At 72.8% G+C, this 57,671-nt stretch carries 48 protein-coding genes (2 of these 48 running past the window's edge); 23 read left to right on the plus strand and 25 right to left on the minus strand.

Annotated elements, in window-relative coordinates; translation table 11 throughout:
* Positions 1 to 782: the 3' portion of a citrate synthase 2 gene (locus TU30_RS13685; protein WP_042169131.1), read on the plus strand. The gene continues 325 nt to the left of window position 1, outside the view; only the last 782 of its 1,107 coding nucleotides appear in the window; its start codon lies beyond the left edge, outside the window; its stop codon occupies positions 780 to 782.
* 585 nt (positions 783 to 1,367) lie between these two features.
* Complete coding sequence (locus TU30_RS13690) at positions 1,368 to 2,780, plus strand: PAS domain-containing protein (protein WP_042169133.1); 1,413 nt, start codon at positions 1,368 to 1,370, stop codon at positions 2,778 to 2,780.
* Positions 2,781 to 2,828: 48 nt separating this feature from the next.
* Here TU30_RS13690 and TU30_RS13695 read toward each other — a convergent pair whose 3' ends face one another.
* Positions 2,829 to 3,584: an SIS domain-containing protein gene (locus TU30_RS13695; RefSeq protein ID WP_042169136.1), complete on the minus strand. Its 756-nt coding sequence runs from the start codon at positions 3,582 to 3,584 to the stop codon at positions 2,829 to 2,831.
* A 261-nt stretch (positions 3,585 to 3,845) separates the two neighbouring features.
* Here TU30_RS13695 and TU30_RS13700 point away from each other — a divergent pair, with 261 nt between their 5' ends.
* Positions 3,846 to 4,538, plus strand: a complete 693-nt coding sequence (locus TU30_RS13700; RefSeq protein WP_042169139.1) for a metal-dependent transcriptional regulator — start codon at positions 3,846 to 3,848, stop codon at positions 4,536 to 4,538.
* 498 nt (positions 4,539 to 5,036) lie between these two features.
* Positions 5,037 to 5,900, plus strand: coding sequence for an alpha/beta fold hydrolase (locus TU30_RS13705; protein ID WP_042169142.1), 864 nt, complete (start codon positions 5,037 to 5,039; stop codon positions 5,898 to 5,900).
* 58 nt (positions 5,901 to 5,958) lie between these two features.
* On the opposite strand, the gene TU30_RS13710 is transcribed toward TU30_RS13705, so the two are convergent.
* Positions 5,959 to 6,657, minus strand: a complete 699-nt coding sequence (locus TU30_RS13710; protein WP_107068457.1) for a bifunctional DNA primase/polymerase — start codon at positions 6,655 to 6,657, stop codon at positions 5,959 to 5,961.
* 339 nt (positions 6,658 to 6,996) lie between these two features.
* On the opposite strand from TU30_RS13710, the gene TU30_RS13715 reads away from it, so the two are divergent.
* Both TU30_RS13715 and TU30_RS13720 read left to right on the plus strand, forming a co-directional pair.
* Positions 6,997 to 8,382, plus strand: coding sequence for a hypothetical protein (locus tag TU30_RS13715; RefSeq protein ID WP_042169146.1), 1,386 nt, complete (start codon positions 6,997 to 6,999; stop codon positions 8,380 to 8,382).
* A 283-nt stretch (positions 8,383 to 8,665) separates the two neighbouring features.
* Positions 8,666 to 10,438: a hypothetical protein gene (locus tag TU30_RS13720; RefSeq protein ID WP_042169148.1), complete on the plus strand. Its 1,773-nt coding sequence runs from the start codon at positions 8,666 to 8,668 to the stop codon at positions 10,436 to 10,438.
* A 95-nt stretch (positions 10,439 to 10,533) separates the two neighbouring features.
* Here TU30_RS13720 and TU30_RS13725 read toward each other — a convergent pair whose 3' ends face one another.
* Entirely contained in the window at positions 10,534 to 11,850 is a 1,317-nt protein-coding gene (locus TU30_RS13725) for an ABC transporter substrate-binding protein (RefSeq protein WP_042169150.1), read from the minus strand.
* 172 nt (positions 11,851 to 12,022) lie between these two features.
* Here TU30_RS13725 and TU30_RS13730 point away from each other — a divergent pair, with 172 nt between their 5' ends.
* The gene (locus TU30_RS13730; RefSeq protein WP_042169153.1) at positions 12,023 to 12,469 is read left to right on the plus strand and encodes a hypothetical protein; all 447 of its coding nucleotides are present in this window, start codon (positions 12,023 to 12,025) and stop codon (positions 12,467 to 12,469) included.
* Positions 12,470 to 12,515: 46 nt separating this feature from the next.
* Positions 12,516 to 13,397 carry a formyltetrahydrofolate deformylase gene (purU, locus tag TU30_RS13735; protein WP_042169155.1) on the plus strand — a complete coding sequence of 294 codons (882 nt, stop codon included), beginning with the start codon at positions 12,516 to 12,518 and terminating at the stop codon, positions 13,395 to 13,397.
* A 386-nt stretch (positions 13,398 to 13,783) separates the two neighbouring features.
* Here purU and TU30_RS13740 read toward each other — a convergent pair whose 3' ends face one another.
* Positions 13,784 to 15,181 carry a maleylpyruvate isomerase N-terminal domain-containing protein gene (locus TU30_RS13740; RefSeq protein WP_042169156.1) on the minus strand — a complete coding sequence of 466 codons (1,398 nt, stop codon included), beginning with the start codon at positions 15,179 to 15,181 and terminating at the stop codon, positions 13,784 to 13,786.
* Positions 15,178 to 15,759 (minus strand): sigma factor, encoded by a 582-nt coding sequence (locus TU30_RS13745; protein ID WP_042169157.1) that lies wholly within the window; start codon positions 15,757 to 15,759, stop codon positions 15,178 to 15,180. Before TU30_RS13745 ends, TU30_RS13740 begins: the two co-directional genes overlap by 4 nt.
* Positions 15,760 to 16,120: 361 nt before the next feature.
* On the opposite strand from TU30_RS13745, the gene TU30_RS13750 reads away from it, so the two are divergent.
* The 3 genes from TU30_RS13750 (at position 16,121) to TU30_RS13760 (ending at position 18,362) form a co-directional block, all read left to right on the plus strand.
* Positions 16,121 to 16,501 carry an STAS domain-containing protein gene (locus tag TU30_RS13750; protein WP_042169158.1) on the plus strand — a complete coding sequence of 127 codons (381 nt, stop codon included), beginning with the start codon at positions 16,121 to 16,123 and terminating at the stop codon, positions 16,499 to 16,501.
* 125 nt (positions 16,502 to 16,626) lie between these two features.
* Positions 16,627 to 17,142, plus strand: a complete 516-nt coding sequence (locus TU30_RS13755; RefSeq protein ID WP_042169160.1) for an EF-hand domain-containing protein — start codon at positions 16,627 to 16,629, stop codon at positions 17,140 to 17,142.
* Positions 17,143 to 17,918: 776 nt separating this feature from the next.
* On the plus strand, positions 17,919 to 18,362 hold the full coding sequence (locus TU30_RS13760; RefSeq protein WP_042169162.1) for an ATP-binding protein: 444 nt from the start codon (positions 17,919 to 17,921) through the stop codon (positions 18,360 to 18,362).
* A gap of 889 nt (positions 18,363 to 19,251) precedes the next feature.
* Here TU30_RS13760 and TU30_RS13765 read toward each other — a convergent pair.
* The 4 genes from TU30_RS13765 to TU30_RS13780 form a co-directional block, all read right to left on the minus strand.
* Positions 19,252 to 20,454 (minus strand): NAD(P)/FAD-dependent oxidoreductase, encoded by a 1,203-nt coding sequence (locus TU30_RS13765; protein WP_042169163.1) that lies wholly within the window; start codon positions 20,452 to 20,454, stop codon positions 19,252 to 19,254.
* Between the two features lie 182 nt (positions 20,455 to 20,636).
* Positions 20,637 to 21,314, minus strand: coding sequence for a pyridoxal 5'-phosphate synthase (locus tag TU30_RS13770; RefSeq protein WP_042169165.1), 678 nt, complete (start codon positions 21,312 to 21,314; stop codon positions 20,637 to 20,639).
* A 64-nt stretch (positions 21,315 to 21,378) separates the two neighbouring features.
* The gene (locus TU30_RS13775) at positions 21,379 to 21,804 is read right to left on the minus strand and encodes a pyridoxamine 5'-phosphate oxidase family protein (RefSeq protein WP_042169170.1); all 426 of its coding nucleotides are present in this window, start codon (positions 21,802 to 21,804) and stop codon (positions 21,379 to 21,381) included.
* A 500-nt stretch (positions 21,805 to 22,304) separates the two neighbouring features.
* The gene (locus TU30_RS13780) at positions 22,305 to 22,940 is read right to left on the minus strand and encodes a TetR family transcriptional regulator (protein WP_042169172.1); all 636 of its coding nucleotides are present in this window, start codon (positions 22,938 to 22,940) and stop codon (positions 22,305 to 22,307) included.
* A gap of 133 nt (positions 22,941 to 23,073) precedes the next feature.
* Between TU30_RS13780 and TU30_RS13785 the strand changes: the two genes are divergently transcribed.
* Both TU30_RS13785 and TU30_RS13790 read left to right on the plus strand, forming a co-directional pair.
* Positions 23,074 to 23,859 (plus strand): VOC family protein, encoded by a 786-nt coding sequence (locus TU30_RS13785; RefSeq protein WP_176726117.1) that lies wholly within the window; start codon positions 23,074 to 23,076, stop codon positions 23,857 to 23,859.
* 220 nt (positions 23,860 to 24,079) lie between these two features.
* Entirely contained in the window at positions 24,080 to 26,440 is a 2,361-nt protein-coding gene (locus tag TU30_RS13790) for a PQQ-binding-like beta-propeller repeat protein (RefSeq protein WP_042169174.1), read from the plus strand.
* A 526-nt stretch (positions 26,441 to 26,966) separates the two neighbouring features.
* On the opposite strand, the gene TU30_RS13795 is transcribed toward TU30_RS13790, so the two are convergent.
* Together TU30_RS13795 and TU30_RS13800 are read right to left on the minus strand one after the other, a co-directional pair.
* The gene (locus TU30_RS13795) at positions 26,967 to 27,158 is read right to left on the minus strand and encodes a hypothetical protein (protein ID WP_042169177.1); all 192 of its coding nucleotides are present in this window, start codon (positions 27,156 to 27,158) and stop codon (positions 26,967 to 26,969) included.
* 247 nt (positions 27,159 to 27,405) lie between these two features.
* The gene (locus tag TU30_RS13800) at positions 27,406 to 30,498 is read right to left on the minus strand and encodes an AfsR/SARP family transcriptional regulator (protein ID WP_078878275.1); all 3,093 of its coding nucleotides are present in this window, start codon (positions 30,496 to 30,498) and stop codon (positions 27,406 to 27,408) included.
* A gap of 512 nt (positions 30,499 to 31,010) precedes the next feature.
* Between TU30_RS13800 and TU30_RS13805 the strand changes: the two genes are divergently transcribed.
* From TU30_RS13805 to TU30_RS13815, 3 genes are all read left to right on the plus strand, one after another.
* Positions 31,011 to 31,868, plus strand: a complete 858-nt coding sequence (locus TU30_RS13805; protein WP_042169179.1) for a TIGR03619 family F420-dependent LLM class oxidoreductase — start codon at positions 31,011 to 31,013, stop codon at positions 31,866 to 31,868.
* Between the two features lie 102 nt (positions 31,869 to 31,970).
* Positions 31,971 to 34,613 carry a bifunctional FO biosynthesis protein CofGH gene (locus tag TU30_RS13810; RefSeq protein WP_042169183.1) on the plus strand — a complete coding sequence of 881 codons (2,643 nt, stop codon included), beginning with the start codon at positions 31,971 to 31,973 and terminating at the stop codon, positions 34,611 to 34,613.
* A 60-nt stretch (positions 34,614 to 34,673) separates the two neighbouring features.
* Positions 34,674 to 35,264 carry a hypothetical protein gene (locus TU30_RS13815; RefSeq protein WP_078878276.1) on the plus strand — a complete coding sequence of 197 codons (591 nt, stop codon included), beginning with the start codon at positions 34,674 to 34,676 and terminating at the stop codon, positions 35,262 to 35,264.
* Between the two features lie 10 nt (positions 35,265 to 35,274).
* Here TU30_RS13815 and TU30_RS13820 read toward each other — a convergent pair whose 3' ends face one another.
* Positions 35,275 to 35,607 carry a hypothetical protein gene (locus TU30_RS13820; protein ID WP_042169189.1) on the minus strand — a complete coding sequence of 111 codons (333 nt, stop codon included), beginning with the start codon at positions 35,605 to 35,607 and terminating at the stop codon, positions 35,275 to 35,277.
* Positions 35,604 to 35,885 carry a hypothetical protein gene (locus TU30_RS13825; protein ID WP_042169192.1) on the minus strand — a complete coding sequence of 94 codons (282 nt, stop codon included), beginning with the start codon at positions 35,883 to 35,885 and terminating at the stop codon, positions 35,604 to 35,606. Before TU30_RS13825 ends, TU30_RS13820 begins: the two co-directional genes overlap by 4 nt.
* A gap of 499 nt (positions 35,886 to 36,384) precedes the next feature.
* Between TU30_RS13825 and TU30_RS13830 the strand changes: the two genes are divergently transcribed.
* Positions 36,385 to 37,521: an ADP-ribosylglycohydrolase family protein gene (locus tag TU30_RS13830; RefSeq protein ID WP_042169195.1), complete on the plus strand. Its 1,137-nt coding sequence runs from the start codon at positions 36,385 to 36,387 to the stop codon at positions 37,519 to 37,521.
* A gap of 60 nt (positions 37,522 to 37,581) precedes the next feature.
* On the opposite strand, the gene TU30_RS13835 is transcribed toward TU30_RS13830, so the two are convergent.
* From TU30_RS13835 to TU30_RS13845, 3 genes are all read right to left on the minus strand, one after another.
* Entirely contained in the window at positions 37,582 to 39,153 is a 1,572-nt protein-coding gene (locus TU30_RS13835) for a sodium:solute symporter family protein (RefSeq protein ID WP_042169198.1), read from the minus strand.
* Positions 39,154 to 39,419: 266 nt separating this feature from the next.
* Complete coding sequence (locus TU30_RS13840) at positions 39,420 to 41,315, minus strand: MFS transporter (RefSeq protein WP_042169200.1); 1,896 nt, start codon at positions 41,313 to 41,315, stop codon at positions 39,420 to 39,422.
* 235 nt (positions 41,316 to 41,550) lie between these two features.
* Positions 41,551 to 44,214, minus strand: coding sequence for a D-alanyl-D-alanine carboxypeptidase (locus tag TU30_RS13845; protein ID WP_042169202.1), 2,664 nt, complete (start codon positions 44,212 to 44,214; stop codon positions 41,551 to 41,553).
* Between the two features lie 244 nt (positions 44,215 to 44,458).
* Between TU30_RS13845 and TU30_RS13850 the strand changes: the two genes are divergently transcribed.
* The 3 genes from TU30_RS13850 to TU30_RS13860 all read left to right on the plus strand — a co-directional run bounded on the left by TU30_RS13850 (position 44,459) and on the right by TU30_RS13860 (position 46,787).
* Positions 44,459 to 45,220, plus strand: coding sequence for a GPP34 family phosphoprotein (locus TU30_RS13850; protein WP_042169205.1), 762 nt, complete (start codon positions 44,459 to 44,461; stop codon positions 45,218 to 45,220).
* A gap of 289 nt (positions 45,221 to 45,509) precedes the next feature.
* A complete protein-coding gene (locus TU30_RS13855) occupies positions 45,510 to 46,367 on the plus strand; it encodes a helix-turn-helix transcriptional regulator (RefSeq protein ID WP_042169208.1) in 858 nt (285 codons plus the stop codon).
* 228 nt (positions 46,368 to 46,595) lie between these two features.
* Positions 46,596 to 46,787, plus strand: a complete 192-nt coding sequence (locus TU30_RS13860; RefSeq protein ID WP_042169210.1) for a DUF397 domain-containing protein — start codon at positions 46,596 to 46,598, stop codon at positions 46,785 to 46,787.
* Between the two features lie 248 nt (positions 46,788 to 47,035).
* Here the strand turns inward: TU30_RS13860 and TU30_RS13865 are convergent, their stop codons facing one another.
* From TU30_RS13865 to TU30_RS13880, 4 genes are all read right to left on the minus strand, one after another.
* On the minus strand, positions 47,036 to 47,887 hold the full coding sequence (locus tag TU30_RS13865) for a MerR family transcriptional regulator (RefSeq protein WP_042169349.1): 852 nt from the start codon (positions 47,885 to 47,887) through the stop codon (positions 47,036 to 47,038).
* Between the two features lie 138 nt (positions 47,888 to 48,025).
* On the minus strand, positions 48,026 to 48,535 hold the full coding sequence (locus TU30_RS13870) for a glutathione peroxidase (protein WP_042169213.1): 510 nt from the start codon (positions 48,533 to 48,535) through the stop codon (positions 48,026 to 48,028).
* 476 nt (positions 48,536 to 49,011) lie between these two features.
* Complete coding sequence (locus TU30_RS13875; RefSeq protein ID WP_042169215.1) at positions 49,012 to 49,839, minus strand: SAM-dependent methyltransferase; 828 nt, start codon at positions 49,837 to 49,839, stop codon at positions 49,012 to 49,014.
* A gap of 87 nt (positions 49,840 to 49,926) precedes the next feature.
* The gene (locus tag TU30_RS13880) at positions 49,927 to 50,973 is read right to left on the minus strand and encodes a sodium:calcium antiporter (protein ID WP_042169352.1); all 1,047 of its coding nucleotides are present in this window, start codon (positions 50,971 to 50,973) and stop codon (positions 49,927 to 49,929) included.
* 738 nt (positions 50,974 to 51,711) lie between these two features.
* Here TU30_RS13880 and TU30_RS13885 point away from each other — a divergent pair.
* Positions 51,712 to 52,050, plus strand: a complete 339-nt coding sequence (locus tag TU30_RS13885; RefSeq protein ID WP_042169216.1) for a MerR family transcriptional regulator — start codon at positions 51,712 to 51,714, stop codon at positions 52,048 to 52,050.
* A gap of 279 nt (positions 52,051 to 52,329) precedes the next feature.
* Here TU30_RS13885 and TU30_RS13890 read toward each other — a convergent pair whose 3' ends face one another.
* The 5 genes from TU30_RS13890 to TU30_RS13910 form a co-directional block, all read right to left on the minus strand.
* Complete coding sequence (locus TU30_RS13890) at positions 52,330 to 52,638, minus strand: SCO5918 family protein (RefSeq protein ID WP_042169218.1); 309 nt, start codon at positions 52,636 to 52,638, stop codon at positions 52,330 to 52,332.
* Between the two features lie 49 nt (positions 52,639 to 52,687).
* Positions 52,688 to 53,080 carry a CBS domain-containing protein gene (locus TU30_RS13895; RefSeq protein WP_042169222.1) on the minus strand — a complete coding sequence of 131 codons (393 nt, stop codon included), beginning with the start codon at positions 53,078 to 53,080 and terminating at the stop codon, positions 52,688 to 52,690.
* 64 nt (positions 53,081 to 53,144) lie between these two features.
* On the minus strand, positions 53,145 to 54,635 hold the full coding sequence (locus TU30_RS13900; RefSeq protein ID WP_042169224.1) for a DEAD/DEAH box helicase: 1,491 nt from the start codon (positions 54,633 to 54,635) through the stop codon (positions 53,145 to 53,147).
* A gap of 276 nt (positions 54,636 to 54,911) precedes the next feature.
* Positions 54,912 to 55,115 (minus strand): cold-shock protein, encoded by a 204-nt coding sequence (locus TU30_RS13905; protein ID WP_042169227.1) that lies wholly within the window; start codon positions 55,113 to 55,115, stop codon positions 54,912 to 54,914.
* Positions 55,116 to 55,606: 491 nt separating this feature from the next.
* Positions 55,607 to 55,834, minus strand: a complete 228-nt coding sequence (locus tag TU30_RS13910) for a DUF5133 domain-containing protein (RefSeq protein ID WP_042169230.1) — start codon at positions 55,832 to 55,834, stop codon at positions 55,607 to 55,609.
* A 224-nt stretch (positions 55,835 to 56,058) separates the two neighbouring features.
* On the opposite strand from TU30_RS13910, the gene TU30_RS13915 reads away from it, so the two are divergent.
* Together TU30_RS13915 and TU30_RS13920 are read left to right on the plus strand one after the other, a co-directional pair.
* A complete protein-coding gene (locus tag TU30_RS13915; RefSeq protein ID WP_042169234.1) occupies positions 56,059 to 57,126 on the plus strand; it encodes a nitrous oxide reductase family maturation protein NosD in 1,068 nt (355 codons plus the stop codon).
* Positions 57,127 to 57,497: 371 nt separating this feature from the next.
* Positions 57,498 to 57,671, plus strand: partial view of a hypothetical protein gene (locus TU30_RS13920; RefSeq protein ID WP_042169238.1) — the 5' portion only. It continues 36 nt past the right edge of the window; only the first 174 of its 210 coding nucleotides appear in the window; its start codon is at positions 57,498 to 57,500; its stop codon lies beyond the right edge, outside the window.

A 57,671-nucleotide genomic window follows, 5' to 3' on the forward strand; every position in this document is an offset into this window, starting at 1 on the left:
GCGCCGCCGTCATGGCCCTCTCCTACGTCGCCCAGTCCGCACGCGGCCAGGGTCTGCCCATGGTCCCGCAGGGCGAGATAGACAAGGCGCGGTCCGTCGTCGAACGCTTCATGATCCGCTGGCGCGGCGAACCCGACCCCCGGCACGTCGCCGCCGTCGACGCGTACTGGACCTCCGCCGCCGAGCACGGCATGAACGCCTCCACCTTCACGGCCCGCGTCATCGCCTCCACCGGCGCGGACGTGGCCGCGGCCCTCTCGGGCGCCGTCGGCGCCATGTCGGGTCCCCTGCACGGCGGCGCGCCCTCGCGCGTCCTCGGCATGATCGAGGAGATCGAACGCACCGGAGACGCCGAGGCGTACGTGAAGGGGGCGCTCGACCGGGGCGAACGCCTCATGGGCTTCGGCCACCGCGTCTACCGCGCCGAGGACCCCCGCGCCCGCGTGCTGCGCCGCACCGCCCGCGAGCTCGGTGCCCCGCGCTTCGAGGTCGCCGAGGCGCTGGAGAAGGCCGCCCTGGCCGAGCTCCACGCCCGCCGTCCCGACCGCGTCCTGGCCACCAACGTCGAGTTCTGGGCCGCCATCGTCCTGGACTTCGCCGAGGTGCCGGCCCACATGTTCACCTCGATGTTCACCTGTGCCCGTACCGCGGGCTGGTCGGCCCACATCCTCGAGCAGAAGCGCACCGGCCGCCTGGTCCGCCCCTCCGCCCGCTACACGGGCCCCGGCAGCCGCGACCCGCACGAGATCGAGGGCTACGCGGACATGGCCGACCGGGCCTGAGCCCGGGCTCCCGGAGGCGCACGGAAACGCAGACGACCCGCGAGCCCGGCCCTCCGGAGGAGGGGCCGGCCGGACGTACCGGCGACTCGCGGGTCGGGCGACTGCGTTGGATTGGGCCGGTCGCGTGCCTCACACACGCTGGTCCGGCGCCGAACCGAGTACGGCGACGGGCTACTGGCCCGCAGCCACCTCTTCCGTCCGGTATGCGTACATCTGCCGAACCACCTCCTTTCCGGAATGCCACCACCCTAGGAAACGCCCCGCCGTCCGATCAACCGCTTTTTCGAGATATCGGCCGTTGGACGTGTCGCCGATGGTCATCTGCCGTGCGGCGGGCCGGGAGGACGGGCGGCGGGGTGCACCTTCGCCGGCCCGCGGACGAGGACCGGGACGGAGGGGGGAGGCCCGGCGGGGGAGCGGTGGCCGAGCGGCCGCCGCGCGGGAACGGGCGCGAAGTGCTGGTGGCGTACAACGATTTTCTCCATGTTGCGGGAATCCGATGTGCGCTGAGTCACGTTCACGTTGAATGATGGCAAGTGGGCGGACCGACGTGCCGTACGCAGGACGCAGCTGCAGGGGGTCCAGGTGAGTGCTTCCCGGAGTAGTGGGACCACCGACGAGGAACTGGGGCCCGACGAGCCCGGGCGGGAGAGTGCGGACGGTTCCGATCTGCTGGCCGCGTTGCTGGACGGCATGGACGCCGCCCTGTGCGCCTTCGACGCGGACGCGGTGGTGACGCACTGGAACCGCGAGGCCGAGCGCATCCTCGGGTGGACCGCGGCCGAGGCCGTGGGCCGGCAGGGCTTCGCCGGATGGGCGGTGCGCGGCGCGGACGCCGCGGAGGTCGAGGCCCGGCTGATGTCGGCCATGGAGGCCGCGGGCCGGCAGGTGCACGAGTTCGCGCTGCTGACCAAGGACGGCGGCCGGGTGCTGGTGCGGACCCAGTCCGCGGCCGTACGCGGGCCCGACGGGAGGCCGGCGGGTGTGTACTGCGCGTTCAGCGAGGTGCACACGCAGATCGACCTGGAACGGTCGATCGCGCTGAGCGAGGCGCTGCTGGCGGACGCGAGCTGGGGCGTCGTCCTCGTGGACGCCGATCTGCGGCCCGCCGTGCTGAACACGCACGCGGCGAAGGCGTTCGGCACCGGGCGCACCTCCGTGCTGGGGCGGCCGCTCGGGGAGCTGCTGTCGCGGGGCGTGGAGGAACTGGAGAGCGCGCTCACCCACGTGCTGGCCCAGGGCGCTCCGCCCGCGCCCGCCGAGATCTGGGTGAGTGTGCGGGAGCCGAAGGGCGAACGGCGGCGGTGCTGGCGGTGCGGCTTCGTGCGGCTGGCGTCGCCGCTGGCGGAGGAGCCGGTGCCGCTCGGTGTGGGCTGGCTGTTCCAGGACGTGACCGAGGCCCGGCAGAGCGAGCAGGAGGCGTCGCTGGTGCGGTTCCGGGCGCAGCAGCTGCACCGGGCGGCGCGGGCGGCGGCCGAGTGCGAGGACCCGGCGGAGGCCGTCACCGTCCATCTGGACTTCGCGCTCGCCGGATTCGCCGACCACGCGCTGATCGACCGCGTGGCGGACCGGGCGGCAGGGACGGCGGGTGAGGCGGAGGACGCGGGACGGGTCCGGCTGGTGCGGATCGCGGCCACACCGTCCGGGGCGCCGGGGCCGAGCCGGCTCGCCGGGCAGGCGGGGCTGCCGGTGCGGTACGGCCCGGGCCATCCCGCCCTGCGGTGCGTCGAGCGGGCCGGCTCCGTACGGGCCGACGCGGGGGCGGTGGCGGCATCGGAGGCGCGCGCGTGGGCGGTGTCCCGGCAGTGGCCGGAGGACGCGGCGCACGCCCTGTGCACGGTGCTGCGCAGCCGCGGCCGGACGCTCGGCGCCGTGACGTTTCTGCGCGGCCCGGGACGCAACGCCTTCGAACGGCCCGACGCGATGTACGCGGAGGACGTGGCCCTCCGCATCGCCACCGCCCTGGACCTGGCGGGGGTGACCGGGCAGCGGGAGTGACGGCGGGATCCGGTGCCGGAATTCGGCGCGGGAATCCGGCGCGGGGATTCAGCGCCGGTAGAAGATCCGGTCGGCGTACCGCTCCATGATGCGGCCGTTCCATTCGTGGCCGCCGTCGACATTGCCGGAGCGCAGGAGGGGCGGCTCGATGCCGCGGTCGGCCAGGGTGGCGGCCGCGGTGGCCATGACCGCCTGGAGGAGGGCCGTGGTGACGACGGTGGAGGCGGGGGCGAAGGGGGCGGGCACGTTGTCCAGGGTCAGCTCCGCGTCGCCCACCGCGATCTTGGAGTCCAGGACGAGATCGCAGTGGTCCTTGAGGTAGGTCCCCGACGCGTGCCGGGACGTCGTCTCCGTCGCGTACGCCACCGAGGTCACGCCGATGACCTTCAGGCCCAGGGCGCGCGCTTTCACGGCCATCTCCACGGGCAGCGCGTTGCGCCCGGACAGGGAGACGATCACCAGCGCGTCGCCCGCGCGGGCCGGGGACGAGTCGAGCACGGCGCCCGCGAGCCCGTCGACGCGCTCGAGGGCCGAGCCGAGGGTGGCCGGCATCACGTCGACGCCGACGGCGCCCGGGACGGCGAGCAGGTTCATCAGGGCGAGTCCGCCCGCGCGGTAGACGACGTCCTGCGCGGCGAGCGAGGAGTGGCCGGCACCGAAGGCGAAGAGGCGTCCGCCGCCCGAGACCGTGTCGGCGAGCAGGGCGCCCGCTGCCGCGACGGAGTCGGCCTCCTCGTCGCGGACCCGGTGCAGCAGGTCGATCGCGGCGTCGAGGAACCGGCCGGCGGGCGTACGGTCGCTCATACGGCATCCCTTCGGGGTGGACTGCTGCCGATCACCGTGCGGTCCGGACCAGTGCCGTGTCAACGGGGCGGCCCGAGGGGCCGGGAAGCCCTTCGCGGCGGCCCCGTACCACCCGGTACCACCCGGTACGTGCCTTTCGTTTCCGCGGTGCGCCTCGGTTGTCGTCGCCATGCGTCAGAATTGAGTCCAGGGCCAGCGCATGCGCCGGTGAGCCGTCCAGCCTCCGGCAGAGCCAATCGCAGATCTCATCGAGGGGCACGTATGTCCGGACTGATCGACACCACGGAGATGTATCTCCGCACCATCCTCGAGCTGGAGGAGGAAGGCGTGGTCCCCATGCGCGCCCGGATCGCGGAGCGGCTCGACCAGAGCGGGCCGACGGTCAGCCAGACGGTGGCGCGGATGGAGCGTGACGGCCTGGTGTCCGTCGCGGCCGACCGGCACCTGGAGTTCACCGACGAGGGCCGCCGGCTCGCCACCCGCGTGATGCGCAAGCACCGCCTCGCCGAGTGCCTGCTCGTCGACGTGATCGGCCTGGAGTGGGAGCAGGTGCACGCCGAGGCCTGCCGCTGGGAGCACGTGATGAGCGAGGCCGTCGAGCGCCGTGTGCTGGAGCTGCTGCGGCACCCCACCGAGTCGCCCTACGGCAACCCGATCCCGGGCCTGGAGGAGCTGGGCGAGAAGGACGGCGCCGACCCGTTCCTGGACGAGGGCATGGTGTCCCTGGCCGAACTCGACCCCGGTGCCGAGGGCAAGACGGTCGTGGTGCGCCGTATCGGCGAGCCGATCCAGACGGACGCGCAGCTGATGTACACGCTGCGTCGGGCGGGCGTCCAGCCCGGTTCGGTGGTCAGCGTGACGGAGTCGGCGGGCGGTGTGCTGGTGGGCAGCAGCGGTGAGGCGGCCGAGCTGGAGAAGGACGTCGCCTCGCACGTGTTCGTCGCCAAGCCGTAGTCGTGTCCGCGTCCGGTCGACTCGACCGGCGCGGAGGGACGTTGCGGCGACGGTGCGATCGCGCCGAATCCGGGATTGAGTGCGCCGAAGCGCAGCGCCCGGCCGGTTCGCGTGCGAGGCTGTCGCGTGAGGCATATGACCTGAGGGGCTCTTGGCCGGGCCGGCGACGCTGTCCCCCGGCCGGGGAGGGCGGGAGGATGTGCCGTTGCCACGTGAGGAGCCCCGGCGCCGCACGGCGCCGGGGCCTGTCCTCCCCTGTGCTGACCCGGAGCCCCGAGCTCCCAGGGTCATTCCCTGCGGACCGGTTTCCCCGAGTGGTCCGCCTCCCGTTGAAGATCTCCCCCCGGCCGCGGCGGTCAATCCTCGAACAGGGTCACTCGAACGAGGGGTTCTGGCGGCTGGAACCGCATTCTCGAAAGCGCATTCGATAATCTGTGGGGCGGCAACAGCAGGCAGGGCAAGCAGCACGGCAGGCAGCGAGCTGGGGGTGCCAAGACGATGGCGCGACGCATCGACGTGACAGGGGCGGACGGCGTACGTCTCGCCGCCTGGGAGTTCGGCGACCCGCCCAAGACCGGCAGCGACCCGACGGAGCGCACGAGCGTGCTGTTACTCCACGGGCTCATGGGCCGCGCCTCGCACTGGGCGGCCACCGCCCGCTGGCTCTCCGCGCGGTACCGGGCGGTCGCCCTCGACCAGCGCGGCCACGGCCGCAGCGACAAACCCGCACAGGCCTCGTTCACCCGGGACGCCTACGTCGACGACACCGAGGCCGCCCTCGAGCAGCTGGGCCTCGGCCCGGCCGTCCTCATCGGCCACGCCATGGGCGCGCTCACCGCCTGGCAGCTGGCCGCCAAACGCCCCGACCTGGTGCGCGGGGTGATCATCTGTGACATGCGGGCCTCCGCGCTCGGGGCCGCCTCGCAGCGCGAGTGGGCGCAGTGGTTCAAGGCCTGGCCCGTCCCGTTCGCCACGCTCGCCGACGTCCGCAAGTGGTTCGGCGAGGACGACCCGTGGGTGGAGCGCCCGAACCCGGCCCGCGGCGAGTTCTACGCCGAGGTGATGGCCGAGTCCCCGGACGGCTGGCGGCCGGTCTTCGACCCCGGCCAGATGCTCCGCTCCCGCGAGACCTGGGTGTACGACGCGCACTGGGAGGAGCTGGCCCAGGTGCGGTGCCCGACCCTGGTGGTCCGCGGCCTCGACGGCGAACTGGGCCGTGCGGAGGCCCAGGAGATGGTCCGCGTCCTGCCCCGCGGCCGGTACGCGGAGGTGACCGACGCCGGCCACCTCGTCCACTACGACCGGCCCGACGCCTGGCGCACGGCCATCGAACCGTTCCTCGAGTCCCTCCAGGACACCTGAGCCCCGCCGCCCCCGGTCCTGCCGTTCCCGCCGGTCCTGCCTACCGTTCCCGCCGGTCCTACCGCTCCCGCCGCTCCCGCCGCTCCCGGCGGTCCTGTCGGTCGCGGCCGCACGCGTACGCCAGCGCCGGGATCAGCTCCGCGGCGTCCGGAAGCCACTGGTTCGCCGGTGTCGGCCTGCTGGCCCACTGCACGGCCCCCTTGGACCCGAACCGGGTGGGCGGGGCCGCCACGTACGTCCCCTCGCCCCGCACGGTCAGGTCGAGCGGGGACAGCGACCAGCCCAGGGAACGGATCAGGGCCGGCACCTTCGCGGCGGCGCCGGGGATCACGAAGAACTCCATGCGCCGGGCGGGCGTCAGGATCACCGGACCGAGCGCCAGCTCCCTCCGCTCCATCCGGGCCAGCGCCAGGAACCCGGCCGTCTCGGGGACGGAGATCGTGTCGAAGGAGTGGCCGGTGGGCAGCAGGATCGAGGCCGTCGGCCGCATCTGCCACATGCGGCGGACGGCGCTCGCACTGCCGGTCACCTGGCCCGCCCAGTCGGAGCGCGCCGGGTGTGCGCCGGGTGCCGGGCACTCGACGACACCGCACGAGCAGCGGTGCACCCCGTCGACGGCCTCCAGCCAGGTGCCCGGAAACACGTCCCAGTGCCGCTCCTCGGTATAGCGAACCGCGGTGTCCAGCAGGGTTTCCCCGCGCTGCTTCGGGATCTGTCCGGCATCGGTGCCGGGGATCGTCTCTTCCACGACGAACACAACTACGTCCGCCACCAGGGGTTACGCCCGCGCCCGTGTGCGGGGGAGGGGCACCTGCCCGTGGTCGGGGCGCATGGGTGCATGTGCGGGGGCGCGCGTGAGGATCGGTGTCCGCGGGCGGGTAGCCAAGGGTGGGCGGCCGGGAGGGGGCCGGCATCCGCCGTTACCCCGTCAATTCGTACATGCCTCGCATCTTCGGCACCTCGGTGGGGCATTGATCTTCCCGGTCGGAACTTTCGTCCCTTCACGAGGGGAGTGGTCGGGGGACGGGCGGGGCCGGCCGCCGAAGACACGTCAACTCGGTGCGCGGGCAGGCACCGCAGCCTCAGGGGGTATGCCATGGCCGCAAGGCCTCTCGTCGCGCGGCAGCCGAACGAACGACTGCAGGCGCTCATCCAGGAAGCCGGTTGCTCCAACGCCGGGCTGGCCCGCAGGGTCAACATGTGCGGTGCCGAACACGGCCTCGACCTGCGGTACGACAAGACGTCGGTGGCCCGCTGGCTGCGCGGACAGCAGCCGCGGGGCCGGGCACCGATGATCATCGCGGAGGCGCTCGGACGCAAGCTGGGCCGTACGGTCACGATCGACGAGATCGGGATGGCCAACGGCAAGAACCTCGCGTCGGGTGTCGGTCTCCAGTTCTCGCCGACGGTACTGGGGGCCATAGAGCAGGTCTGCGAGCTGTGGCGCAGCGACGTGGGCCGGCGGGACTTCCTGTCCGGCTCCTCCGTCGCCGCGTCCGCGCTGGTGGAGCCGAGCCGGGACTGGCTGATCTCCGCCCCCGACCCGCAGGTCGCCCGCTCGGCGGGGCCGCGGGTCGGGCGCTCCGACGTGGCGGCCGTGCGGGCCATGACGCAGTCCCTGGTGGACCTGGACCACCAGTACGGCAGCGGGCACGTGCGCCCGGTCGTCGTGCACTACCTCAACAGCGTCGTCTCCGGGCTGCTCGCCGGCTCGTACCGGGAGGCCGTGGGACGCGAGTTGTTCGCGGCGGTCGCCCGGCTGACCGAACTGGCCGGGTACATGGCCGTCGACACCGGGCAACCGGGCCTCGCCCAGCGCTACTACATCCAGGCGCTGCGGCTGGCCCAGGCGGCCGGCGACCGGGGGTACGGCGGGTACGTGCTCGCCGCCTCCATGAGCCATCTGGCCGCGGAGCTCGGAAACCCGCGCGAGATCGCGCAGTTGGCGCGGGCGGCCCAGGAGGGCGCGCGCGGGAGGGCAACCCCCCGTGCGGAGGCCATGTTCCGAGCCGCGGAGGCACGCGGACACGCGCTGACGGGCGACGCGCGGGCCGCGCAGGAAGCGGCCGGGCGCGCGATCAGCGCCATGGAGGCGGCCGACCCGGCCTCGGGGGACGACCCCGTGTGGATCGCACACTTCGACACGGCCTACCTGGCCGACGAACTGGCGCACTGCCACCGGGACCTGGGCCAGGCCGAGGCCGCCGCGCGGTGCGCGCGCGAGTCCCTGGACGGGCATCCCGAGTCGCGGGCGCGGCGCCGGGCGATCGGCTATGTGCTGCTCGCCACGGCGCAGGTGCAGCAGCGGGAGGTCGAACAGGCCTGCAGCACGGGCCTGAAGGCGGTGGAACTGCTCGACGGGCTCAGGTCCGACCGGGGCGCCGAGTACCTGGAGGACTTCCAGCAGCGGCTGGAGCCGTATCAGGAGGAGCCGGTGGTGAGGGAGTTCGGCGCGCGGATGGCCCTGCCCGCGGCGGCGTGAGCGCGGCGGGGACGCTGCGCGGGCCAGGTGGGGCACCGCAGGGGCGCGACCGGGCGCCGGCCGCCGGGTTCACCCGGCGGCCGGCGCCGGGTGAACGTGCGGACACAGGGGAGTTGACGCGGAAGCGGAGCGGAGGAGGTGACATGAACAGCGTGCGGTGACCCGGTTCTGTTACCGCGCTCACAGGGCATGAGGTCAGGCCCTGTGCTGCGTGGCACCGGGCTCCCGGGACCCGGTAGCGTGAGCCGACGATCCACAAGGTTCCCCATGGGTAGGAGTCCCGGTGACGCAGAGTGGACAGGGCGAGGAGCCCTCGGCGCGCCCCGCGCGCGAAGGCATCGTGCTGCCCTCCGACGGCGGCGAGCCCCTGCTGCCCGGCATGACGGGCCCTCCGGCCGGTCCGGTCGCGCCGGGCGGCACGGAGGCGGGCGCCCGCCCGCCCGGCGGCCAGACCTGGGGCACGCCGTGGGGGCCCGAGCAGCAGACGCCGCCCGCGCCGCAGCCGCCGTCCGGCCAGGAGTGGCAGTCGCCGCCGCCCGCCCAGCAGTGGGGCGCGCAGGAACCGGCCCCCTGGGACGCGCGGGGTCCGGCCGCGGGTCAGCAGGGTCCGGGCCCGCTGCCGCCCGAAGGCGCGCAGGCCCCGGTCCACGGCGCGACCCACGGCGGCCACTCCTCGTACGACCCGGCGTACGGCCCGACGTACGACCAGAGCGCCGGCGGTCCCTCCGCGCCGATGCCGCCGCAGGCCACCGGCCGGGAAGCCGGCCACGGCGGGCACCGGAGCGGTGACGCCTACGGCTCCGCCCCCGAAGGGACGGACGGTTACGGACAGCAGGGCGGCGGCGCTGCGCTGCCGCCGCAGCGGGGTTCCGGGTACGGCGCCCCCGCCGGCGGGTACGGTTCCGGCGGGGCGGGCGCGCTGCCCGACGGGTCGGAGGGGGCCACCCAGTTCATGCCGCCGGTGCCCGCCGCCCCCGTGGACGAGGGCGCGACCCAGTTCATACCCCCGGTGGGCCCGGGAGCGCTGCCTCCCGAGATGCCCGCCGCACACGACTCCGAATCGACCCGGTACCTGGGCCTGCCCGCCCAGGGGCAGGCCGGCCGGGCCGGCGGACCGCCACCGCCCGCGGGCAACCCCGACGCCGAGGCCACCCAGTTCATGGCGCCGGTGACCGACGGGCCCCAGGGCACGCCGTACGGTGCCGCGCCCGGTGTCCCCGCCGAGGAAGGGAACCGGCAGCCGCCCGCCGAGTTCGACAACCTCTTCCGTGCCTCCGGCGGCGAGGAACCGGCCGGGTCCACCCAGCAGATGCCCCGCGTCGAGCACCAGCGGCCACCCGCCTCTCCGCAGGCCGGGCACGGCAGCGGCGGCGGCCGGCGTGCCGCCCGCGAGAACGACGGCGGCGGCCGGGGCGGCCGTACGGGGTCGAAGGTGCCGCTGATCGCGGCGGTCGGCGTCGGTCTCGTCGTGCTCGGTGTCGGGGCGGGCGCCCTGCTCGGCGGTGGGGGCGACGACGGCGACGCCAAGGAGACGGTCTCCGCCACCGCGCCCGCGAGCGGGGCGCCGTCGGCCGAACCGTCCGCCGAGCCGTCCGTCGACCCGGTCCGGCAGCAGGCCGTCGAGCTGGACAAGCTGCTGGCCCACAGCGGCGACAGCCGGTCCGCCGTGATCAACGCGGTGGAGGACGTGAAGGCCTGCAAGGACCTCCAGCAGGCGGCCAAGGACCTGCGGGAGGCGGCCGGGCAGCGCAACCAGCTCGTCACCGACCTGTCCGCGCTCTCGGTGGACGAGCTGCCCGAGCACGCGGCGCTGACCGCCGCACTCACCAAGGCGTGGCAGGCGTCGGCGTCGGCCGACAACCACTACGCGGCCTGGGCCGACCAGACCGCGGGCAAGAAGGGCTGCAAGAAGGGCCAGGCCCGTTCGACCGGCGAGACCGCGGCCGCCACCAAGGCCAGTGGCACCGCGACCGCCGAGAAGACCAAGGCCGCCGAGCTGTGGAACGCGATCGCCAAGCAGCACGGTCTGACCGAACGGCAGCCGACCCAGCTGTGACCGGCCCGGGTCCGGCCGGCGGCGGGCGATGACCGGCGACCGCTGACGCGCGCCGACCGGGCGGACGTCCTGTCCCGGGCCTCCTGTCCCGGACGTCAGGCCAGATCGGCGTTCCGCAGCGTGTCCGTCACGTCGATGAAGCCGTCGCGGCCGGACACGAGCCGGCCGTCCTCGACCTCTTGGAAGGTCACGTGGGCGTTGACCAGCCGGGGGAAGCCGACGGCGGCCAGCTTGTCCTGGAACCGCCAGCGCAGGCTGGGGGTGAGCCCGCCCGTCTCGACCTTCAGCCCGTCGTCCAGCGTCCGGGTCACGGTGTCGGCGCTGACCTCGCCGTCGCCGATCGACTCGACGACCTGCCGGAACACCGTGTAGGCGATCCAGGTGGTCTGCACACCGGCGTCGGCGGGGTCGATCCGGTTGTCGCCGAACGCCTCCTTCCTGATGACGTCCTTCATCGGGTCCCAGAGCTCGTCGCTCGACGCCGGGTACCAGCCGGTGACGTACGACCCCTCGTACGGGCCCGACGCTCCGCCGGTCGTGTTGACCGTCGTCTGGTCGACGCTGCCCAGCACGGTTGCGGTGCGCACGTCCGGGTAGTCGGCGCGGGCACGGCGGAAGGAGTCCATGAAGGTGCTGGTGCGGTCCCCGAGCGCGGGCACCACGCAGCCCTCGCCCTTCGGGCCGGCGGTGCTGGTCTCCAGGGCCTGCTTCGCCTGCCCGCCGTACTCGGTGGCCTCCTCCGCCGCCCGCTGGTCCGCGGTCGGCTCGTGGCCGCCCGCGGACAGGCCCGAGTCGAGCAGCGGGGGCAGCTGGTCGCCCGCGATGGTGTCCGGCCGGATCAGGGTGACCGGCCCGCAGACGTCGGCGAGGGCGCGGCCGAGGCCCGCCAGCAGCGCCGGCTGACCGCCGTTGACGGGATAGGACAGCGGGCTGGTGAACTCGTCGGTGGTGATGCCGTAGCCGCCGATGTACGGGATGCCGGCGCCCTCGAGGGTCGGCAGGAACGCGTCGGCGTGCTGGCTGTACGAGCCGACCACCGCGACGGCTTTCTCCTTGACGGCGGTCCTGGCGCACCGCGAGGCGGACACGCTGTCGTTGTGCTCGTTGCAGGTGATCACGGCGAGCTCGCGGCCGTTGATGCCGCCGCCGGCGTTCACCCAGCTCGCGTACGCCCGGGCGAAAGCCGGCATGCCGGGCTTGTTGGTGGCGCTGGTCTTCTCGGGTGCCCAGGTCATGACGGTGATCGGTTCGTCGTCGGCGCCTCCCTGGCCGGGGACGACTCCGCATCCGGCGGTCAGCATCGCCGCCGCCAGTGCGCCCGCGGTCAGGGTGCCGGCCCTGGACGGCCGGGGGCCGCGGCGGGGGAGCGGGATGCTGCGGATACGGCTGCGGTTGCGTGGACTGCCGGTCATGTTTACGCACGATTCCCCCACATCGCCAACCAGGGGGTTGCCTGCCGTCAATGAATGGTGACACAGAGGTGAATTACCGGGTCCGGTGTGACCGGTGGCGGGGCGAAACGTACGATCGACGACCGTGCAAGGTTCGGAGAACTCTTCCCGTCGCGGCCGTCGCTCCCTCACCATGGGCGGCATGCCACTCAACGACATGCCATGGTGGCGCTGGCGCAGCAATGTGCGCTCCGCGCTGCACATGCTTTCCGACCCCGAGTTCCAGCACGGCGTCTGGCTGACCGGGGTGGACGGCTACGGCGACGTCACCGACGCGGTCTACCGGCTGGTCGAGGACACCTGGCTGGACAACTGGTCCGCCGAGAAGTACGTGGGCACGATCTTCCGCGACTCCCAGGAGGCGGCGCTCGTGGACACCGCGGTGCTGCGCGTGCTGCGGATCATGCACCAGGTCGGTCCGGACGCGCCGGTGACCGCCTACCTCGAGCACGAGGGGTGGCCGGAAGCGGTGCGCGCCGCGCGGGACGCGCACGTACGGCTGGCGACCAGTGACGGGGAGGACCCCGACACTCCGCCGCAGACCCTCGAGGCGCTGAGCATCCTGACCCGGTCCGCGTAGCGGGACGGCCGCACGGCCCGGAGTCGCGTATGGGACCCTTTTCCGCATGAGTGAGCAGCCAGCCCGAGCAGAGGCCCCGGCCGACCAGTACGTTCTGACCCTGTCCTGCCCCGACAAGCAGGGCATCGTGCACGCCGTGTCCAGCTACCTGTTCATGACCGGTTGCAACATCGAGGACAGCCAGCAGTTCGGCGACCACGACACCGGGCTGTTCTTCATGCGGGTCCACTTCTCCGCGGAGGCCCCGGTGACGGTGGAGAAGCTGCGGGCGAGCTTCACGGCGATCGGTGACGCGTTCCGGATGGACTGGCGGATAAGCCGCGCCGACGAGAAGATGCGCATCGTCCTGATGGTCAGCAGGTTCGGGCACTGCCTGAACGACCTGCTGTTCCGCGCCCGGACCGGCGCGCTGCCGGTGGAGATCGCCGCAGTGGTGTCCAACCACACCGACTTCGCCGAACTGGTGGCTTCGTACAACATCCCCTTCCACCACATTCCGGTGACGAAGGACACCAAGGTCCAGGCCGAGGCGAGGCTGCTGGACGTCGTGCGCGAGGAGGGCGTCGAACTCGTCGTGCTCGCCCGCTACATGCAGGTCCTCTCGGACGACCTGTGCAAGCAGCTCTCCGGGCAGATCATCAACATCCACCACTCCTTCCTGCCGAGCTTCAAGGGCGCGAAGCCGTACCACCAGGCGCACGCCCGGGGCGTGAAGCTGATCGGTGCCACCGCGCACTACGTCACCGCCGACCTCGACGAGGGCCCGATCATCGAGCAGGAGGTCGAGCGGGTGGGCCACGACGTCACCCCCGACCAGCTCGTCGCCGTCGGCCGCGACGTCGAGTGCCAGGCGCTCGCCCGTGCCGTGAAGTGGCACGCGGAACGCCGCATCCTGCTGAACGGACGTCGGACGGTCGTCTTCACCTGAGGCCCGCCCGCCACGATCCACCGGGCGGTCCCCGGTCTCCGGCGGGTCCTGGGCTTCGACGGGTCCTGGTTCCGGGCGGACCCTGGGCTTCGGCGGGTCCTGGTTCCGGACGTGTTCCGGTCTCTGGCGGGCCCCGGTCTCTGGCGGTCCCCGGCCCTCGGCTGGCCCTGGTTCCGGGTTGGTCCTGGGCTTCGGCTGGCCCCGGTCCCGGGCGGACCCCGGCCCCGGCGGGCCCGGTTCCGGGCAGCCCTTGCTTCCGGGCGGTCCTCGGTCTCCGGCGGGTCCTGGGCTTCGGCGGGTCCTGGTTCCGGACGTGTTCCGGTCTCTGGCGGGCCCCGGTCCCGGGCTGGCCCCGGCCCCCGGCTGGCCCCGGTTCCGGGCGGGTTCTAGATCCGGCTCATCGACGCCGCCGCCAGCAGGACGTCCCGGATGGCGGCCTTGTCCCCGACCTGCCCGGCGGCCGCCTCCTGCGGAGACACATGGCCCGCGGCCAGGCGGCAGAACTCCGAGCCGTCGAGCGCGATGTGGGCCACCTCGTGCTCCGCGGACCCCCTGGCCGCCGGGGAGTCCAGCGGGATCAGCCACTCCCCGCCGCCGGACCCCTCGATCTCCAGCCGCAGGCTCCGCCCCGGCGCCCCGGCCGCGCCCAGCCGCCGCCCGGTGGACACCTCCCGACCGGCCTGCCGGCGTGCTTCGAGGACGGCCGGCAGCATCCGCGCGGCCAGGTCGACCATGCCGTGCAGATGCCGTCCGGTCGGCGGCTCGTACGGGTAGTCCACCGCCTCGGCGATGTCCTCCCCGTGCACCCAGCACTCGAAGGCGCGGTCCTGCATCGCGTCGTGCAGCGGCAGCTCGTAGCCGCCGTACGAGACCGGGGTCCGCCCCGCGCCGCTGCCCGTGAGGGACACCGTCCGTACCAGGTCGTGCGTCTGCGCACGCCAGGGTGCCCGCACGGAGTGGGTCGGCGGGTGGTGGGCTCCGCGCCAGAACGCCTCGGTGCGGGCCGACGGGGTGGCCTGCTCGGGCGCGAGGTCGCCGAGCGGGTCGGTCAGGCCGAGGGCGGCCGCGACCAGCCCGTCGACCGCCGTCAGATGCGCGATGACCCCGGCGACGGTGGTGCGGCGGGTGGTGGCCTCGTCGGCCTCGTACCAGCGCAGCCGCACGGGCGCGTGCCACTCGGTGTCGCCGAAGTCCTGGAGCAGCGCGTCCAGCCGGGCCGTCTCGGCGTCGTAGGCGGCGGCCCAGTCCGGCACCGGAACGCGCGGCGGGCGCCGCTTGAGGCAGGACACCAGGACGCGGGTGCGCAGCCCCGGGTCCAGGTCGAGGCTCTCGGGCCGCTGCAGCAGTCCGACGGCGCCCCGCAGGCGCCGGGCCTCCTCGGCGCAGGCCCCGCAGTCGCCGAGGTGCTCCTCGACGGCCGCCGCCTCATCCGGCGTACAGGCGGCCAGCGCCCACGCGCCCAGCAGTGATGTCAGCACCCGGTGCTCCAGCGTCAGCGGCTCGGGTTCCGGTTCCGGCTCCGGTGCCACTGCGGGCAGGGGCTGTCCGGTGTCCTCCACGGAGGTGCGGGGCGGCGGTATGCGGGCGGCGCCGCCGGATCCGGCGGCACCCTCCGGCCTGCCCGGGGTGTCCCGCCCGCGCGTACCGTCCGTCCCGTTTCCCGGGCCCGCGTGTGCGCCCGCGTCCAGGTCGCCGTGACGCTCGCCGTCTCCCTCGTGCTCCCCGTGGTCACGCTCGCGTCCGTGTTCATGGTCGTCGTACGGCTCGAAACGGTCGTCGCTCACGCCGCACCCCCGATTCCGGGCGGGGTGCCCGGGGCCTCGGTCTCGTGGGCCGTGGCCAGCAGTTGGAGACCCAGCCGGAGGCGACGGCGGGCCTCGTCCTCGGTGACGCCGAGGACGGCGGCGGTCTGCCGGTAGTCCCGGCGCTGGAAGTGGGCCAGCTCCAGCGCGGCCCGCAGCGGCACCGGCATGGCGTGCACGATGTAGTCCGCGCGGGCGGCCACCGAGGCGTGGCGCACCTGGTGCTCCAGGTCCTCCGCGCTGCCGGCGCCGCCCCGGGCGAGCGCGGCGGTCCCGCCGGCGCGCAGCCGCTCGACGGCCAGCCCGTGCGTCAGCGCGGCGAGCCAGGTGCGCAGCGGACCCTGCCGGGGGTCGTAGGCGTCCGGGTGTTCCCAGACGTGGGCGAAGACGTCACGCGTGACGGTGTCCGAGGCGTCCTCGTCCCCGAGGACGCGGTGGGCGAGGCCGTGCACGAGGGAGGCGAACCGGTCGTAGAGCTCACCGAGCGCGGCGGCCTCTCCGCGGGCGAGCCGCTGCTGCATCGCGCTGTCCCAGCGGGGCGGTACGTCCTGTTGTGTCATGCGACCCCTTCACCCCCTGCTCCCCTCCGGCGTCCCGGGACGGCCGTGCCCGGTCCGGCGGGTGCTCGCCGACTCCACGAATGTAGTCGGCACGTATGCGTACGCACGCCCCTTTGCGGCAATGCGCGCCCCCGCCGGGCCCCAGGTGGTAAAGGGATGCCGGCGCGCTCCTCGGATGCCGTCCGGTGGTCTGCCTACCCAGCTCCATTCGATCGGAATCGATCGAATGGGATCGAAGCCGACTGAAACAAGCCTTTTCCCTTCGGTTACCGTTTCTTGGGCCGTGTTTCAGGGCACGGCCGGTGGGCAGCCGCGCTGCAAGGAAGCGTAGGTGCTTCTTCCGTTTCGGCGAGCGAAGGGCGTGGTGGTGACCTTCAACGTGACCGACGGAGAGCAGGGTGATTGGGCCGTGCTCCAGGTGTCGGGCGAACTGGACCTGGTGACCTCACCGGTGCTGCGCCAGCGCGTGCACGACGTCGTGGCCGACGGCAGACACCGCCTTGTCCTCGACCTCTCCGAGGTGTGGTTCTGCGACTCCAGCGGTGTGGGAGTGCTCATCGCCACCCGTCGGCTGCTCCGGTCCTGCCAGGGCAGCCTGCGGCTGATCCTCCCCGCACAGGGGGCCGCCGAGGGCAGTCACGTCAACCGGGTGCTCGGCGCGCTCGGGGTGCGCCGCCTCTTCGACGTCCACCCGGACGTCCCGTCCGCGGTGGACGGGGAGTCGCGCCCGCTGTCGGCCTGACCCGGATTCCGGCCCGGTCCGGCACACGTGCCGTTTCCGGGCTCGCGGAAGGCACCGCACGTCGTACGCTCCGAGCGAGACGACCCCATGGGGAACCCACTGACCTAAGGCGGCCTGAAAGAGACATGGTCACCAGCGAGTACGAGCGCAGGATCGCGGCCCGCTTCGCCACCTTCGACCAGGACGGCAACGGCTACATCGACCGCGAGGACTTCAGCAAAGCGGCCAAGGCGCTGCTCGCCGAGTTCGGCACCCGGGCCCGGTCCGACCGGGGCCAGGCGCTGTACGGCGGCGCCGAGGCCTTCTGGCAGGGCATGGCGGGCATCGCCGACCGCGACGGCGACCAGCGCATCACCCGCGAGGAGTTCGTGAACGGCGCGGTCAAGCGCCTGCGGGACAACCCGGACCGGTTCGCCGAGATCGCCCGTCCGTTCCTGCACGCGGCCCTCGCCGTGGCCGGCGGCGGTGACGGCGGGGGCACGGTGGGCGTCGAGGAGGCCGCCCGTGTCCTGGAGGCGCTCGGTGTCCCCGGGGAGTCGGCCGGGGAGGCCGCCGCCACGCTGGACGCGGACGGCGACGGCCGGATCGGCGAGGAAGAGGTCGTGAGCGCCTTCGCCCGCTACTTCACCCTGCCCGGGTAGCGCCCCCGCAGCCTGTACGGTCGTCGCGGCGGTCGTCGCGGCGACCACCGCGGCCGAACAGCCGGGCACCGCCACGCGCGCGTGCGAGCCTCCGGCGCACACCACGTCGATGTCCCTCGCGGCGGCACCGCCACGCGCGCGTGCGGGTCGTGCAGGGCGACACGCCCGGTTCCGTGAACAGTTCGGCCGGCCGGCCGGGGGCTCCCCGGCGTCGGCCAGGCTGCTCGCCGCCGAACCGCGCGCCGAGCGGCCCACCGGAACCGCCCGCCCCGTCCCCTGTCCGCGGTGGTGTGGGCCGCCCCGCGCGAATGTCACGGATCGTGGCGCCCGGAGGTCACGGAGCGTTGATACCGGGTTGTGTCCCACGCGTGACTTGTCACGTCCTGGAGTCGGCTGTCCGCTCCGGTACCTTGTGTGGGATGCGAGTGGTTGTGAGCACGCACCGCGCCGGAGTTGCCCCCGAGGCGAGTCCGGAGCGGCCGGCGCCTGCCGCCGTTCCCCGTGCCACCAGGCCGCCGGCCACCGCCTGTTCGACTCGCCGGGGCGGGCGTCGCACAGTATGCCGCACGGGTACTCCTTCGCGCTGGAATATGCCCGAAGCGCTTGTTCGCGTGACTGTACGTCAACCATGCTGTTCCATAAGGGATTCACGTTCCGTGACCCCTGTCCAGGTCGTTGCCCGGGCCATGCAGGGAATGGCTACGATCGTGGCCCTCGTGAGGCGCGAGTCCAAGTGTCCGCCGGTTCGGATGGTGTGAGCGGTGCAGGTGCTTCAAGTGCAGCTGGAGATCCGGCCCGACCCCGCTGAGGTGGGACGGGCCCGTCGGTGGACCCGTTCGCGGCTGGCCGGTTCGGGGATCGCGGCCGACGAGCCGCTCGCCGAGACGCTGATCCTGCTCGTCTCGGAGCTGGTCACCAACGCCGTGGTGCACACCGGCCGTCCGGCCGTGCTGAGGCTCTCCCTGCCGGGTGCGGTGGCCGGGGAGGCCACCGTCCGCCTCGAGGTCGCCGACCGGAGCGCCAGGACGCCGGTGCCGCGCTGCGTGGACGGCGACGCGACCGGCGGGCGCGGCCTCGCCCTCGTCGACGGCCTGGCCGACCGCTGGGGCTGGAGCGCCGACGGCGCCGGCAAGCGCATCTGGTGCGAGCTCGACCGCTGTGCGGCGGCCCGGGAGGCCGCGGCCCCGACCTGGGGCGGCTTCGCGTACGAGGCGGTGTAGGAGGCCGGGGCCCAGGGGGTTCGGTGGGCGCGGTCGTGCGTGTGCATGGTGCACCGGTGCACGGCGGGACGGCCGTGCGGACAGGGAGGTGAGCCGGTGCGCCGGGTGTGCTTCCGTGCGCGGCGCCGAATAGCCGGGCACATGCCGCGGATTGCCCCATAGCGTGCCGAAACGGCGTTGACGCGAAGTGACCGTGTGATCACCCTGGTCGTCAGCGATTCGCTGCGAGGGGACGGCGAGGACTTCGACGACGGGAGCCCTCGGCGAGTGTGGGTCGTGATTCCGGCGCTGCTTCTCTCATGGCCGGGGGAGGGGGGCAGAAGGGGGGTGCCGGAGTCGGAAGGCGGTGCGGTGCCGCGCGCTCGGGACGGGCGGTACCGCACCCGCCGTCGTCGTGGTCGCCGTCTTGGCGCGTTCCGCGGGGGCGGGCTCGGCGCGTGCACGGCGAACAATTCCTCCACAGGGTGTGGATAACTTTTCCGGATTCAGGCCCCGGCCCTGCGGCGTGCCGACTTCCACCGCCACGGCTCCTGCCGCCCCCGGCGGAACGTCGCCGCGTACGCCGGGCCGTACCGGCAGGGGCGCCTCCTCCCGAACGAACCCGTCACCACCGCCTGCCCGGGGGCGACTTCGAGAAGGCCCGCGCGGACGCGGTGGCGGGACGCGCGGACCCGCCTGTGTGCGGCGGCGGCACTGATGGCGCCGGTGATCCGAAGGCAGCCGTGTGCGCCGGCCTCCGCCGTGGGCCGACGGGGGCCGGACGCGCGGCGGCTGACGCCCTGTCGGGTTCGCGGACCGACGGGGCGTCAGGAACGCCCGTGGAGAGTCGCGTCGACCGGCGGACCGACGTCCGGGCCGGAGCCGGAGCCGGAGCCGGAGCCGGTGGTCGTCACTCGGGGAGCCGGGAGACCCCCGGTGCCCCGCGGCGGGTCAGTGCCTTGGCGATCTTCTCCGCGTCGATGGCCAGTTCACGGAGGTTGCCGCTGATGGGGTTGGTGAAGCCGGTGAAGTACAGGCCGGGGGCGTCGGGCGGGGTGCCGGCGCCACGGGCGAGGGGTCTGCCCCGGTCGTCGAGGACGCCGAGGTGGCCGACGAGGCCTTCCAGGGCGCGCGTGTACCCGGTGGCCGCGATCACCGCGTCCGGGCCGACGCGGTTGCCGTCGGCGAGGACGACCTTCCCGTCCTCGAACCCCTCGACGGCGGCCACGATCTCCACCGTGCCCTTGCGCACGGCGTCGACCAGGCCGACGTCCTGCACGGGGATGGCGCCTTCCCGCACCCTGCTGTAGAGGCCGCTGTCGGGGCGCGGCAGGCCCCGGGCCGAGAGGTCCGGCATCGTCACCCCGGCCTGTGCCCGGCACAACCGGTCGACGAGCCCGACCGGCAGCCGGCGCACCAGGACGGCCGAGTTCTGGGCGGGCCAGCCCGCGGTCGAGCGGCGCACGATGTGCGGGGCGGTACGGACCGACAGCCGTACCCGGGAGGCGCCGCCCTCCACCAGGTCGACGGCTATCTCCGCGCCCGTGTTGCCGACGCCCGCGACGAGGACGTCCCGGCCGGCGAAGGGCTGCGCGTTGCGGTACTCGCAGGCGTGCAGGAACGTGCCGGTGTAGGTGTCCCGGCCGGGCCAGTCGGGCAGCCGGGGCGTGTGGTTGAAGCCCGTAGCGACCACGACCGCGGCGCCGGCCAGCTCGCGGCCCCCGGTGGCGTGCAGCAGCCAGCCGGTGCCGTCGGCGGTGCGCTCGACGCGGGAGACCTCGACCCCGGTGACGATCTCCAGGCGGTGGTGCTCGGCGTACTTCTCCAGGTACCGGACCATGTCGTCGCGGGCGACCCACCGTCCGAACCGCCGCGGTATCGGCAGGCCGGGCAGTGCGGACAGGCGCCGGGTGGTGTGCAGGCGCAGCCGGTCGTAGTGGCGCCGCCAGGACGCGCCCACGCGGTCGGACCGTTCCAGGACGACGGTCCGCACGCCCCGGGCGCGCAGCGCGTACGCGACGGCGAGCCCGCCGGGACCACCGCCGATGACATAGACGGGACGGTCTTCCCGGTGCGGTGCCGTGGGGTTCGGGGGGGTGGTGGAGTCGGCCATGTGCGCGAGCGTAATCTCACACATGCTTGATGGGTCTCGGTCAAGACCGGAATTGGTTGCGGATTGATCACGTCTGCGGGATCCGGGTGGGGGACCGGTGGCGTAGGGCGCCCGGAGGTGAAGGAGGCACCGTGCGCGATGCGCCCCGCCCTGCCGTTGCCGATTCCTCACGTGCCGATTCCTCACGGCCAGAGGAGTTCCCTGGCCCACTCCTCCCGAGGCGACCGCGGTGACCGGCGGTAGCGCAGACGGGTGTGACGGCGGAGGGAGTCGCCCTGGAAGAACTCCACCTCGTCCGGGCGCAGGCGGTACAGGGTCCAGGACGGAACCGGGGTGTCCGGCTCCCGCCGCGCCCGCTCCCAGGCGGTCCGCGAGGCGCGGTCCAGCTCCTCGGGGGAGCCGAGGACCTCGCTCTGGCGGCCGGTGAGCGCGGAGGCCAGCGCCCCGGCCGAGCGGGCGCGCAGATCGGCGCGCGCCTCCTCGGCCGGGGCGGTGGCGACGGGCCCGCGGACCCGGACCTGGCGGCCCAGCACCGACCAGTAGAAGGTCAGCGCCGCGTACGGGCGGGCGGCGAGGTGGCCGCCCTTGCGGCTGTGGGTGTGGGACGCGAAGGACCAGCCGTCCGCGTCCGCGCCGTGCAGTATCACGATCCGTACGTCGGGCAGCCCTTCCGCGTCCGCCGTGGCCAGCGACATGGTGTGGGGCTCGGGCTGGCCGGCCGCCACCGCCTCGGCGAACCACCGCGTGAACAGCGGCAGCGGCTCGGTGGGGGCGGCGGCCGGATCGAACACCGGAAGGTCGGTGACCTCCGGGTCCCACACCCGGAGCGACCTCAGCAGCTCGTGGAGATCGGTTCCCATGCTCCGGTTGTTCCCGCCTCTCGCGTCGTCGTACCGTCGTGCGGACCGTCGTGCGGATCCGCTCTCACACGGATCCGAGGTCGGACGACACCCAGCGTTCGGGCCGCATGCGCACGACGACCTGCTCGCCGTGGTCCTTCCAGGCGAAGGCGACATAGCCCTCGACCTTGTCGGCCGGGAGATAGCGGGAGGCGAGCTCGCGCAGCTGCTCGACGGTCGCCGGGGTGGTCTCGACGACCGGCCCTTCGACCGAGACGTAGCGGATGGTGGGGGCGAGGCGGTCGACCATGAGGGAGAACCGGCCCGCCGCGCCGATCAGCCGGTTCTTGCGGGAGTCCAGTCCCGTCATGATCCATACGTCTTTGCCGGGCGCGTACTGGTACCAGATCGGCACGGTGAGGGGCGCGCGCCCCTCACCCGAGTCGACGGCGATCGCGGCGACATGGGGCTCGGCCAGGAACTGTTCGCGCTCTTCTCGGGTCAGGGCCATTCCGGGTTCCTCCTGTGACGTCTGCGGCGTGCGGGCTGCCGTGGCTGCGGGGGTGTCACTCGGGCATGCGCTCGCGCGGGCCGGCCCGCGTCCGGGCGGGCCGGGCGGGCGAGTCGTCGGCCGGCTCACGGAGTGCTCAACAGGGGCGCGTGCGGCCGTGTTCCCTTTTCGTCGATATGGACCCCTCGCCTCCGCTCGGGTCGTCTCCGCCCGGGTCGCCGCCGCGGGCGAGGGCGTCGGGCACGGTGCCGGCGGCCCGGTCGCCACGACTGCCGTGGCGGTCGCACCCGCCGGGCTCCTCGCCGGTCAAGCCGCCTGCCGCGTCACGCGGTCGGAGGAGGGCACGGGGGAGGGGGGAGTTCGTGGCCCCGGTGTACGGGGCGCCCCCGGCCGGGCGGCCGGAAACGTGACAGGCGGTGGTCCACCGGAGTGGTCCACCGCCTGCCGGACAGGACATGGGGCAACTGGAGAACGGGGGAAAAGGGATCCGGGTGCCTTGCTCATCTGGTCGGCTTCTTGCCGGTGACGCCCAGGTGCACCAACAGGGCCAGATTGGGCTTGAGTTCCGCCTGCTTCACGCCCCAGGAGGTGAAACCTTTCTGGTGCGAGGCGGCGGCCGCGAGCATGGTGACCAGGGAACCGGCCATCGCGGCGGGGTTGACGTCCTTGTCGACCCGTCCCTTGGCCTGCAACTCGGCGACGGCGTCGGCCAGGGAGGTGTTCACCGAGTTGAGAATCCTCATGCGGATCTTGTAGAAGCGCTTGTCGCCCTCGGCGGCACCGAGATCGACGACACGCAGGATCGCGTCGTGGCGCTTCCAGAAGTCCAGGAAGCCCTCCACGAGTTCCTGCGCGGTCTGCCAGCCGGCCTTGCCGACCCAGGAGCGGCCCTCGATCAGTTCCGTCAACTCGGCGCCCTCGGAGGCCATGTGCTCGGCGATTTCCAGGACGGCGCCCTCGACGTCGGGGAAGTACTGGTAGAAGGTCGCGGGCGAAGTCCCCGCCTTCCGGGCGACATCGATGACTTTGACATCCCGGTAGGGGGAGGAGCTGAGCATCTCGCTGAGGCAGTCGAGCAGCTTCTGCCGGGTCGCCTGCCCTCGCCGGCCGGCCACGCGGCCGTCGACGGTACGCACTTGTCCTGTCATGACGTCAGCTTACCGAGGGGTGAGGGGAGCGCGATTCGGCCGACTGCAAATGGGGTGCGGGGGTGATCGCGCCAGGTATGCCTGGTCTGCGCGGTGCGTGCGGCACCGCTACTTTGACGGTATGGCCGAAAACAGGGCATCGGAGTACATGGAGGGCACCCCCTGCTGGGTGGACGCGCAGCTTCCCGACGTGGAGGCGGGCAAGCGGTTCTACGGCGAACTCTTCGAGTGGATGTTCGAAGACCAGCCGGAGCAGCCCGAGTGGCCCTCGCCGGTCACGCGCCCCGCGCAGCCGGTGCGGCCCTCGCCACCCCTGGGGACCGTGCGGGCCCTGCTCGGCGGCAGACCGGTGGCGTCCCTCGCGCACAAGGCGGACGGCCGGCTCCCCACCGTGTGGACGGTGTCCTTCGCGACCCCGGACGCCGAGGCGCTGTGCCGGCGGATTCTCGCGGCGGGCGGGCAGCTCGTCTCGGCGCCGCGCGCGGTCGGCGAACTCGGCGTCACCGCGCTCGTCACGGACCCCGAGGGCGCCGTCTTCTCCCTGTGGCAGGCCGGCGGGCAGCCCGGCTTCGGCCGCCGGCACGAGCAGGGCGCCTTCGCCTGGGTCGAGCTCTACACCCGGAACACCGAGGCGGCCAACGCCTTCTACGGCGCCCTCTTCCGTGACGCCCTGTTCGGGAAGGACGCCGAGCCCGACTTCGGCCGTGCCCCGGTCTCCGACGTCTTCCCGGCCGAGATGCCGCCCCACTTCCTCGTGCACTTCGCCGTCGAGGACCCCGGGGCCGCCATGGCGGACGTGACCCGGCTCGGCGGCCGCGTCCAGGTGCCGCCCTTCGAGACGTCGTACGGCACGGCGGCCGTGGTCACCGACAACCAGGGCGCCTCCTTCGCCCTGCTGTCCCGCTGAGCGGGCCCCGGGGCCGCCCCTCGACCACCCACCCCGCCCCCTGTACGCCCCATATGTTCTGCATATGACACCAGACACCCCCTATGTCGCCGGGTTCGCAACCAGGGCCCCGGACAGGAAGAATCGGGGTGCGTGCCGCCACGGGGCTGCGGTGGTGAGACGCTGCACTTCGGTCGCGCACAGGTGGTGGCGCGATTCGTACGGGGAGGTGGCAGGCAAAGTGGTGGATCAGCTGACGCAGCACGATCCGCGGCGTATCGGGCCGTTCGAGGTGCTGGGACGGCTGGGTGCCGGCGGCATGGGGCTGGTCTATCTCGCACGGTCGGCGTCCGGCCGGCGCGTGGCGATCAAGACGGTCCGCACCGAGCTGGCCGAGGACCAGTTGTTCCGCGTCCGCTTCACCCGCGAGGTGGAGGCGGCCCGGGCCGTCTCCGGTTTCTACACCGCGGCCGTGGTGGACGCCGATCCGCGCGCCGCCGTGCCGTGGCTGGCCACCGCGTACGTCCCCGCGCCCTCCCTCGAGGAAATAGTGAACGAGTGCGGGCCGATGCCGGCCCAGGCGGTGCGCTGGCTGGCGGCCGGAGTGGCGGAGGCGCTGCACTCGATCCACGGCGCCGGGCTCGTCCACCGCGACCTCAAGCCGTCGAACGTCCTCGTCGTCGAGGACGGCCCGCGGGTGATCGACTTCGGGATCGCCTCCGGTGTGTCGAACACCCGCCTGACGATGACGAACGTCGCCGTCGGCACCCCCGCCTACATGTCTCCCGAGCAGGCCAAGGACTCCCGCAGCGTCACCGGCGCGAGCGATGTGTTCTCCCTCGGATCCACCCTGGTCTTCGCGGCCACCGGACACGCCCCGTTCCACGGCGCGAACCCGGTCGAGACGGTCTTCATGCTGCTGCGTGAGGGCCCGGACCTGGACGGCCTCCCGGACGAGCTGCGCCCGCTGATCGAATCCTGCATGCAGATGGAGGCCCCGGCCCGGCCCAGCCCCGCCGACCTCCAGTCCCAGCTCGCCCCGCACCTGTTCGGCTCCGGCTCCGACGACAGCGGTACGGCCTCCGCGTGGCTGCCCGAGCGGGCGGTGAGCCTGATCGAGGGACGCCGGGGCGGCCGCCCGCCCGTCCGTCCCGCCCCCGGACCGGGCCGCAGCGCCGGCGGCGGCCGGCCCGCGGTACCGCCCCCGCCCCCGGTCGACCCCGTCATCCCGCCGCCCCCGCCCCGGCCACCGGTGCCGGCCGGCGTCGCCCCCGACCCGGGCCCGGTCCTGCTGGCCGGCGCCGCCGTGCCCATCGGCCCCGGCCCGCGCGTCGCCGACACCCGCGCCGCCGCCGTCAAGGCGCCCCCGCCGGAGGCCGCCCTCGCCGCCTCCTGGTCCAAGCCACGACCCGGCGTCAACGGCGCCGACCCCACCCCGGCCGGGATGCCCGCCGGGGCGCCGGAGCAGCCGAACGGCTGGCGGCCGTGGCGCTTCAGGATGTCCAACGACGTCTGGGGCACCCCGTCCGTCGCCGGTGACCTCGTCTACGTCACCTCCTTCGAGGTGCACGCCCTCGACGTGGCCACCGGCCGCCGCCGGTTCAAGACCCGGGACGTCGCCTGGTCGATGGCGGTCGCCGACGGCCGGATCCACGCCTCCGACGGACCCACCCTGTTCGCCCTGGACGCACGCGAGGGCGGCGACCTGTGGCGACTGTCCACGGACGCCTGGGTGTACTCGCTCCAGGCCGACCGCGGCACCGTCGTCACCGGCACCCGCGGCGGCGGCGTGCAGGGCTGGGAGGCGTCCACCGGCCAGAAGCTGTGGGAGGTCACCGGCTGCCAGACCGACTTCGAGTCCCCGGAGGCCGGCCCCGCCGTCCACGACGGCACGGTCTACGTCTGGCAGGACGCCCGCCTGCGCGCCCTGGACGCGCGCACGGGCGACGAGCGCTGGTCGTACCCCATCGGCGACGCCGCCTCCTGCGGCGGCGTCCCGGTCCGCCTCGCGCCCGCGCCCGACGGGCACGTGTACGTCTGCGCGGGCACCCGCGTCCTGGCCCTGGACATCGTCGGCGGGCGCGTCCGCTGGCACTTCGAGGCCCCCGCGGTCTTTCTCTCACCGCCCGCCTTCGTCCCCGGCCCGGCCGTCGCCGGCGGCGGTGTGTACCTCGCCGACTACCTCGGTACGGTCTACGCCCTCGACGCCACCGACGGCCGTGACCGCTGGCGCATCGCCACCGAGGCCCGCTCCTCCGTGGAGCCGGTCCTGGTCGCCGCCGGGCACGTCCACGTCGGCAGCGGCAAGGGCCTCTACACCCTGGACGCCGTCACCGGCACGCCCAAGTGGCGCTTCCAGTCCGGCGGCGACATCGTGGGCGCCCCCGCGGTCGCCGAGGGCCGGATCCACTTCGGCTCCACCGACCATCTCCTGTACACCCTGAAGGCCGACGACGGCCGGCTGAGATGGAAACTCGCGACCGGCGGCGAGATCACCGGTTCCCCGGTGGTCCGGGACGGTGTCGTCTACGCCTGCAGCAAGGACCGTTGCGTCTACGCCCTGGACGCGGAGAAGGGAACGGGGACGGCACGGACGACGTGACGGCCGCCGGGGGGCGGGCGCGCGGTGGTCGCCCGGGTCACGCCCCGGCGTGCGGGACCCGTCGGACACCCGGCCACGGCCGCCACCTGCTGCCCGCGATCCGGGGCGGCAGGCCACCCCTGCGCGGGAGCGCCCGGCGGTCGTCTCCGGTACGGGCTCCGGGGCCCGGGAGTCCGGAGGCCCGGAAGCACGGACGGAGGGCCGGCGAAGACGGTCGGCGCCGTGCCCCGGACGTCCCGCCCGCCCGTCGGCCGCTCCGCGTGGCGGGAGACCGCCGTCGCCCGGCGTTCACGGACGGGTGACGGTCCGGGCGCCCGTACCCCCGTGTGCGGTGCCGCGAACGGCTGTGTTCCCCGCCCCGCCACGCGACGGGTCCGGGAGGCGCCGGGGAGCGGGCTGAGGGGGGGAGCCGGGGCCGGCCCGGCCCGCCTGCTGGTTCCGGGCAGACGGACGGGCCGCGACGGCTCCCCCTCCGCGCCGTCGCGGCCCATCCGTTTCCCCGTGCTGTGTGTGCTGTGCGGTCCGCCTACCGGGTCGGCTTGAAGGGCTCCGACGTGGCGTGGATGTCCTTGGTCTCCAGCGGCTCGTCCGTGGCGTGGATGTCGCCCTGGGTGGTGGCGCCGCCGTCCTTGCTCCTGCCGCCCTCGGCCTTGGTGTCGAGCGGCTCCGAGGTGGCGTGGATGTCGCCCTGCGGCTTGACGACCTGCTCGTCGCTCATGGTTCTTCCTGCTCCCCTGTGTGGTGTTCCTGTCGTCCGGCCCGTCCGGGCACTCCCCCGAGGGTGACCGGACGGGCCGTTCCGGCCGCTCGGCCCTGGTGGACCGGTGCTGCGGCCTCTCCTGACGACCCGCCTGCCCCCCGACGCGACGGATCGACTGGGTCCACCATCCCGTCCGGCGATAAACGAACGATGAACGCCCCGACGACGGGCGCCGGCACACCCCGCGGCCCCCGCCGCGCCGCCCTCAGACCGCCTCCACCGGCGTCAGCAGGGCCCGTACCGTTGTCGCCTCCGGCGACCCGAGCGTCTCGTAGATGCGGACCGCCTCCTCCCAGCAGACGCGGGCGCGGCCCATGTGGCCGACGCCGGTGAGGGCGTGGCCCAGGACCGTCAGGACGTTGCCGCGACGCCACTCGCCGCCGATGCCGCGCAGCACCGTCAGCGCCAGCTCGGCGTTGGCCGCGCCCTGGGCGTACCGCTGCCCGGCGAGGTCGACCTCCGCCAGGCGGAACAGGGTCATGCCCTCCCACAGCCGCTGCCGGCTGTCGCGGAAGACCTCCAGCGCCTCCAGGAGCCGGTCGGCCGCGTCGACGAGCCGGTGGCTCTGGGTGAGGGCCATGCCGAGGGCGTAGCGGCCGTTCGCGCCGCGCAGGGAGTTGCCCATGGCGTCGTAGATCTCCATGCCCTCCTGGGCGAGCGCCACGGCGCTGCCGGTGCTGCCCGCGGCGAGCCGGACCCGCGAGAGGTTGCAGAGCGCGCTCGCCTCACCGGGGCGGTCGCGCAGCGTCCGGAAGTGCGCGATGGCGTGGGTCAGATGCTCCTCGCCGGCCTCGGTGCGGCCCTGGTAGAGGGCGATCACGCCACGGGCGTTGTGGGCCCAGCACACGGGCAGCAGGTCGTCGGCCCGCCGTGCCAGCCGGACGACCTGCTCGGCCTCCTCGTCGGCCAGGTCGAACCGGCCGCCGTCGAGGTGCGCGTGCGCCAGCGTCATCAGCGCCCGTGCCTCCACCCGCGCGACACCGACCTTCCGGGCGGCGTCGAGGAGGGTGCGCGCGGTGGCCTCGTACTCCTTGGAGTTGGCCCCCGACTCCGACAGGTCCACGGCGGCCCACAGCAGGTCGATGCTCCGGCGCAGCGTGTCCGGCAGGCCGGCGCACTGGCGGGCGAAGGACAGCAGGCAGTTCGCCTCGGTGTAGAGCCAGTCCCGCGCCGCCTCGCGGTCGGTGAAACACAGTCCGGGGTGGTCGGTGGCGGCCAGGTGGTCGACCAGCCGGTCCCCCGGCCGCTCGATCGCGTACACGCCCGCCGCCGTCGCCAGGTAGAAGTCCAGCAGGCGGGACAGGGCCGCGGCGCGTTCGCCCGGGGGCCGCTCGTCGCGTTCGGCGCAGGAACGCGCGTAGAGACGGACCAGGTCGTGCAGGCGGTAGCGGCCGGGCGCGGCGGACTCCAGCAGGGAGGTGTCCACCAGGGACTCCAGCAGGTCCTCCGTGTCCTCGGCCGGGAGGTCCAGGACGGCCGCGGCCGCCGCCAGCGAGATGTCGGGGCCACCGGCCAGGCCGAGCAGCCGGAAGGCGCGGGCCTGGGCGGGTTCCAGCTGGCCGTAGCCGAGTTCGAAGGTGGCCTTCACCGCGAGGTCGCCCGCCTGCAGCTCGTCCAGGCGCCGGCGTTCGTCGGCGAGCTTGGCCGCCAGCACGGACACGGTCCAGGTGCGGCGGGCCGCGAGACGGGAGGCCGCGATGCGGATGGCCAGCGGGAGGAACCCGCACGCCGCGACGACGTCCAGCGCGGCCTCACGCTCCGACGCGACCCGCTCCTCACCCACGATCCTCGTGAACAGGGCCAGCGCCTCGTCCGGGGACATCACGTCCAGGTCGACCAGGTGGGCGCCGGCCAGGTCGACCATCCGCACCCGGGACGTCACCAGGGCCGCGCAGCCCTCCGTGCCCGGCAGCAGGGGACGCACCTGGGCCGCGTCGCGCGCGTTGTCCAGCAGCACCAGCACCCTGCGGCCGTCCAGCGCGGAGCGGTACAGCGCCGCCCGCTCCTCCAGCGCGTCCGGCACGGCCGCCTCCGGGGTGCCGAGGGCGCGCAGGAAGGCGCCGAGGACCGTCTCCGGCTCGGCCGCCCGGGAGCCCGCGCCCTGGAGGTCGACGTACAGCTGGCCGTCGGGGAAGACGGCCCGCGCCCGGTGGGCGACGTGCACGGCGAGCGTCGTCTTGCCGACGCCGCCTATCCCGGCCAGCGCGGACACCGCCATCACCCGGCCCTCGGCCGAGGCGAGGATCGCGCCGAGTTCGCGTACGAAGGACGAGCGGCCGGTGAAGTCGGGCACGGTCGCGGGAAGTTGGGCGGGCCGGACGGGGGAGGCGGCCGGTTCGGCCGGCGCGGGGGAGGAGGGCTCCGCCAGCTGGGGGTCCGCCCGGAGGATGCGCCGCTGGAGTTCCTGGAGGCCGGGGCGCGGGTCCACGCCGAGTTCGTCGGCGAGCAGCCGGCGGGTGTCCGCGTACACCGCCAGCGCCTCCGCCTGGCGGCCGCTGCGGTACAGCGCCAGCATCAGCAGCTCGCGCAGCCGTTCGCGCAGCGGGTGCGCCGCCGTGAGCGCCGTCAGTTCCGAGACGACCTCCGCGTGGCAGCCCCGCTCCAGGTCCATGTCCAGCCGCGTCTCCGAGAGCTGGAGCCGCCACTCCTCCAGGCGCACCCGCTGCGCCTGTGCGTACGGGCCCGGTACGCCCGCCAGTGTCTCGCCGTCCCACAGCGCGAGGGCGCGGTCCAGGAGCGTACGGGCCGCGCACAGGTCCCCGGTGTTCTTCGCCTGCTCGGCGTCGGCGGCCAGCCCCTGCGCCACCCCGGCGTCCAGTGCGCCCTCGCCCGTCCCGCGCACCGCGTACCCGCCGGACTCACTGACCAGAACACCGGGCCCCAGCGCCTTCCGCAGCCGGGACGCGTACGTACGGACCGCGGCCAGGGCCTGCGAGGGGGGCTTTTCGCCCCACAGGGCGTCGATCAGTTCGGCTGCCGTCGCCGTCCGCCCGCCGCGGAGCAACAGGGCGGCGAACAGAGCACGTTGCTGCGGGCTGCCGGTGCCGACGGGCTCCCCGTCACGCCAGGCGCGCACCGGACCGAGCACACTGAAACGCAGCACCGGCGGTACCGGTGACGCCGACGGAGCGGGCGGCTTCGAAGACTCCGGTGACTCCTGCGGCTCCTGCGGCGCCTGCGGCTCCTGCGGCTCCTGCGGCGCCTGCGGCTCCTGCGGCTCCTGCGGCTCCTGCGGCGCCGGTGGCTCCGCCGGCGAGCCGGGACGCCGCTGCTCCGGCACGCGCGGTGCACCGTCCATGCAGTCCCCCTATGCATCCTCAACAACCACGCCAGTCTGCCTTGTTCGTGACGGATGCGGCAGTCGTGCGAGACGGCGATCACACGGGCGCGCGCACGGTCCACAAGGTCCTCACACCTTCTGCGCACACGTGCGCACACGTGCTGCACGGACGGTGCGCCGGGAGCCCGCTCCCCCAAGCTCTCGGCTCCGATCGAGCAGGGGCCCCATGACCTCGCGCGGCCGCCCTCCGGACGGCGCCGCCCCTTTCGCCACAGGCCCCGGTGCGGCCCGGGAGGGCGGGGCGGGGGAACGCGGCCAGGACACCCGGCGGCGCGCCCGTCGCCGCCTCCCGCCGCCGCGGGCCGCGACCCGGCGCGGGCGCGGGCGCGGTGCCAGGGAGTGGTCCGCCGCCCGGTGTTCGCCCTTCGTCCGGTCCTTCGCCCCCGGAGTCTGTTCCGACCGGTCGGTATGGACAGACGGGCACGGCCCGGGTATTGATGACCCCGTCGTCCGCGTACGAAAGGCCGCCCATGCGCATCGCCGTCACGATCTTCCTCACCGACGAGACGATCACCCCCACCCGGCTCGCCCGTGAGCTGGAGCAGCGCGGGTACGCCGGGCTGTACCTGCCCGAGCACACGCACATCCCCGTCGAACGGACCACCCCGTACCCGGTGGGTACCGAACTGCCCCCGGAGTACACCCGCACCCTGGACCCGTTCGTCGCGCTCGGGCAGGCCGCGGCCGTCACCGAGCGGCTCGGCATCGGCACCGGCATCACACTCGTCGCGCAGCACGACCCGATCGGTCTGGCCAAGCAGGTCGCGACCCTCGACCACCTCTCCGCCGGCCGGTTCACCCTCGGAGTCGGCTTCGGCTGGAACGTCGAGGAGGCCGCCGACCACGGCGTGCACTGGCGTACCCGGCGCGAACTGGTCCGGGACCGGATGGGCCTGATGCAGGCCCTGTGGTCGGAGGAACCGACCGCGTACGAAGGTGAGTTCGGCGGTGTCCGGGCCAGCTTCGCGTACCCCAAGCCGGTCCGGAAGCCGCGGGGCCCGGTCGTCGGGCCGCGCACCCTGGTCGGCGGGGCGGCAGGCCCGAAACTGTTCACACACATCTGCGCGTACGCCGACGGCTGGCTGCCGATCGGCGGGCGCGGCCTGTCCGAGTCCCTGCCCGCGCTGCGCACCGCCTGGGCCGACGCCGGCCGCGACCCCGGCGCCCTCCAGGTCGTCCCGTACGCGGTCCACCCCAGCCCGGGGAAGCTCGCCCACTACGCCGACCTGGGGATCGACGAGGTCGTGGTGCAGCTGCCGCCGGAGCCGGAGGCGGGGGTGCTGCGGGCGCTGGACGCGTACCAGCCGTACGTCACCGACGCCCGGTGACGGCGCCCGGCGGGCACCTTCCGGCGGGGTGCCCACCCGGTGCCCACCCGGCGCCCGGTCCGGCCCTCCATGCCCTGATCACCCCGAACGTATCCTCGAGGAATGACGACATCGGCATCCGCGACCTCCGGAACCGGCCCGACCGAGAACTCCATGCGGCGCGCCCTCAGACGGGCGAGGGACGGGGTGTCACTCGACGTCGCCGAGGCGGCCGTCCTGCTCCAGGCGCGCGGTGAGCACTTGGAGGACCTGTCCGCCTCGGCCGCCCGGGTCCGGGACGCGGGCCTCCTGGCCGCGGGCCGGCCCGGAGTGATCACGTACTCGAAGAGCGTCTTCATCCCGCTGACCCGGCTGTGCCGGGACACGTGCCACTACTGCACGTTCGTCACCGTGCCCGGCAAGCTGCGCCGCGCCGGGCACGGGATGTTCATGTCGCCGGACGAGGTGCTCGACGTCGCCCGCAGGGGAGCGGCCGCCGGCTGCAAGGAAGCCCTGATCACCCTCGGCGACAAGCCCGAGGACCGCTGGCCCGAGGCGCGCGAGTGGCTCGACGCGCACGGCTACGACGACACGATCGCGTACGTCCGCGCCGTCTCCGTGCGCATCCTGGAGGAGACGGGCCTCCTCCCGCACCTCAACCCGGGCGTGCTGACCTGGACCGACTTCCAGCGCCTCAAGCCGGTCGCGCCGTCCATGGGCATGATGCTGGAGACCACCGCGACCCGCCTGTGGTCCGAGCCCGGCGGTCCGCACCACGGCTCCCCGGACAAGGAACCCGCCGTCCGCCTGCGCGTCCTGGAGGACGCCGGCCGCTCCTCGGTCCCCTTCACCTCGGGCATCCTCGTCGGCATCGGCGAGACGTACGAGGAGCGCGCCGAGTCGCTCTTCGCGCTGCGGAAGGTCTCCCGGGCCCATCACGGCATCCAGGAACTGATCATCCAGAACTTCCGCGCCAAGCCGGACACCGCGATGCGCGGCATGCCGGACGCGGAACTCGACGCCCTGATCGCCGCGGTCGCCGTCGCCCGGCACGTCCTCGGCCCCGGCGCCTGCATCCAGGCCCCGCCCAACCTGGTGGACTCCGCGTACGAGCGGCTGATCGCCGCGGGCATCGACGACTGGGGCGGCGTCTCCCCGCTCACCATCGACCACGTGAACCCCGAACGCCCCTGGCCGCAGATCGACGAACTCGCCGAGAGGTCCCGCGCGGCCGGCTTCGAACTGAGGGAACGTCTCTGCGTCTACCCGGAGTTCGTCCGGCGCGGCGAGCCCTGGCTGGACCCGCGGCTGCGCCCGCACGTGGCGGCGCTCGCCGACCCGGCCACGGGCCTGGCGCGCTCCGGCGTCCTCCCCGAGGGGCTGCCCTGGCAGGAGCCGGACGAGGCGTTCACCGCCACCGGCCGCACCGACCTGCACCGCACCATCGACACCGAGGGCCGCACCGGCGACCGCCGTGACGACTTCGACGAGGTGTACGGCGACTGGGGCGCCCTGCGCGAGGCCGCCGCCCCCGGGATGCGGCCCGAGCGCATCGACACCGACGTACGCCAGGCCCTCGCCACGGCGGCCGGCGACCCGACCCGGCTCACCGACGACGAGGCCCTCGCCCTGCTGCACGCCGACGGCCCGGCGCTGGACGCCCTGTGCCGGATCGCGGACGACGTACGGAAGTCGGCGGTCGGCGACGACGTCACCTACATCGTCACCCGCAACATCAACTTCACCAACGTCTGTTACACGGGCTGCCGTTTCTGCGCCTTCGCGCAACGCCGCACGGACGCCGACGCGTACACGCTCTCCCTGGACCAGGTGGCCGACCGCGCCCAACAGGCCTGGGAGGTGGGCGCGGTGGAGGTCTGCATGCAGGGCGGCATCCACCCCGACCTGCCCGGCACGGCGTACTTCGACATCGCGAAGGCGGTGAAGGAACGCGTCCCCGGCATGCACGTGCACGCCTTCTCCCCGATGGAGGTGGTCAACGGCGCCACCCGCACCGGCCTGTCGGTCCGCGAATGGCTGACCGCCGCCAAGGAGGCCGGCCTGGACACCGTCCCCGGCACGGCGGCGGAGATCCTCGACGACGAGGTCCGCTGGGTCCTGACCAAGGGCAAGCTGCCGGCGGCCACCTGGACCGAGGTCATCGAAACGGCCCACGAGCTGGGCATCCGCTCCTCGTCCACGATGATGTACGGCCACGTGGACCAGCCCCGCCACTGGCTCGGGCACCTGCGCACCCTCGCCGGCATCCAGCAACGCACCGGCGGTTTCACGGAGTTCGTCACCCTCCCCTTCATTCACACCAACGCCCCCGTCTACCTGGCCGGCATCGCCCGACCCGGCCCGACGGTCCGCGACAACCGCGCGGTCACGGCGATGGCCCGTCTCCTCCTCCACCCGTACATCCCCAACATCCAGACCAGCTGGGTCAAACTGGGCGCGGAGGGTGCGGCGGAGATGCTCCGCTCCGGCGCCAACGACCTGGGCGGCACGCTGATGGAGGAGACCATCTCCCGTATGGCGGGCTCCTCCTACGGCTCGTACAAGTCGGTCAGGGACCTGATCGCGGTGGCGGAGGCGGCGGGCCGCCCGGCCAGGCCCCGCACCACCCTGTACGGCGAGGTCCCGGAGGAACGGCAGCGGGCGGCCGAGGCGTCGGACGGCCACCTGCCGGAACTGCTGCCGGTGCTGGACCGAGGGGCCGAGGGAGAAACCGAGCCGGGCAGGCCGGGCAGTAGGATGATCTGACCCCTGGTGCCCCTGGCGCCAGGGGGTCGGAACTCCGCCCGACCTAGGAGATGCGTACCGGTGCCTGCCCGTCTTCCTTCGTGGGCCTGGGTGACCGGGCTGACCACGGGGGCGATAGCCGTAGTGGCGGTCCTGAGCGTCCAGGCGGACCAGGGGACGAAGCCCACCGCGTCCACGAGCCGCCCGAGCACACCGGCGGCGGACCCGGACGCGAAGCCGTCGGCCGGTTCCGGGGACAAGGAGAAGCCGGAGGAGAAGGAGCCCGGGGCGGAGGCGGTTCCGGCGGATTCCGGCACCGGCCGCCGCATCGTCTACTCCCTCGACGCGCGGCAGGTGTGGCTGGTCGACGCCAGCGACGCCCCGCGCCGCTCCTTCGAGGTCTGGCCGGGCACGGTCGACCCCGACCCCGGTACGTACACGATCGGCACCCGTACCGGGGCCACCACCGGCAGCGACGGCGTGGAGGTCGAGCACATCGTCTACTTCGCCGCGAAGTCCGGCGTCTCCATCGCCTTCTCCAACGCCGTCGACGGCTCCTCGCCCCCGCCCGCCGAAGGCCGCCGGACCGGCGGCATCCGCGTGGCCAAGACCGACGGCGAGGCCCTGTGGGCCTTCGGAACGGCGGGGACACCGGTGCGGGTCGTCGAGTAGCCGTGTGAGGTCAGACCTTCTCGGCCACCACACGTGGATGCCCGGCGGCGAGCAGGCCGATGTCCTCCACGCCGGAGGTCAGGATGGTCACCCGGCCGTGATACTGCAGAGCGGCGGCGGACTGGGCCGGCGCCTGGGCAACCGGCTCCACGCGCACCCGTGAGAGCGTCCACCGCAGCGCCGCATCGTTGATCTTCGGATGGGTCACCTCGACCGGCGCCACGGCGGAGGTGACCACGGGCAGATCGGCGTCACGGGCGGCCGACAGCCACTCGTGCACCTCCCGGTCCCGTTGTACGGCCTTTCCCGGCCCCTCGCTGTCCAGCACCAGAGCACCGCTCACGCGGCGGTCTCCGTCCCGGAGCCCTCACCCGCGAGCCGGGCGCGCTTGGCCGCCACGGCCTCAGGGTCCGCGGGCCCGTGTACTTCCTCGAAAGCCGCGATCGGCTCATCCAGTTGATCCCGTTCGATCTGCCGCTGAGCCGCCCTTTCCGGATACGCCGAGACGCCCCGCCGGCCGACCCGCTCGCGAATCGCCCGCAGGGTTTTGGCGGTGAGGGTGACGGAGACGCCGCTGCCGGGGCCGTCGCCGGGTGGGAAATCGGTGTCCTCATCAGCCACGGGGCCCGTTACGGCATCGGAAATGCCCTGACCGGTCGCTGTTGCGTCCAGCCGCTCCTCACTGCCGGCGCGGACGCGTGCCGGACGGGGACGGAACAGGGGGACGGCACTGCGGGCCTTCAGCCGGTGTCGGCTTTCCTGCCGGAAGCCCCGGCAACTGGTCGGCCAGCAGGACCGCCCCGCTGAAGACGAACGCCCGGGTCGCCGCCGCCCAGGCCGTTCCGGTCCGCCGGCCGCCCCCTCGCGCACCACGCGCCGCCGGCCGCGAGGAAGCGCCGGGCCCGTCGTGCGAGGGGGCGCGGACGCGGCACGACGAAGTCCCGCGCCGTCCGGACGAGGCCGGGCATGGATGACCAGGTGGGGTCAGGCCGGTCACTCCGGTCACCGCTCCCCTCCCTCTCCGTGCCGTGAACCGACCCTGGTTCGACCCTGATTCGACCGCCCCTGTTCGCATACAGTGCTTGGCGTCGCACGTACGCACGGGGTCCGGGAGGTCTGGGTGGACGCGACTGGCGGACCCGTGTGGGGGCGCCGCGAGCAGCAGGACTTCCGCAGCCGGGTGCGCGGGACACTGCTCGGGGTGGCCCTCGGGGACGCGCTGGGCGCGCCCGTGGACGGCCGGGACGTCGACGCGATCCGTCAGGCGCACGGTGCCGCCGGCATCACCGGGCTCGCCCCCGCCCACGGCCGGCGCGGCGCCGTCACCCATCTCACCCAGATGACCCTGTTCTCCGTGGACGGCCTGATCCGCGCCCAGGTCCGGCGCGACACCGGTGCCTGGCACCCGCCGACCGATCTGCACCGCGCGTATCTGCGCTGGGCCACCACCCAGCGGGACTGGGGGCCCGACGAGCGCCGCGAGGAGGACGGGTGGCTCGCCCGCGAGGAGTGGCTCTACGCCCGACGCGACCCGGCCCGCGCGCTGCTGATCGGGCTCGGGGACGAGAGGATGGGCACGCCCGAGGCGCCCAAGAACCCCCGTGAGGCGGGCCCCGAGGCGGCGGCCCGGTCGGCGCCCTTCGGGCTGCTCGTCGGCTGGGAGCCGCAGCTCGTCGCCCAGCTCGCCGTGGAGTGCGCGGCGCAGACCCACGGTCATCCGACCGCCTGCCTCGCGGCCGGCGCGTACGCGGTGATCGTGCACGGGCTGGCCCGCGGCGAGAGCCCCGACACGGCGGTGCAGCGGGCCCTCGCGCTGCTGGCCGCCCGGCCGGGGCACCAGCCCGTGTCGGACGCCCTGCAGCAGGCGCTGGGTGCCGTGCGGCAGGGGATGCCCACACCGGAGCGGGTGTCCCGGCTGAGCGGGGCCGGGGCCGCCGAGGGACTGGTCGCCGTCGCCGTGTACTGCGCGCTGGTGGGGGAGGACGTACGGCACGGGCTGTGCCTCGCCGTCAACCAGGACGGGCCGAGCGCGGCGGCCGGTGCGCTGACCGGCGGGCTGCTGGGGGCCCTCTACGGCGAAACGGCCCTCCCGCCGGCCTGGCTGGCCGAACTGGAGGGCCGTCCCACGCTGCTGGAACTCGCCGACGACTTCGCCATGGAGATGACCCAGGGCCCCGCCCTGCACGGGCCCGGCGGGTCGTCCCCGGCCTGGATGGCGCGCTATCCGAGGGGGACGGGAGGCTCCCTGACCGGGTGACTCCCGTCCCCCTCGGACGCCGGTGGCTTCCCGGATGCCCGTGGCCCGTGCGGGGCGGTCCTAGTCCGTCGTCCGGGCGGGTGCCACGTCCGGGGCTCCGGACCGCGCCGGCACCGCCGCCGCGGCGGAGCCGTCGTCGCCGTCGGTGTTGATGCGCTCGATGACCGCCAGCCGTTCCGGGGTGTCCTCCGGCTTCGCGTAGCCGGTCAGGACGTACAGGATCAGGGAGACGGCGAGCGGGATCGAGACCTGGTACTCCAGGGGCACGCCTCCCTCGACGGCCCAGTTGACGGGGTAGTTGACCAGCCAGAAGGCCAGCAGGCCCATGGACCAGCTGGTGAGCGCCGCGGTCGGGCCCGAGCGGCGGAACGGCCGCAGCAGACCCAGCATCATCGGGATGGCGATCGGGCCCATCAGGCCGGCCACCCATTTGATGACCACGGTGATGATGTCCTTGAACGTGGGCGAGTCGACCTGTGTCGCCACCGCCATGGACAGACCGAGGAAGACCACGGTCGTCACCCGGGCCGCGAGCAGCCCCGACCGGTCGTTCCAGCGCCGCGCCCTCGCCGACAGCACCGGGGCGACGTCCCGGGTGAACACCGCCGCGATGGCGTTGGCGTCCGAGGAGCACATCGCCATCGTGTGGGAGAAGAAGCCGACGATGACCAGGCCCAGCAGACCGTGCGGCAGCAGCTGTTCGGTCATCAGCGCGTACGAGTCGGAGCCGTCCGCCTTCTGGGACTCCACCAGCAGCGGCGACATCCACATCGGGAAGAACAGCACCAGCGGCCAGACCAGCCACAGCACCGCCGAGAGCCGCGCCGAGCGCTCCGCCTCGCGGGGGGTGGCCGTGGCCATGTACCGCTGCGCCTGGTTGAGCATGCCGCCGTTGTACTCGAAGAGCTTGATGAACAGGAACGCCAGCAGGAAGATCGTCCCGTACGGCCCGACCAGCGGCTCCGCGTGGCCCTGGAGCTCGGGCTCGTCCCACACGCCGAAGAAGCCCCCGTGGTCGCCGAGTTCGACCACCACCGCGAAGAACATGGCAAGACCGGCGAGCAGTTGGATGATGAACTGGCCCAACTCCGTCAGCGCGTCCGCCCACAGGCCGCCGATGGTGCAGTAGATCGCCGTGACCACACCGGTGATGAGGATGCCCTCGTTGAGTGAGACCCCGGTGAACACCGCCAGCAGCGTGGCGATCGCCGCCCACTTCGCGCCCACGTCCACGATCTTCAGCAGCATGCCGGACCAGGCCAGCGCCTGCTGGGTCTTCAGGTCGTAACGGTTCTTGAGGTACTCCAGCGGGGACGCCACATGGAGCCGGGAGCGCAGCCGGTTGATCCGCGGGGCGAACAGCTTCGACCCGATGGCGATACCGAGGGCGATGGGGAAGGACCAGGTGACGAAGGACGTCACGCCGTACGTGTACGCGATGCCGGCGTAGCCGGTGAACATCACCGCGCTGTAGCCCGACATGTGGTGGGAGATGCCCGAGAGCCACCAGGGCATCTTTCCCCCGGCCGTGAAGAAGTCGCTGACGTCGCCCACCCGCTTGTGCGACCAGACACCGATGGCGACCATCACCGCGAAGTAGCCGATGAGCACCGCCCAGTCGAGACTGTTCATGTCCCCCCTTCCAGGGTCCGCCTTGTGAACTCCACTCAGCTGGTTGGCACTTCGCCCGAGCAGGGTAGGTCTGTGGTGGGGCCGGGGCGCTTCTGCGGCAGGGTGCGAAGTGCCCGCTCATCGTGCGTGTGTAGACGTGATCATGACAAGCGAGGGGAGGGTCAAGAGCGCGCAAAAATGTTCACGCTGGTGACCGGAGTTCATGGTGTCGAATGCGCGGGTGGGGCGGGGGCCTCCGTGTCAGCCGGTCGGCGCAACTCCTCCGGTCAGCGCAGCTCCTCCGGGCACGGCGTGCCCCGCGGCACGCCGTACGGCGCCGCCAGCCGGTACGTGCCCGGCTCCGGCGCGAGCAGCACGGTCCACTTGTCGCCGTTCTCGTCCTCTTCGGTCTCCATCAGGCAGCCGTTGAGGTTGTCGTACGTCTTCGGCCGGCCGTCCCCGTCCCCGTCCCCGTCCGCGTCGCCGTCGACCTCGCCGTCGGAACGGTTCCTGGACTCCTCCGTCTCCTGCGGCCCCTCCAGTTTGTTGCCGTCCGCGTCGACGATGCTCAGCCACGGCGAGTACGGGATGCGCACGACGACCCGGCCCGCCTTCTCGACCCGCATCGTCATCTCGCCCTGGCTGGCCCGCTCCACGACCGCGTTCGGCTCGGCCAGCGAGGAGGGATCCTGCACCGCGAACAACTGCCAGTTGGCGTCGCCCCAGATCTGCTGGAGATACGGCAGCCCCCGCTGCACCAGTTCCCGCTCCCGCTTGCTGCCGTCACCGTCCGGTTCGTCCTTCGGCAGCACCACGAAGTGCACCGCCCAGCGCTTCAGCCACTCGTGATAGTTCGCCGAGTTGAGGGTGTCGTCGTAGAAGAGCGGGTTGCGCTCCATGTCGGCCTGCCGGTTCCAGCCCCGCGCCAGATTGACGTACGGGGCGAGCGCCGAGGCCTCGCGGTGCGAACGCGCCGGGACGACCTCCACCCGCCCCTTGTCGGCACCGACCTCCTGGAGCTCGTTCACCAGCGGCGCGAGCTCCCGAGCCCAGGACGCGGTCGGCGTCGTGTGCACCACGTCGTCGACCGACTTGAAGCCGATCCACCCGACGAACCCGACGAACGCCACGACGATCGCGTACCACGTGCGGCTCCGCGGCACGGCGAACGGCAACGCCGCCACCAGTGCCACCCCGGCGAACAGCATCGCCAGCCGCGTGATGTTGGAACCGATCTGCGAACTCACCAGCCAGACCAGCACCACACCCAGCCCGTACACCGCGGCCGTGATCCGGACCGTGATCCACTCCCGGGGCACCAGGACGTACACCAGGACCGAGAACACCAGCGGCAGGAGCACCGAACCGAACCCCATCGGCTGCGTCCCCGAGAACGGGAACAGCCAGGCCGACACCGCCACCACCGCGGTCGGCCCCAGCCCCAGCGCCCACGCCCCCGGCCGCCGCTTCTGCAGGAACAGCGCCACCGCCACCAGCCCCACGAACAGGCCCGCGACCGGCGAGGACATCGTGGCCAGCGCCGCCAGCGGCGCCGCGCACAGGGCCTTCGCCCAGCGCTTGTAGCGCCAGCGGTACGGCCAGCAGAACACGACGGCGACCGCGGCCAGCCCGAACAGCACGCCCAGCCCGAACGTCACCCGCCCCGAAGCCGCGTTGCCCAGCAGCCCGAACACGCCCGCGAGCGCGGCCCACAGCGGATTGCGCACCACCCGGCTGCGGATCAGCAGCATCGTCAGCAGCCCGGCCGACAGCGTCCCCGCGAGCATCATCGTCGTCCGCACGCCGAGGACCGACATCAGATACGGCGACACCACGCTGTACGACACCGCGTGCATCCCGCCGTACCAGGCCATGTTGTACGCGGAGTCGGGGTGCCGGCCGACGAACTCGGCCCAGGCGTCCTGCGCCGCGAGGTCACCACCGCTGTTCGCGAACGTGAAGAACCAGACGACGTGCAGCGCACCGGCGAGCGCGGTGACGGACAGCACCGGATACCGCAGCATCCCGGCACGCACGGCCAGAACGGCGGCCCCGGGCCGGGAGGCGCGGGAGGGAGCGAGGGCGCCCGGCGGCCGGTCGTCGGCTTCCGGCAAGGGTATTCGCGGGCCGGACTCCGGGCCCGGATCGGCGTCGTCGGCGCGTGTCGGCTCCGCAGTGGCCACCTGAAGGCACTCCCCGTATGGCGTCTTCGTCTCGCGTCTTCGTCTCGCGTCTTCGTGTGCGCGTCGTCGTAGCGCGTCGTCGTGGTGCGTGGTGCGTGGTCCGGGCACGGTGGCGGTGCGGTCACCGGCGACCCGCCCGTTTCGTGACGCTAGCACGCACCCCGCCGACCGTCGCCCACGGTGGGCACCGGCCGGCGGGGTGCGGTGCCCACCGTTCGTCGTCGAGCGTCGTCGGTCAGGCCACGCGGGTCAGCTTGTCCGTGAAGCCCGGTTCCACGAGGTCCTCCTGGAGAGCGACCGGGACCTCGACGGCGCCGCTGTCCGTGCCGTCGCCCACGGTGAGCGAGCCCACCTCCGTACCGGCCTTCGCCTGGTGCGGCACCTCTGCCCCGGCGAACGTCAGCTTCACCTTCAGCCCCGGCCAGCCGGCGGCCTTGAGGTCCTCGGTGAGGACGACGGGCGTCCGGCCGCCCAGTCCGTCGTCCACGTACCCGACGACGCTGTCCTTCTTCAGCACCGTCGTCGACTCCAGTACGTCCTGCGCCGCCCGGATCAACTGGTCGCCCGCGGAGAGCGCCCCGGCCAGGATCGTGTTGTCGGCGCCGCCCGCGGGCTGGCGCACCACGGCACCGACGATGGTCCGGATCTCGCCGTCGACGTCCTTCTTCGCGGCGAAGACGAGGTTGCCGAGCGCCGAGGTGGTGGTTCCGGTCTTGATGCCGACGACGCCGTTGGACCCCACCAGCTGGTTCCAGTTGGGGTGGTTGACACCCTTGTAGTCGTCGTACGACATCATCGCGGCGATCTCGCGGAAGGCGGGCTGCTTCATCGCGGCCCTGGCCAGCTTCACCTGGTCCACTGCCGTGCTCACCGTGGTGTTGTTCAGACCCGAGGGGTCCGTGTACGTCGTGTTGGTCATGCCGAGGTCCTCGGCGGTCTTGTTCATCTTCTCGACGAACGCCTCCTCGGACTCCGCGTCCCAGCGGGCGAGCAGCCGTGCCACGTTGTTCGCGGACGCGATCAGCACCGCCTCCAGGGCCTCCCGCTGCGAGATCTCGTCACCGGCGGTCACGTTCACGGTCGACTCCTGCCCGGCGTCGGACTGCTCCTCCGCGAGGTCGTCGATCTCGATCGCCGGACCCTCGGCGCCGCTCTTGAGCGGGTGCTCGCGCAGGATCAGATACGTGGTCATCACCTTGGCGACACTGGCGATCGGCACGGGCTTCTGCTCACCGGAGGAGCCGAAGGTACCGATGCCCTGCACGTCCAGAGCGGCCTGCCCGTCGGCCGGCCACGGGATGTCGGCCTTGCCGCCGTCGAAGGTGTAGCTGTCCTCGGCGGTCAGTTCGAGTGTGGGGGTGGGGAGCGCCCGCATGTTCTGTACGACCGCGAAGACGATCACCAGAAGCGCGACCAGCGGCGTCCAGATCTTGACCCGCCGCACGGTCGTGCGCAGCGGCGTGTCCGGCGGCGGCGGGGTGTTGGTCAGCTCGGCCAGCAGATCCAGCGGCGGCTTGGGCGGCAGCGGCTGCTGCCGCGTCAGCTCCGGCCCGACCTGCGGGACGGAACGGGTGCCCTCGGCCGGGGGCGCGGACGGTGCGGAGGACCGTGCCTGGGCCGAAGGCGGCAACCGCAGCGCGGTGGTGGCGGAGTCCCCGTCCTTCGGACGCTTCGAGGGCTTACGGGTCTCGGGATCGTCCAGGTCCTTGAGCGGCACGAACGTGCCGGTCCGCCGGGGGTCGGACGTGGGGTCCGACCCGGGTTCGGCCTTGCCCTCGGCCGCGGCCCCGTCGGCTGTGCCGGTGTCCTTGGCCGCGTCGCCCAGCTTGAGCATGGTGGTGGGCTGGTCGACGGCGGACGCGGAGGGGCGCGGGGCCTTGAAGACGGCAGTGGGCTGATCGGTGGGGTGCTCGGCGTCGCCGTCGCGGTCGTCGTCGTCCGTGCCGGTGCCGTCGGCCTGGTCCGTGCCCGGCTCGGGGGTGGCCTCGGACTTGGCGTCGGCCCTGGGCCCGGACTTCGGCTCGGAGGCCGCGTCCGTGTTGCTGCCGCTGCCGCTGCCGTCCGCGGCCGTGGGGGTGGGGGTGGGGGTGGCGTCGTCCTCGGGAGAGGCGTCGGCGGTGGCCCGGGGGGCGTCCTCGGTGGCGTCCGGGGCGGTGTCGGCGACGGGGCCTGTGCCGGCGTCAGCCTCCGGCTCCGCCTCGGCCCCGGCCCCGGCGGCGGGCTCCGGCTCGTCCTCCGCGCCGGAACCGCCGGGCTCGTCGGACCTCTCGGGCACGTCGGACCTCTCGGGCACGTCGGCCGCGCCGGCATCGTCGGCAGAACCGCCCCGGGAAGCCCCGCTGGAGCCCTCGTCCCGGCTCGCGCTGCCGTCCCTGCCGTCCTTCGGGCCGCTCTTGGCGCCCGTGTCGCCGTCGTCGGCGTCCTCGGTCTCCTGGACGCCCGTGGTGTCCTCGCGGCTCTCCTCCCGCTCCACCTCGTCCGCCGACCGTACCCACGCCGCGACGACGGCATCCAGCGGATCCCCCTCGCCGTCCGCAGCGGAATCGGCACGTCGGCCGGACGTCCCGTCCCCGGCCTCGACGGAGTCAGCGGCCCCGGTGGAGTCCCCGGCCTCGACGGAGTCAGCGGCCCCGGTGGAGTCCCCGGCCTCCTCGTCGTCGGTCTGCGCGTCACGCACCGAAAGCACCCGGGTGGCCGTGTCCACGCCCCCGCGCTCCCCCGCGGACTCCGACGACGTGGATGAATCCGGCGAAGCGTCCCGGGGCACCCCCAGCCGGGGGTCCCGCTTCCCGGCGGAGCCCCCCTCGTTCCTGGCTTCGGGAACCGGACCCGTGCTCCCCGGCGTCGCTCCTTCCGACGACTCGCGCTGCTTCGACCTGTCGGGGGACTCGCCCGCCACCGATGCCTCCTCCGTGCGCCGCGCGTCGCGCGTACGCCAACCGAACCGTGAACCCGTTCCGCCCGCCCGTGACAGCGCTCCGCAGCCCTGTCCGAACCCTCTACCAGTGTCCTGTGTGCGGACTTCCCCCACGTGGTAGACGAGAACGACATACCTATCGGTTCCCTTACAAACCAGTCACGTGCTCTCGACAGACCAATGTGAGAGGGGTCACCCTGTCATTCATCCACGCGGGGAGGCATGGATGGGCAGGAGCCGCAGAACACTTCCGGAAGAGCTTCTGCTGCTGGCGCTGGACCCGACCACGGGTACCACTGCACAGCCGCAGTCGCTCGACCTCGGTCTGGCCGGAGCACAGCTAGTGGAGCTGGCGCTGGCCGGACGGATAGCCCCAGACGGGGATCGTATCGCCGTGGTGGTACCACGGCCGACTGGAGATCCGACATTGGACTGCGCGTTGGAGTTGCTGCGAAGGCGCGGCGCTCCGGTCCGGGCGGTCAACTGGATTGGCGGGCCGCGACTGGGGCTCCGCCAGACCTACCTCTCGTATCTGGAGCGGTGCGGCATGGTGCATGCCGTGGCCGGTCAGATGTGCGGGGTGTTGCCGACGACTCGCTACCAGGCGACGGACAACGAGATCAGCCGGGAGATCAAGGTCCGGCTGGACTCCGCGATCCGCACCGGAGTGCCACCGGACCCACGGACCGCGGCGCTCGCCGCACTGGCGCACGCCGTGGGCCTCGGCAAGCACCTGTACCCGGGGAACGAGGGTCGCTCCTCACGTTCCCGGTTGCGGGACCTGATCCGGCACGACCCGATGGGCGGCCTGGTGGCGCACGCCGTGATGGACGTGCAGAACGGCGTGGCGGTCCAGCCGCGCCGCAACCCGGCCCCGGCAGGAGGCCGTCAGGCCGCCACCGCCGGCGGCAGGGGCGGACCGGAACCCGCCCGTGGCGTTCCGGCCCAGCCGCGCCACGGATCCATGGCGCGCGCCGTGGCCCATTAGGACCACTGACCGGCCACGGCACCACAGACCCGGTCACGGGAGCCGCTGTCCGAGCGGGGCGGAGAGAGTGCGCGCACTCTCTCCGCCCCGCTCGGCGTGCGGGAAACCCGCCACCGTACCGACTTCGCACCGTTCCGTGCCGTCGGCACCCCCGAACCGGGGTGTACCCGCTGGATATCCGCTGTTCTCCAGCGGCAGGAAGCACCTTGGTGGCAGTCTGCTCAACACCAGATACGCAAAGTGGCAAGTACGAGTAAGTACGAGGCACGCAGCCGGAGGTGCACGTCCCGTGGCGTCCAATGTCAATCCCACCGTCAGGCGACGCCGGCTGGGCCAGGAGCTGCGGAGGCTCCGTGAGCTCAAGGGCATGACGGCGGAGGAGGTGGCGGAGCGACTGCTGGTCTCACAGTCGAAGATCAGCCGGCTGGAGAACGGCCGGCGCAGCATCAGCCAGCGGGACGTCCGCGACCTCTGCGGCGTCTACGAGGTCGAGGACCAGCGGATCGTCGAGTCGCTGATGCAGATGGCCAAGGACTCGCGCCAGCAGGGCTGGTGGCACGCCTTCGGCGACATCCCGTACAGCGTCTACATCGGGCTGGAGACGGACGCGGAGTCGCTCCGGGTCTACGAACCGCAGATCATCACCGGCCTGTTGCAGACCCGCGCGTACGCCGAGGCGATCGTCCAGGGCGGTTCGCCGGAGTCGTCCGAGCAGGACAACGACAAGCGGGTCGAGGTCCGCCTGCGCCGGCAGAACCGCGTCACCGCAGAGACGGACCCGCTGCGACTGTGGGTGGTGCTGGACGAGGCGTCGTTGCACCGGGTCGTCGGAAGCCGGCAGGTCATGCGTGAACAGCTGGAGCACGTCATGGAGCTGTCGCAGCAGCCGCACATCACCGTGCAGGTCCTTCCGTTCGAGGTCGGTGCGCACTCCGGCATCAACGGCCAGTACTCCATCCTGGAGTTCGCGGACGCGGCCGATTCGAGCGTCGTCTACATCGAGGGCGTGACCAGCGACCTGTACCTGGAGAAGCCGCAGGACGTGCAGAAGTACACCGTGATGTACGAGCACCTGCGGGCCCAGTCCCTGAACGTGGAGCAGTCCCGTCAACTGGTCGAGCGGGTCGCGAAGGAGTACGCGCGCTGACGTTCCGTTAGGCAAAGAGGCGGGACTGTACACCGCTGACATGCCCGGTTGGAAGGCCCTCCTGGAATATGCCACCCGGTCGAGTGAATGGCTCCTCCGGAAGAGGAGGGTGGCGAGTAGCGTCGATCACGCCAGCCGTCAGTGAAGGTTGGCGCAATCCGTTCTGCGGGTCCCTGCCGGAATGCGCAGCCCGGTGACAGCAACTCAGCAACTGGCTACGGAGCGAACATGGCAATTCGTCTGGGCACCACGGAAACGTGGACGACGTCCTCCTACACCAACAACAACGGTGCGTGCGTGATGGTCAGGTCGACCACCGAGGAAGCACTCGAGCTCGGGGACACCAAGATCCCCGAGGGCCCGAAGCTGGCCTTCCCCACGGACGCGTGGAGCGCTTTCGTGGCCTCGGTGAAGGCCTGAGAGGACCGCACGGGGACGGACAGCGGGCCGCCAGCAGCCCCGCCCCTACGACGGGACACCTGCCGGCGGCACCACCACAAGCCCGTCCCAGGGTCCCGTCACAAGCCTGAAGCATGATCCCGGCACGACGGCACGACGGCACGACTGCACGACTGAAGAGCCCTCTCGACGAGATCGCCGTCCTTGCCGAGAGGGCTCGGCCTGTGCCCACGTCCCGCCTCCTGCCTCCCGAAGCCGCGACTACGCCGTCACCGCACCGGGAACGCCACGTCGCACACCGGGTCCTCGGCCCCCGCAGCGCCCCAGTCCGCGAAGTACACCTCCCGGCAGGGCCCCGCGGCCGTCAGCCCCTCGGCCGCCATCCACTGCTCCACGGCCTCGAACGCGGCCAGAATCTGAGGATGGGCCACCTGCGCCTTGGTGATCCGGGTGCGGGCCAGCAGCTGGGCCGGCTCCACCCGCACCGCCGTCTCCCGGGCCCGCCCCCGAGCCTCGGCCCAGGCCCGCGCCGCCGCCTCGTCGGCGACCGGCACGCACGCCTCGGCGGGACCGTCGCTCTCCATCGACACCTCGGAGTGGTAGGCGACGAACGGCACCCCGGCCACACCCCCGCACGCCGACGCGGCCTCCTCCAGCCGCCCCAGCGCCGACCCGATCCACGCCGGCAACTCGTCCGCCAGCGTGTGCCGCGTCTCGGTGATCAGCACCTGCCGCGGCACGTCCACCGCCTCGACCACGAACTTCCCGTACATCTCGCAGCTCCTCCCGGAGAGTCGTCCACGGAGGTACTCGGCGAGTGTCCGCTGCCCGGCGATCCGCGCCTCGACGTCCGCCCAGTAGGCGGCGAGCCGGTCGGCCGCCACGGCACCGTCGTCCGCGTCGACGACCTCGGCGATCCGGGCGAGCGGCATGTCCAACTGCCGCAACAGCGCCACCGTCCGGGCCCGCTCGACCTGGCCCGCCCGGTAGAACCGGTACCCGGTCACCTCGTCGACCCGCGCCGGAACCAGCAGCCCCAGCCGGTCGTACAACCGCAACGCCTTGGCCGACAACCGCGCCCGCGCCGCGAACGCGCCGATCCCTAGCAGTTCCTCGTCCACCGCGCCGTCCCCCGTCGCCGGGCAGCCCTCCCGCCCGGCGACACGAATGCTCACCCCTTCCCCAGGGGAAAGGTCAACACCCCGGTGCACCCGAGGCGCCGTACGGGGGGCCGCTCTCCTCGAGGAAGCTCCGCCCGGCTATCCGAGCGCGCCCTCGACCGCCGCCACGATCTCCGCCGACTCCGGCTCGGTCTGCGGCGAGAAACGGGCGACGACCTTGCCGTCCCGCCCGATCAGGAACTTCTCGAAGTTCCAGCGGATGTCCCCGCTGTGCCCCTCGGAGTCGGCGAAGCCGACCAGCCGCTCGTACAGCGCGTGCCGTCCCTCCCCGTTGACCTCGACCTTCTCGGTCATGGGGAAGGTCACGCCGTACGTGGCGGAGCAGAACTCGGCGATCTCCTCCGAGGTACCGGGCTCCTGCCCCATGAACTGGTTGCAGGGCACGCCGAGCAGCGTGAAGCCCTTCGCCGCGTACTGCTCGTGCAGGCGCTCCAGCCCGGCGTACTGCGGGGTCAGTCCACACTTGGAGGCCACGTTCACGACGAGCACGACCTGGCCCGCATACTGCGCCAGCCCGGCGGAACCGCCGTTCAGAGAACCGATCTCGACATCGAGGGGAGAAGAACCGTTGGTCTCTACAGTCGTCATGACCGGATGCTAACTCCGAAACAGAACATGTCGCTCCCGACCCCACCACGACGGGCCACCGATCCCGCACACCACCGACCCGCCTCTGCTTCCTCCTCGCGTCCCCGGCCATCCACGCACGAGGGCCCGCCCGGGCCAGGGCTTCCACGGCCGGGGAGCCGAGGACGGCGCCCCGGCCGATGACATGCGGCATCCCGGGAAAGAACGCGACGAACGCCAACGCGAAGAGCGCCAACGCGACGACAACCCCCGAGACGAACGACGCGACCCCGTCCCGCCGCCGACGCGCTTCGTACCCCAGCCCCCCCACGTCCGGGCCATGCTGCTCGGTCATGAGGGACTCACGTCGTGACGTGACGCCACCGACTGACCCGCTCCACCGTTCCGGTGCCGGCCATCCCGCCCATCAGTCCGCCCCCCCCGTCAGTCCGCCCCTCAGCAGCCCTCCCCTCCTGTTCTGCCGTCGGCCGGGCCGCCTACGGCTTGCGGGCCACTCCGCCGTAGGCGTCCACGGCCTTCCCGTCGTCCTCGCCCGGTGTTCCGGCCTCGGGCCGCCATTCCGGGACCTGTACGACACCCGGTTCTACCAGCTCGAGGCCGTCGAAGAACCCGGCGATCTCCTCGACCTCGCGCACGTAGTACGGCACGGCGCCGCTCGAGTTGTACGCGTTCGACGCGGCGATCATGCCCTCGCTCGTCGCCGTGCTGTCGCTGATCACGAGGTAACTGCCCGGGGCGAGCCCCGCCATGAGCCGGCTCACCAGCTCACGGGCCTGCTCGTAGTCGGCGACGTGGCCGAGCGTGTTGAGGATGATCAGGGCGACGGGCCGGGACAGGTCCAGCGTTTCGGCGGCGGCCCGCAGGACGGACTCGGGGTCGTGGAGATCGGCGTCCAGGTAGTCGGTGCGGCCCTCGGGAGTGCTGGTCAGCAGCGCGTGGGCATGGGTCAGCACGATCGGGTCGTTGTCGACGTACACGATCCGGGCGTCCGGAGCGACGCGCTGCGCCACCTGATGCGTGTTGTCGGCGGTCGGCAGGCCCGTACCGACGTCCAGGAACTGCCGTATCCCCTGTTCCAGGGCCAGATGCGTGACAGCTCGCCCGAGGAACCGCCGGCTGGTGTGCGCCACGTCGACCAGGCCGGGGAAGATGCCCTTGATCTGGTCCCCGATCTCCCGGTCGACCTCGTAGTGGTCCTTGCCCCCGACGAAGTAGTTCCAGAACCGTGCCGAGTGCGGCTTCGTCGTATCGATGCGGGCGCGTGTCTCGAAACCGGCGCTGTCCTGAGTGGTGTCCTCCGACACGGCTGAGCCTCCTGTGATGAGCGTGAACAGTGGGTCCAACATAGGCCAACTCGCCGTGGAGTCGGCTCGGTTACCGGCATGCCGTGTCTAGAGGGCGAGGACGGTGACGATGCCGAAGTAGACGGCCAGGAGCAGGACACCGTCGAATCCCACGCGCAGCCAGTTGGCCCTCTGGCGGACGAGCAGGCCGCTGAGGAGGACGGCCGTCATCACCAGGGAGCCGCTGGTGAGGAACAGTTCCTGTGGGGAGGCGGCGTGGAAGAGCGATCCTCCTCCGTAGGCGAGGTCGCCCACGACCAGGTTGAGCGCGTCGAGGCAGTTGCCGCCGATGATGGCGGCGATGGCCAGGGTCACGGCCCCACGGCGTACGGCGGCGATGGACGTGATGGTCTCCGGAAGCGCGTTGACCACCCCCATGAACACCGCGCCGACGAGCCCCGCGCTCAGACCGGTGTGCTCCATGAGGCCCTCCGCGGCATGGGCCACGGCCCACCCGCTGACCGCGACGAGCACCGCGGCGGCCGCGAACTCCGTCCACAGGCGCCGGGTGCTGTGGGAGGTCACGGCCTCGTCGCCGTCGTCGCTGTCGGGGACGTCCGCCAGCGTGTCCGTGGTGCGCACGGCCCGCCACATGGGAGACCCCTGTCCGCGGATGAGCCGTAGGCCGCCCCAGTACAGAGCCACCATGGCGACGGACGCGGGGTGAACCCCCAGTACGGTCACGTCCGGACTGAACGTGGCCATCAACGCGATGCCCAGCAGCACGATGAGCAGGCAGCCGAACATCATGTTCTGCAGCGAGGCGGCGGCGTGCTCCAGGTTGGCGTCCCGGTGGAACGCGTCGGCTATCGCGATCGCCACGGTCTGCGCGGCGATGCCGCCGACGGCGTTGCTGTACGCGAGCTGCGGTTGGTCCGAGGCCGCGCTGACCGCCGTCATCACGATCCCGGACATCGAGGTGACCAGTCCGAACAGCACGGCGCCGAAGAACGCCTCGCCCCACCCCGTCCGGTCGGCCAGGACGTCGCCCACACTTGCCAGCCGGACACTGCAGACCACGGTGACGCTCGTGGCCAGGACGAAGACGGCGAAGCTCCAGCCCAGCGGCCACAGCTCGTTCAGGAATGCGGGCACGATCACCTTTCGCACGGTCAGGGGGCGGCAGAGTCGACCGCTTACCCCGGCCCTCCTCTCTTCATGTGCACGCCGAGGTGGTCGAATCCGCGCCGCCCGTTTCGGGAGGAAGGAGCGTCGCGCGGCGCAGCCGGGCACCACCCGTCCCGGCCGGATCCGGGCGGCCGGGGCCGCGGCTGATGGGCACCGGTGGAGAACCTTTCACCCGCACGGGCTGAAATCTGTTGTGGCTGCTGTAGACATGCGCCCGTGAAGGAGCTAGTGTCTCTGTTGTAGCCAGGAAGTCGGTAAGGCGCGGCAGACACGAACTGCCCGCACGAAGGACAGAGGTACTGGCACGGCGGTGGAGTGGCGGGGCCGGAGTCAGCTTCGGGGTCCCTTCGCTGACCGCCGGGCCCGGTGGCCGCACGAGGGTCACCAGCAGTACCGGCAGTACGCAGGATCCGCAGTACCAGGCAGTACCAAGAGGTCCGTCAGCAAGGAAGAAAGAAGGAGGGCGACGCCATCAGGATCGCCCGGGCGAGAACGGTTTGCCCGGGTACCGCAGGCCCCGGAACGGAAGGTGGTCCCACGGTCACGCATCCGCGATCCCCGCACTCTCCGCCCCCCGACGGGGGCCGGTGCGGAAACAGAAGGCCGGTATGGCAAGAAGCCGGCCGATGGTGTTAGAAATCCCTCGGGGCCTTGGTGCCGTACGGCACCAAGGCCCCTCGACGCGTTCCCCCATCAGAGGTGCAGATGACCGCAGAAACACCGCTCGACCGAATCGACGACGACGACTACCCCGCATACACCATGGGGCGAGCGGCGGAGATGCTCGGCACCACGCCCGCCTTTCTGCGGACCCTCGGTGAAGCCAGGCTGATCACGCCCCTGCGCTCCGAGGGCGGACACCGTCGCTACTCCCGCTACCAGCTGCGCATCGCCGCCCGGGCCCGCGAGATGGTCGACCAGGGCACGTCCATCGAGGCCGCGTGCCGCATCATCATCCTGGAAGACCAGCTCGAAGAGGCCCGGCGCATCAACGACGAACTGCGACGCGGTGATGTGGGGGCCGACCACCCGGCGGATGCCTGACCCGCGCCCCCGGCGGGCGGTGGACCGCCGGGTCCGTTGCCGCCGGCAGATCAGGCCGGGTGCGTCGCCCGGCCCGGGACGGCAGCCCGGGGAGACGAGGGGCCCGGGCCGCCGGGCGACCTCCGACCGGCACGTCCCTGCCGAGCAGGCTCACCCGCAGGAGTGATCCCCGCAGGGCCGCCGCCCGACGGCTGGCGAGACCAAAAACGAGCCGGCTCCGGCAGCCCCCACCGTCGTGCTGGTGGCTGTCCTGGTGCCGGCTCGCGCATGTCCCGTCGGTCAGACGGACAAGGGGGCGCCGAGCATCGCGGAAGCCCGCTGGAGCGGATCGACGGTCTTCGCGGGCGCGGCCCGGGAGACGGTGCGGCAGGTGAAGCCGAGCTGGGCCATGGCCCGCAGGACCTCGCCGGCACTGAAATCACGGCGGTCCTGGTGGGTGATGACCTGGCCGACCTGCTTGGCGGGGTAGTGACGGCGTCCGATGATCACGGAGTCGCCCACGACCGGCTCGGGCTTGACGCCCTTCATCGATTCCAGCACGCCGTTCCTGGTGAGCTCGAACGGGAAGCGGGCGATGACACAACGCATGATGCCTCACAAGGAGAAGAAGGGGAGAGGGCCGGCCCGGCGAAGCGGTTCAGCGGGAGAGCGCCAGGACGCCGGGGGCGTTGCCGTGCTCGTCGGCCCCGGGCCGGCGCCGCCGCACGGCGCGCTCGGCTTCGGCCGCTGTGGCCGGCGGCGAGGTGAAGGGCCCGCCGCCGTCGGCGACGTCCCGCAGGCGGACCCGGTCCGTGTACCCGGCACCGTCCCGCACGGCGGTGAGCCGGGCCCGGGTGACCAGGCCGATGCGCTGGCCGTCCTCGTCACAGACGACGAGGTGCCCCGTGCGGGCGGCGGCCATGACGGACAGCGCCACCTCGACGGTCATGTCGTCCCAGACCTGAGGACCGGCCGCGTCCACGGCGTCGGCCGCCGTCCGGTGCACGGCGTCGGTGTGCGGTGAGCGGGACTGCGCCTGGACCGGCGTCAAGAGCTGCCTCCTGCGGAGATGGTTCGGCTTCCTGGTCGGGACGACGGGAACGCGACCACAGGACCTAGGCTGCCGCGTCGGAGACGGACTGCCGTGCGGGCGCGCGCCGGGTGGCCGAAGCCGGACGGCGCCGGCCGCGGGTGGCGCGGCGCTTGGGACGTTCGGCCACCGGCGCGGTGATGACCACCGGGATGCCGGAGGGGGCCTGGGCGCCGGTGATGCGGTGCAGGGCCTCCGCGCCGGCGCGGACCTGGGTCGTCTGCGGGACGATGCCGGCCGTCGCCATGAGGCGGGTCATGGCCCGGCGCTGGTTCGGGGTGACCAGGGTGACCACGCTGCCGGACTCACCGGCGCGGGCGGTGCGGCCGCCGCGGTGGAGGTAGTCCTTGTGGTCGGTCGGAGGATCGACGTTGACGACGAGGTCGAGGCTGTCGACGTGGATGCCGCGCGCGGCGACGTTGGTCGCCACCAGCACGCTGACGTGACCGTCCTTGAACTGCTTCAGCGTACGGGTGCGCTGCGGCTGCGACTTGCCCCCGTGCAGGGCGGCGGCCCGTACCCCGCTGTTCAGGAGGTGCTCGGTCAGGCGGTCGACGGCGTGCTTGGTGTCCAGGAACATGAGCACGCGGCCGTCGCGTGCGGCGATCTCGGTGGTGGCCGCGTGCTTGTCGGCGCCGTGGACGTGGAGCACGTGGTGCTCCATCGTCGTGACCGCGCCGGCCGACGGATCGACGGAGTGCACGACGGGGTCGGTCAGGTAGCGGCGCACGAGCAGATCGACGTTGCGGTCGAGCGTGGCGGAGAACAGCATGCGCTGGCCCCCGGGGCTGACCTGGTCGAGCAGGGCCGTGACCTGCGGCATGAAGCCCATGTCGGCCATCTGGTCCGCCTCGTCGAGGACGGTGACGGAAACCTGGTCCAGCAGGCAGTCGCCGCGGTCGATGAGGTCCTTGAGGCGTCCGGGGGTGGCGACGACGATCTCGGCGCCGCCGCGCAGCGCGTGGGCCTGCCTGCCGATCGGCATCCCTCCCACGACCGTGGCCAGGCGCAGCCGCACGGAGCGGGCGTACGGCGTCAGCGCGTCGGTGACCTGCTGCGCCAGCTCACGCGTCGGTACGAGGACCAGCCCCAGCGGCTGCCGGGCCTCGGCGCGCCGGCTGGCCGTACGGGCCAGCAGGGCCAGCCCGAAGGCGAGGGTCTTGCCGGAGCCGGTGCGCCCCCGGCCGAGGACGTCGCGGCCGGCGAGGGAGTTCGGCAGCGTCGCGGCCTGGATCGGGAACGGTACGGTCACGCCCTCCGATCCGAGCGCGGCCAGCAGCCCCGCGGGCATGTCGAGGTCGGCGAAGCCCGCCGCGGCGGGAAGCGCCGGGGTGATCGTCCGCGGGAGAGCGAACTCACCCGACACCGCGGAGGGCCGGCGGCTGTGACCGCCGGAGCGGGTCGGCCCGCCGGAGCGGCCCGGGACCGACGAGCCGAACCGTTTGCCGCTCCTGCCCGGCTCGGCGCCGCCCGTACGGGTGCGGGCGAAACGGTCGTTCGTGCGTGTGCGGTTCATGGGGGACCTTCCTCGATGCGGCACATATCAAGGAATTCCCGCAGCGATGAGCGGCATGGAGAATTGCAAGAACAGGCCGAATGGAATGAAAAAGCGAATCGTGCGCCGCGGGACAGTCGAGAGGCCGTGTTCCGGTACCCCTCGGAAGGTGATCCGTATGCGCAGGTCTGCGATTCCTCGCAGTCGTCCCGCAGGTGGGAACACTGCGGGACGTGCATACAGCTGGGGCCCGCACCCCGAAGGATGCGGGCCCCAGCTGTACGGTGTGCGCCGGCGTCAGGCGGGAACGATGTTCTCGGCCGTCGGGCCCTTCTGGCCCTGCGCGATGTCGAAGTTCACCTTCTGGCCTTCGAGCAGCTCACGGAAGCCCTGAGCGGCGATGTTCGAGTAGTGGGCGAACACGTCGGCGCCGCCGCCGTCCTGCTCGATGAAGCCGAAGCCCTTTTCCGCGTTGAACCACTTCACAGTGCCAGTAGCCATGTCTTGTCTCCTTCGGGGGCAGTGAATCGGCGTCCGCACTGCGCGGACGCCGTGTCGCCGCGATGATCAACCCGCCGGAAAAAGACCGGTGCCAAAAAACACTTCCAGTGGCGCAGAGGCCGACTGAGGAGAATTTGGAATTTCGGGAACCACAACTGCAACTGGGGCCGACAGTAGCACGATGTGGCGGTCGATGTACGGTGAATAATTCCGCTCTGCTCGTTACTGCAGGGAAACTGCCCGCACGGTTCCGTAGAACTCTCACTCCGCGGGTACAGATATCGTGTGGTGCGGATCCCACCGGTCCGTGAATCCCCGGCTCCGGCCGCCGAGGTGCGGGGCGCGCGACGTGCGGTCGCCCGCTTCGGCGGGACGGGCCGAGCCGTGCGTTCGGTGGTGCGCCACAACCGTCGGCCGGAGATCCGGTGCCGGGGTGCCTCCCGGCGCCGGGGTTGCCGGCCCGGCGCCCGGCGGGTGCGGAACGGGAGCGGTCAGCCGGCGACCAGGGCGTCGTCGGCGGTACGGACCTCGGACAGCCTGCGGCGAGCGGCGACCAGGGCGGAGCCGATGTCACGGGTGCCGGTGGACACGCACAGGGTGTAGGCGACGTCCTCCATGCGCCGGCGTGCTTCCTCGCCGCCGTTCTCGGCGTGCGCCATGCGCAGCGTCTCGTACTGCTCGACCAGGTTCTCCAGCACGGCCGGGTGTGCCATGAGCATCGGAAGCTTCCCTTCTGCCGTCACCCTCATGGGTCATACGCAGAGCCGTCTGCCCCGGACTCCGGCCGCTACTCCCGTGGTCCGGGTGAACGCCCGGAGCGCGGGAGACCGGCGAGGGGGCAACCGGCGGACGGGGCCGGGGGTAGGCCCTACCGGTGACCCGGCGTATCCGTATGGTCGCCAAGAGTGGCGGTGCTGCGAGGGTGGCCCATACCGTCGGGCTCATGAGGAAATACCAGGTCACAGGCCTCAGTTGCGCCATCGCGCCCCTCGTCGTCGGCGTGGGCGCCCTCGCTCCGGCCGCCTCCGCCCGCAGCGGACCCGAGCAAGTGGTCAGTCCGGGGCAGTCCATCCAGAAGGCCGTTGACGCGGCCGCACCCGGAGCCACCATCGTCCTGACGCGGGGCACCTACCGCGGAAGCGTCACGATCACCAAGCCGCTGACCCTCCGGGGCGCGGAGGGTCAGACCGTGATCGTGCCCGGAGAGGACGAGGAGGAGCGGAGCGCGTGCGCGGAGGCCGGGAACGGCATCTGCGTCACCGGCACGGACGCACAACCCGTCACCGGGGTACGGGTCCGGTCGCTGACCGTCGAAGGGTTCAAGAAGAACGGCGTCCTGGCCACGCGCACCGACCAACTGGAGGTCCACCGGGTGACCGCCCGGGACAACGGCCAGTGGGGCATCGCGCAGGACCGCTCCACCCGCGCCTCGTTCCGCCACAACACCGCAAGCGGCAACGGCGACGCCGGGCTGTACACCGCCAACGTGTTCGAGGCGGACGCGGAGAGCGAGACCCTCGACACCCGTGGCACGGTGATCAGCGGCAACCGCCTGACGGGCAACCGGATCGGCATGACCACCCGTCGGCTCAGGAACCTCACCGTCGAGCACAACGCCGTCACCGGGAACTGCGCGGGTGTCTTCGTCGTGCTGCCGCGCACGGTGGGCGACCTGACCGTCCGCCGCAACGCGGTCTACGAGAACAACACCTCCTGCCCCGCCACCGCGCGCCTGCCCCACCTCCAGGGGATCGGCATCGTCCTCGTCGGTACGAAGGAGGTACTGGTGACGCAGAACGCGGTCCACGACAACGTGGGTGACTCGCCGTATTCCGGCGGGATCGTCGTGTTCGGCAGCATGGACGGCATCCCCAACGACCGGAACGTCGTCCGTGACAACCTCGTGCTGGGCAACCACCCGGCGGACCTGGCCACCCGCGACGACAAGGGGAAGGACAACACGTTCGTCGACAACATCTGCCAGACCTCCGAACCGGCCGGCACCTGCTGACCGGCCGGCCCGCGGCGGCCCGGACCAGTACCTCTTCGGCACCCCGACCACCTGCGGCAGCCGAACCACCCCCGACACCGGAGAAACAACCCTGTGCGGCCTCACCGCAGCACAGCGGCGACTCATCCGTGACGTCCACGGCATGTCTCCGAGGAAACCCCAAGCGCCCGACAGGTCCGGCTGACGCCGCCTCCACGGTCGGATGCTCGGCCTCCACCCACGGCACACCCGACGCCTGCACCCGCGCGAGGAGGCCCGGTGGGAGCACGGGCGCACGGCCCACCACCCGGACATGGCGGCCGGTCCACCACGGCCTGACCGCCGCGCCGAGTGACGGCCCGGTCCGCCACCGCCTCGAAAGAGAGCACGACATGACGCAGGACCACTCCCCCCGACCCGATGCCGCCCTCGGGCCGGAAGCCCGGCTGAGCCGGCTGGAAGCACAGGTCGCGACCCTGGCCGAGGCCGTCCGGGCGCTCGCCCGGGGCCTGGAGAGCCTCCCGTCGGAGGACACTCCGCCCGAGGAAGCAGCACGCGGCGCACGA

This window comes from Streptomyces sp. NBRC 110035, assembly GCF_000829695.1.
GTDB lineage: Bacteria > Actinomycetota > Actinomycetes > Streptomycetales > Streptomycetaceae > Streptomyces.

Excerpts from the sequence above, each read along its gene's own strand:
- TU30_RS13695 (WP_042169136.1), bottom strand. The coding sequence starts at position 3,584 with ATGAGCGACCGTACGCCCGCCGGCCGGTTCCTCGACGCCGCGATCGAC.
- TU30_RS13700 (WP_042169139.1), top strand. The coding sequence starts at position 3,846 with ATGTCCGGACTGATCGACACCACGGAGATGTATCTCCGCACCATCCTC.
- TU30_RS13705 (WP_042169142.1), top strand. The coding sequence starts at position 5,037 with ATGGCGCGACGCATCGACGTGACAGGGGCGGACGGCGTACGTCTCGCC.
- TU30_RS13715 (WP_042169146.1), top strand. The coding sequence starts at position 6,997 with ATGGCCGCAAGGCCTCTCGTCGCGCGGCAGCCGAACGAACGACTGCAG.
- TU30_RS13725 (WP_042169150.1), bottom strand. The coding sequence starts at position 11,850 with ATGACCGGCAGTCCACGCAACCGCAGCCGTATCCGCAGCATCCCGCTC.
- TU30_RS13730 (WP_042169153.1), top strand. The coding sequence starts at position 12,023 with ATGGGCGGCATGCCACTCAACGACATGCCATGGTGGCGCTGGCGCAGC.
- purU (WP_042169155.1), top strand. The coding sequence starts at position 12,516 with ATGAGTGAGCAGCCAGCCCGAGCAGAGGCCCCGGCCGACCAGTACGTT.
- TU30_RS13745 (WP_042169157.1), bottom strand. The coding sequence starts at position 15,759 with ATGACACAACAGGACGTACCGCCCCGCTGGGACAGCGCGATGCAGCAG.
- TU30_RS13755 (WP_042169160.1), top strand. The coding sequence starts at position 16,627 with ATGGTCACCAGCGAGTACGAGCGCAGGATCGCGGCCCGCTTCGCCACC.
- TU30_RS13765 (WP_042169163.1), bottom strand. The coding sequence starts at position 20,454 with ATGGCCGACTCCACCACCCCCCCGAACCCCACGGCACCGCACCGGGAA.
- TU30_RS13770 (WP_042169165.1), bottom strand. The coding sequence starts at position 21,314 with ATGGGAACCGATCTCCACGAGCTGCTGAGGTCGCTCCGGGTGTGGGAC.
- TU30_RS13775 (WP_042169170.1), bottom strand. The coding sequence starts at position 21,804 with ATGGCCCTGACCCGAGAAGAGCGCGAACAGTTCCTGGCCGAGCCCCAT.
- TU30_RS13785 (WP_176726117.1), top strand. The coding sequence starts at position 23,074 with ATGGCCGAAAACAGGGCATCGGAGTACATGGAGGGCACCCCCTGCTGG.
- TU30_RS13795 (WP_042169177.1), bottom strand. The coding sequence starts at position 27,158 with ATGAGCGACGAGCAGGTCGTCAAGCCGCAGGGCGACATCCACGCCACC.
- TU30_RS13800 (WP_078878275.1), bottom strand. The coding sequence starts at position 30,498 with ATGGACGGTGCACCGCGCGTGCCGGAGCAGCGGCGTCCCGGCTCGCCG.
- TU30_RS13805 (WP_042169179.1), top strand. The coding sequence starts at position 31,011 with ATGCGCATCGCCGTCACGATCTTCCTCACCGACGAGACGATCACCCCC.
- TU30_RS13810 (WP_042169183.1), top strand. The coding sequence starts at position 31,971 with ATGACGACATCGGCATCCGCGACCTCCGGAACCGGCCCGACCGAGAAC.
- TU30_RS13835 (WP_042169198.1), bottom strand. The coding sequence starts at position 39,153 with ATGAACAGTCTCGACTGGGCGGTGCTCATCGGCTACTTCGCGGTGATG.
- TU30_RS13850 (WP_042169205.1), top strand. The coding sequence starts at position 44,459 with ATGGGCAGGAGCCGCAGAACACTTCCGGAAGAGCTTCTGCTGCTGGCG.
- TU30_RS13860 (WP_042169210.1), top strand. The coding sequence starts at position 46,596 with ATGGCAATTCGTCTGGGCACCACGGAAACGTGGACGACGTCCTCCTAC.
- TU30_RS13870 (WP_042169213.1), bottom strand. The coding sequence starts at position 48,535 with ATGACGACTGTAGAGACCAACGGTTCTTCTCCCCTCGATGTCGAGATC.
- TU30_RS13885 (WP_042169216.1), top strand. The coding sequence starts at position 51,712 with ATGACCGCAGAAACACCGCTCGACCGAATCGACGACGACGACTACCCC.
- TU30_RS13890 (WP_042169218.1), bottom strand. The coding sequence starts at position 52,638 with ATGCGTTGTGTCATCGCCCGCTTCCCGTTCGAGCTCACCAGGAACGGC.
- TU30_RS13900 (WP_042169224.1), bottom strand. The coding sequence starts at position 54,635 with ATGAACCGCACACGCACGAACGACCGTTTCGCCCGCACCCGTACGGGC.
- TU30_RS13905 (WP_042169227.1), bottom strand. The coding sequence starts at position 55,115 with ATGGCTACTGGCACTGTGAAGTGGTTCAACGCGGAAAAGGGCTTCGGC.
- TU30_RS13910 (WP_042169230.1), bottom strand. The coding sequence starts at position 55,834 with ATGCTCATGGCACACCCGGCCGTGCTGGAGAACCTGGTCGAGCAGTAC.
- TU30_RS13915 (WP_042169234.1), top strand. The coding sequence starts at position 56,059 with ATGAGGAAATACCAGGTCACAGGCCTCAGTTGCGCCATCGCGCCCCTC.